38 protein-coding genes and 1 pseudogene (1 of these 39 running past the window's edge) are annotated in these 57,671 nt (G+C 74.1%); 14 read left to right on the top strand and 25 right to left on the bottom strand.

Going from position 1 to position 57,671, the window contains the following annotated elements; all coding sequences use genetic code 11:
- Positions 1 to 92: 92 nt before the first annotated feature.
- Together purH and purN are read right to left on the bottom strand one after the other, a co-directional pair.
- On the bottom strand, positions 93 to 1,655 hold the full coding sequence (purH, locus tag ABZ340_RS16520) for a bifunctional phosphoribosylaminoimidazolecarboxamide formyltransferase/IMP cyclohydrolase (RefSeq protein WP_358782481.1): 1,563 nt from the start codon (positions 1,653 to 1,655) through the stop codon (positions 93 to 95).
- Positions 1,652 to 2,290: a phosphoribosylglycinamide formyltransferase gene (purN, locus tag ABZ340_RS16525; RefSeq protein ID WP_358782482.1), complete on the bottom strand. Its 639-nt coding sequence runs from the start codon at positions 2,288 to 2,290 to the stop codon at positions 1,652 to 1,654. The genes purH and purN overlap by 4 nt, the downstream gene beginning before the upstream one ends.
- A gap of 391 nt (positions 2,291 to 2,681) precedes the next feature.
- Here purN and ABZ340_RS16530 point away from each other — a divergent pair, with 391 nt between their 5' ends.
- Positions 2,682 to 3,470: a hypothetical protein gene (locus tag ABZ340_RS16530; protein WP_358782483.1), complete on the top strand. Its 789-nt coding sequence runs from the start codon at positions 2,682 to 2,684 to the stop codon at positions 3,468 to 3,470.
- Between the two features lie 150 nt (positions 3,471 to 3,620).
- On the opposite strand, the gene ABZ340_RS16535 is transcribed toward ABZ340_RS16530, so the two are convergent.
- Positions 3,621 to 5,261: a DUF6350 family protein gene (locus tag ABZ340_RS16535; RefSeq protein WP_358782484.1), complete on the bottom strand. Its 1,641-nt coding sequence runs from the start codon at positions 5,259 to 5,261 to the stop codon at positions 3,621 to 3,623.
- A 105-nt stretch (positions 5,262 to 5,366) separates the two neighbouring features.
- Between ABZ340_RS16535 and ABZ340_RS16540 the strand changes: the two genes are divergently transcribed.
- Positions 5,367 to 6,617, top strand: coding sequence for a sigma factor-like helix-turn-helix DNA-binding protein (locus tag ABZ340_RS16540; RefSeq protein WP_358782485.1), 1,251 nt, complete (start codon positions 5,367 to 5,369; stop codon positions 6,615 to 6,617).
- 124 nt (positions 6,618 to 6,741) lie between these two features.
- Here ABZ340_RS16540 and sucD read toward each other — a convergent pair whose 3' ends face one another.
- The 6 genes from sucD to ABZ340_RS16570 all read right to left on the bottom strand — a co-directional run bounded on the left by sucD (position 6,742) and on the right by ABZ340_RS16570 (position 16,429).
- A complete protein-coding gene (gene sucD / locus ABZ340_RS16545; protein ID WP_358782486.1) occupies positions 6,742 to 7,626 on the bottom strand; it encodes a succinate--CoA ligase subunit alpha in 885 nt (294 codons plus the stop codon).
- Between the two features lie 27 nt (positions 7,627 to 7,653).
- The gene (sucC, locus tag ABZ340_RS16550; protein WP_358782487.1) at positions 7,654 to 8,835 is read right to left on the bottom strand and encodes an ADP-forming succinate--CoA ligase subunit beta; all 1,182 of its coding nucleotides are present in this window, start codon (positions 8,833 to 8,835) and stop codon (positions 7,654 to 7,656) included.
- A 936-nt stretch (positions 8,836 to 9,771) separates the two neighbouring features.
- Complete coding sequence (locus tag ABZ340_RS16555) at positions 9,772 to 10,542, bottom strand: hypothetical protein (protein ID WP_358782488.1); 771 nt, start codon at positions 10,540 to 10,542, stop codon at positions 9,772 to 9,774.
- A gap of 604 nt (positions 10,543 to 11,146) precedes the next feature.
- Complete coding sequence (locus ABZ340_RS16560) at positions 11,147 to 12,319, bottom strand: VWA domain-containing protein (RefSeq protein ID WP_358782489.1); 1,173 nt, start codon at positions 12,317 to 12,319, stop codon at positions 11,147 to 11,149.
- Complete coding sequence (locus tag ABZ340_RS16565; RefSeq protein ID WP_358782561.1) at positions 12,316 to 15,132, bottom strand: DUF5682 family protein; 2,817 nt, start codon at positions 15,130 to 15,132, stop codon at positions 12,316 to 12,318. The genes ABZ340_RS16560 and ABZ340_RS16565 overlap by 4 nt, the downstream gene beginning before the upstream one ends.
- 118 nt (positions 15,133 to 15,250) lie before the next feature.
- Positions 15,251 to 16,429 (bottom strand): AAA family ATPase, encoded by a 1,179-nt coding sequence (locus ABZ340_RS16570; protein ID WP_358782490.1) that lies wholly within the window; start codon positions 16,427 to 16,429, stop codon positions 15,251 to 15,253.
- A 132-nt stretch (positions 16,430 to 16,561) separates the two neighbouring features.
- Here ABZ340_RS16570 and ABZ340_RS16575 point away from each other — a divergent pair, with 132 nt between their 5' ends.
- Positions 16,562 to 17,953: an SWIM zinc finger family protein gene (locus ABZ340_RS16575; RefSeq protein ID WP_358782491.1), complete on the top strand. Its 1,392-nt coding sequence runs from the start codon at positions 16,562 to 16,564 to the stop codon at positions 17,951 to 17,953.
- Positions 17,954 to 17,974: 21 nt separating this feature from the next.
- Positions 17,975 to 19,579 (top strand): DUF5691 domain-containing protein, encoded by a 1,605-nt coding sequence (locus tag ABZ340_RS16580; protein WP_358782492.1) that lies wholly within the window; start codon positions 17,975 to 17,977, stop codon positions 19,577 to 19,579.
- 214 nt (positions 19,580 to 19,793) lie between these two features.
- Here ABZ340_RS16580 and ABZ340_RS16585 read toward each other — a convergent pair whose 3' ends face one another.
- Positions 19,794 to 20,210: a cobalamin B12-binding domain-containing protein gene (locus ABZ340_RS16585; RefSeq protein ID WP_358782493.1), complete on the bottom strand. Its 417-nt coding sequence runs from the start codon at positions 20,208 to 20,210 to the stop codon at positions 19,794 to 19,796.
- A 499-nt stretch (positions 20,211 to 20,709) separates the two neighbouring features.
- On the opposite strand from ABZ340_RS16585, the gene ABZ340_RS16590 reads away from it, so the two are divergent.
- Both ABZ340_RS16590 and ABZ340_RS16595 read left to right on the top strand, forming a co-directional pair.
- Positions 20,710 to 21,810 (top strand): alpha/beta fold hydrolase, encoded by a 1,101-nt coding sequence (locus ABZ340_RS16590; protein WP_358782562.1) that lies wholly within the window; start codon positions 20,710 to 20,712, stop codon positions 21,808 to 21,810.
- Positions 21,811 to 22,007: 197 nt separating this feature from the next.
- On the top strand, positions 22,008 to 23,651 hold the full coding sequence (locus ABZ340_RS16595; protein WP_358782494.1) for a M23 family metallopeptidase: 1,644 nt from the start codon (positions 22,008 to 22,010) through the stop codon (positions 23,649 to 23,651).
- A gap of 129 nt (positions 23,652 to 23,780) precedes the next feature.
- On the opposite strand, the gene pcrA is transcribed toward ABZ340_RS16595, so the two are convergent.
- Positions 23,781 to 26,261: a DNA helicase PcrA gene (gene pcrA / locus ABZ340_RS16600; protein WP_358782495.1), complete on the bottom strand. Its 2,481-nt coding sequence runs from the start codon at positions 26,259 to 26,261 to the stop codon at positions 23,781 to 23,783.
- Between the two features lie 305 nt (positions 26,262 to 26,566).
- On the opposite strand from pcrA, the gene ABZ340_RS16605 reads away from it, so the two are divergent.
- A complete protein-coding gene (locus ABZ340_RS16605) occupies positions 26,567 to 27,568 on the top strand; it encodes a tellurite resistance/C4-dicarboxylate transporter family protein (RefSeq protein WP_358782496.1) in 1,002 nt (333 codons plus the stop codon).
- Here the strand turns inward: ABZ340_RS16605 and ABZ340_RS16610 are convergent.
- Positions 27,546 to 27,899, bottom strand: coding sequence for a hypothetical protein (locus ABZ340_RS16610; RefSeq protein WP_358782497.1), 354 nt, complete (start codon positions 27,897 to 27,899; stop codon positions 27,546 to 27,548). The genes ABZ340_RS16605 and ABZ340_RS16610 overlap by 23 nt on opposite strands.
- A 222-nt stretch (positions 27,900 to 28,121) precedes the next feature.
- Here ABZ340_RS16610 and ABZ340_RS16615 point away from each other — a divergent pair.
- Positions 28,122 to 29,175 (top strand): annotated as a pseudogene (locus ABZ340_RS16615) (NlpC/P60 family protein).
- Positions 29,176 to 29,193: 18 nt separating this feature from the next.
- Here ABZ340_RS16615 and ABZ340_RS16620 read toward each other — a convergent pair.
- Positions 29,194 to 29,901 carry a response regulator transcription factor gene (locus ABZ340_RS16620; RefSeq protein WP_358782498.1) on the bottom strand — a complete coding sequence of 236 codons (708 nt, stop codon included), beginning with the start codon at positions 29,899 to 29,901 and terminating at the stop codon, positions 29,194 to 29,196.
- Positions 29,898 to 31,190: a PspC domain-containing protein gene (locus ABZ340_RS16625; protein ID WP_358782499.1), complete on the bottom strand. Its 1,293-nt coding sequence runs from the start codon at positions 31,188 to 31,190 to the stop codon at positions 29,898 to 29,900. Before ABZ340_RS16625 ends, ABZ340_RS16620 begins: the two co-directional genes overlap by 4 nt.
- A 178-nt stretch (positions 31,191 to 31,368) precedes the next feature.
- On the opposite strand from ABZ340_RS16625, the gene ABZ340_RS16630 reads away from it, so the two are divergent.
- Positions 31,369 to 32,742: a PspC domain-containing protein gene (locus tag ABZ340_RS16630; protein ID WP_358782500.1), complete on the top strand. Its 1,374-nt coding sequence runs from the start codon at positions 31,369 to 31,371 to the stop codon at positions 32,740 to 32,742.
- Positions 32,729 to 32,956, top strand: coding sequence for a hypothetical protein (locus ABZ340_RS16635; protein WP_358782501.1), 228 nt, complete (start codon positions 32,729 to 32,731; stop codon positions 32,954 to 32,956). The genes ABZ340_RS16630 and ABZ340_RS16635 overlap by 14 nt, the downstream gene beginning before the upstream one ends.
- A gap of 7 nt (positions 32,957 to 32,963) precedes the next feature.
- Here the strand turns inward: ABZ340_RS16635 and ABZ340_RS16640 are convergent, their stop codons facing one another.
- Together ABZ340_RS16640 and ABZ340_RS16645 are read right to left on the bottom strand one after the other, a co-directional pair.
- Positions 32,964 to 33,479 carry a DoxX family protein gene (locus ABZ340_RS16640; protein ID WP_358782502.1) on the bottom strand — a complete coding sequence of 172 codons (516 nt, stop codon included), beginning with the start codon at positions 33,477 to 33,479 and terminating at the stop codon, positions 32,964 to 32,966.
- Positions 33,480 to 34,020: 541 nt separating this feature from the next.
- Positions 34,021 to 35,337 (bottom strand): hypothetical protein, encoded by a 1,317-nt coding sequence (locus tag ABZ340_RS16645; RefSeq protein ID WP_358782503.1) that lies wholly within the window; start codon positions 35,335 to 35,337, stop codon positions 34,021 to 34,023.
- A gap of 288 nt (positions 35,338 to 35,625) precedes the next feature.
- Between ABZ340_RS16645 and ABZ340_RS16650 the strand changes: the two genes are divergently transcribed.
- On the top strand, positions 35,626 to 36,102 hold the full coding sequence (locus tag ABZ340_RS16650; protein WP_358782504.1) for a pyridoxamine 5'-phosphate oxidase family protein: 477 nt from the start codon (positions 35,626 to 35,628) through the stop codon (positions 36,100 to 36,102).
- 10 nt (positions 36,103 to 36,112) lie between these two features.
- Here ABZ340_RS16650 and guaA read toward each other — a convergent pair whose 3' ends face one another.
- Entirely contained in the window at positions 36,113 to 37,696 is a 1,584-nt protein-coding gene (guaA, locus tag ABZ340_RS16655) for a glutamine-hydrolyzing GMP synthase (protein ID WP_358782505.1), read from the bottom strand.
- A gap of 320 nt (positions 37,697 to 38,016) precedes the next feature.
- Here guaA and ABZ340_RS16660 point away from each other — a divergent pair, with 320 nt between their 5' ends.
- Both ABZ340_RS16660 and ABZ340_RS16665 read left to right on the top strand, forming a co-directional pair.
- Positions 38,017 to 38,523 (top strand): chorismate mutase, encoded by a 507-nt coding sequence (locus ABZ340_RS16660; RefSeq protein ID WP_358782506.1) that lies wholly within the window; start codon positions 38,017 to 38,019, stop codon positions 38,521 to 38,523.
- 671 nt (positions 38,524 to 39,194) lie between these two features.
- Positions 39,195 to 40,196 carry an LAETG motif-containing sortase-dependent surface protein gene (locus ABZ340_RS16665; RefSeq protein ID WP_358782507.1) on the top strand — a complete coding sequence of 334 codons (1,002 nt, stop codon included), beginning with the start codon at positions 39,195 to 39,197 and terminating at the stop codon, positions 40,194 to 40,196.
- Positions 40,197 to 40,334: 138 nt separating this feature from the next.
- On the opposite strand, the gene ABZ340_RS16670 is transcribed toward ABZ340_RS16665, so the two are convergent.
- From ABZ340_RS16670 to ABZ340_RS16700, 7 genes are all read right to left on the bottom strand, one after another.
- Entirely contained in the window at positions 40,335 to 42,095 is a 1,761-nt protein-coding gene (locus tag ABZ340_RS16670) for a GMC family oxidoreductase (protein WP_358782563.1), read from the bottom strand.
- 325 nt (positions 42,096 to 42,420) lie between these two features.
- Complete coding sequence (locus tag ABZ340_RS16675) at positions 42,421 to 44,034, bottom strand: succinic semialdehyde dehydrogenase (RefSeq protein ID WP_358782508.1); 1,614 nt, start codon at positions 44,032 to 44,034, stop codon at positions 42,421 to 42,423.
- A gap of 292 nt (positions 44,035 to 44,326) precedes the next feature.
- Positions 44,327 to 45,559 carry a serine/threonine-protein kinase gene (locus ABZ340_RS16680; protein WP_358782509.1) on the bottom strand — a complete coding sequence of 411 codons (1,233 nt, stop codon included), beginning with the start codon at positions 45,557 to 45,559 and terminating at the stop codon, positions 44,327 to 44,329.
- Between the two features lie 79 nt (positions 45,560 to 45,638).
- On the bottom strand, positions 45,639 to 47,495 hold the full coding sequence (locus ABZ340_RS16685; RefSeq protein WP_358782564.1) for a serine/threonine-protein kinase: 1,857 nt from the start codon (positions 47,493 to 47,495) through the stop codon (positions 45,639 to 45,641).
- A 158-nt stretch (positions 47,496 to 47,653) separates the two neighbouring features.
- A complete protein-coding gene (locus ABZ340_RS16690) occupies positions 47,654 to 50,365 on the bottom strand; it encodes a protein kinase (protein WP_358782510.1) in 2,712 nt (903 codons plus the stop codon).
- Between the two features lie 154 nt (positions 50,366 to 50,519).
- Positions 50,520 to 52,595, bottom strand: a complete 2,076-nt coding sequence (locus tag ABZ340_RS16695) for a serine/threonine-protein kinase (protein WP_358782511.1) — start codon at positions 52,593 to 52,595, stop codon at positions 50,520 to 50,522.
- A gap of 419 nt (positions 52,596 to 53,014) precedes the next feature.
- The gene (locus tag ABZ340_RS16700; protein WP_358782512.1) at positions 53,015 to 54,721 is read right to left on the bottom strand and encodes a glycerol-3-phosphate dehydrogenase/oxidase; all 1,707 of its coding nucleotides are present in this window, start codon (positions 54,719 to 54,721) and stop codon (positions 53,015 to 53,017) included.
- 277 nt (positions 54,722 to 54,998) lie between these two features.
- On the opposite strand from ABZ340_RS16700, the gene ABZ340_RS16705 reads away from it, so the two are divergent.
- The gene (locus ABZ340_RS16705; RefSeq protein ID WP_358782513.1) at positions 54,999 to 56,207 is read left to right on the top strand and encodes a nucleotide sugar dehydrogenase; all 1,209 of its coding nucleotides are present in this window, start codon (positions 54,999 to 55,001) and stop codon (positions 56,205 to 56,207) included.
- A 550-nt stretch (positions 56,208 to 56,757) separates the two neighbouring features.
- Here the strand turns inward: ABZ340_RS16705 and ABZ340_RS16710 are convergent.
- A protein-coding gene (locus ABZ340_RS16710) for a GuaB3 family IMP dehydrogenase-related protein (RefSeq protein WP_358782514.1) crosses the window boundary here: on the bottom strand, positions 56,758 to 57,671 show its 3' portion. It continues 211 nt past the right edge of the window; the window shows 914 of its 1,125 coding nt (coding positions 212-1,125); the start codon falls outside the window, past its right edge; its stop codon occupies positions 56,758 to 56,760.

Consider the following 57,671-nt stretch of genomic DNA (forward strand, 5'->3'; position numbering starts at 1 on the left):
TTTTTTTTTACTTTGTTTCGTTTTTTTCTGTGGTTTTCTACGCCTTTGTGCGGTCCTCGGCCCCGGGGGGCCCGCGCGCCCCCTCGGGGGGATCAGTGGAAGAAGTGGCGCGTACCGGTGAAGTACATCGTCACGCCGGCCTTCTTCGCCGCCTCGACCACCTGCTCGTCGCGGATCGAGCCACCGGGCTGGACGATGGCGCGGACCCCGGCCTCGATGAGGATCTCGGGGCCGTCCGGGAAGGGGAAGAAGGCGTCGGAGGCGGCGAAGGCGCCGCGGGCCCGCTCCTCGCCGGCCCGCTCCACCGCGAGGCGGCAGGAGTCGACGCGGTTGACCTGGCCCATGCCGACGCCGACCGAGGCGCCGTCCTTGGCGAGCAGGATCGCGTTGGACTTCACCGCGCGGCACGCCTTCCAGGCGAACGCCAGCTCGGCCAGCTCCGCCTCGGACAGGGCCTCGCCGCTGGCCAGCGTCCAGGTGGCCGGGTCGTCGCCGTCGGCCTGGAGGCGGTCGGCGGCCTGGAGGAGGGCGCCGCCGTCGATCGGCTTGATCTCGACGGGCGCGGCGGGCGCCTCGGGGGCGCGCAGCACGCGGATGTTCTTCTTCTTGGTGAGAATCTCCAGCGCGCCGTCCTCGTAGCCGGGCGCGACGATGACCTCGGTGAAGATCTCCGCGACCTGCTCGGCCATCTCCTTGCTGACCGGGCGGTTCACGGCGATCACGCCGCCGAACGCGGACAGCGGGTCGCAGGCGTGCGCCTTGCGGTGCGCCTCGGCGACGTCGGCGCCGATGGCGATGCCGCACGGGTTGGCGTGCTTGATGATCGCGACGCACGGCTCGGCGTGGTCGTACGCGGCACGGCGGGCGGCGTCCGTGTCCGTGTAGTTGTTGTACGACATCTCCTTGCCGTGCAGCTGCTCGGCCTCGGCGAGGCCGCCGGTGCCGGAGACGTACAGGGCGGCGGGCTGGTGCGGGTTCTCGCCGTAGCGCAGGGTGTGCGCGCGGTCCCAGGTGGCGCCGAGGAAGTCGGGGAAGGACGAGTCGTCGACGGGGGCGTAGTCGGAGGCGAACCAGGAGGCGACCGCCACGTCGTAGGCGGCCGTGTGGCGGAACGCCTCGGCGGCCAGGCGCTTGCGGGCGGCCAGGTCGAAGCCGCCGTCCTTGGCCGCGGCGAGGACGTCGCCGTAGCGGGCGGGGCTGGTGACCACGGCGACGGAGGGGTGGTTCTTGGCGGCGGCGCGGACCATGGAGGGACCGCCGATGTCGATCTGCTCCACGCACTCGTCGGGGGTGGCGCCCGAGGCGACGGTCTCGCGGAACGGGTAGAGGTTGACCACGACCAGGTCGAACGGCGCGACGCCGAGCTCGTCGAGCTGCTGCCGGTGGGTGTCCAGGCGCAGGTCGGCGAGGATGCCCGCGTGGACCTTGGGGTGCAGGGTCTTGACGCGGCCGTCGAGGCACTCGGGGAAGCCGGTGAGCTCCTCGACCTTGGTGACGGGGACGCCGGCGGCGGCGATGCGGGCGGCGGTGGAGCCGGTGGAGACGAGCTCCACGCCGGCCTCGTGCAGGCCGCGCGCGAGCTCCTCCAGCCCGGTCTTGTCGTAGACGCTGACGAGCGCCCGGCGAATCGGCCGCTTGTTGCTGTCGGCGGTCACTGGATTACTACCTTTCGTCCCTCAATGCGGTAGCCGTGGCGGGCGAGCCGCCCCACGACATCGACGAGCAGCCTTCGCTCGACTTCCTTGATGCGCTCGTGCAGAGCGCTCTCGTCGTCCTCGTCCCGGATCTCCACCACGCCCTGCGCGATGATCGGCCCGGTGTCGACGCCGTCGTCGACGAAGTGGACGGTGCAGCCGGTGACCTTGGCGCCGTACGCGAGCGCGTCCCGCACGCCGTGGGCTCCGGGAAAACTGGGGAGGAGGGCGGGGTGCGTGTTCACGAACCGCCCGCCGAAGCGCGCGAGGAACTCCTTCCCCACGATCTTCATGAACCCGGCCGAGACGACGAGGTCCGGCTCGTGGGAGGCGACGGCCTCGGCGAGGGCCGCGTCCCACTCCTCGCGGGTGGCGTGGTCCTTCACCCGGCACACGAAGGTGGGCAGCCCGGCCCGCTCGGCGCGCGCGAGCCCCTCGATGCCGTCCCGGTCGGCGCCGACGGCCACGATCTCGGCCCCGTAGGTCTCGGGACCGGTGGCGGCGATCTCGTCGAGGAGCGCCTGGAGGTTGGTGCCGGATCCGGAGACCAGCACGACGAGGCGCTTGACGCGCGGGGCCACGGGCTTGGCGGCCACGGTGGGGGCCTTTCTCGGGGAAGCGGTCTGTACGGTCGGCCGGTCCGCACGGTGGACCCGTACGGATCGTTTTGTACGGTCGTACGAATGCTTCACGCCCCGGGATACGGGGAAGTCTACGAAGCAGCCGACCGCCAGCAACGATACCGGCACACCGGACGGCCCCCACGGGACGGGGGCCCGGCCGGGAGGTAGCGTCTGGGAGGAGCCGGTTCGGGAACGCCTCCCGCGCACCGCGCGTTCACGGGGTGACGGGGCCGGGACCCGGAGTTCTCAGGGCCGCTCCGGACCGGTCGGACCGGTCGGTCTGGTCGGTCCCGGTCATGACCAGTCGTGCAAGCCGTGCAAGCCGTACGCAAGCCGTACTCACCAAGGGGAAGACGCTCATTTGATGCCGGACCGCAGCCTGCGACTCCTCACGCTCCCCCAGCAGTCGGTGCAGGGAGGGGAGCGCAGCGGCGTGTTGCTGCGGGAACGCCCCGCCTCGCCGCCCGACGCGTCCTCGGACGGGAAGAAGGGCGACGGCGAGCGGGGCGGCCCGGCCCCGGACGACAACCCGTTCGCGCCGCCGCCGGAGGGGACGCCGGACCGGCCCTGGCAGCCCCGGCACCCCGAGGGCGGTGACGGCGCGCAGGGCCAGGGCGGCGGCTCTCCCTGGGGGCGCGGATGGAGCGACCGGCAGCCCGGCCGTTCGCCCGGCGGCTTCGGCGAGCGTCCCGGCGGCTCCGGCTCCGGAGGTCCGGGCGGTGGCGGTCCGGGGGCGCGCTGGGACCCGACGGACCCCGCCCAGCGGCGCGCCCGCTACGCGCTGCTGAGCGGCATGTGGGCCTTCTTCTTCGCCCTCTTCGGCTGGCCGTACGTGGCCCTGCTGCTCGGCGCCCTGGCCCTGGGCTGGGGGATCAGCTCCCTGCGCGCCAAGCCCCGCGCCGCGGCGGACCCCGGCGCCCCGGCCCAGGCCGCGGGTCCCCGGACCGGCTCCCGCCCGCAGACCACCGCCGCCGTCAGCGGCCTGGTGACGGCCTCCCTCGCCCTCCTCCTGGTGGCCGCGTCCTTCACGGCCCAGCTGGTCTACCGCGACTACTACACCTGCCGGAGCGACGCCCTGACCAACGAGGCCAGGCAGTCGTGCAGCAAGCTCCTGCCGGACCAGCTGCGGAGCGTGCTGGACGACGAGGGCTGAGCCGGGTCCCTTGCCCGGTCCCCTCGGTCCGTCGCCGGGGCCCTTTCCCGGTCTGTCGCCGGGGCCCTTTCCTGGTCCCTCGCCGGGCCCCTTCCCCGGTCCCGTCGCCGGGCCCTTTTCCCAGTCCGCCGCCGGGCCGCTCCCTGGGCCTCATGGGGTGTGCGGCGGCTCCCCGGGGGAGGGATCCATCGGTCCGCGGCGCCGGGCGCGGGTGAAGCGGTCCCGCACCGAAGGGACGCGGGTGAGCCGGTCCCGCACCGAAGGGACGCGGGTGAAGCGGCCCCTCACCGAGGGGAGCGGCACCCGGAACCCGCCCGCGGCCGCACCGCCGGGCGTGAAGACGCCCCGGACCCTCAGGGCGGGCATCGCCCGTCGGCGGGGCGCCGGGGACGTCGGCGCCTCCGGCTCCGTCCGCCGTCCCGCCGTCCGGCGCCACCATGCCCGTACCCCGAGCGCCGTCGGTACCGCCACCACCGCGATCCACGCCGGGGTCACTCCCCCGGCCTGCCACCACACCGGCCCGAACCGGGCGAGCCCGGCCGTCCCGAGCGGGCCGCCCGCCAGCGCGGCGAGCAGGGCGGTCAGCCCGCCGCACACCAGGGCCGCCAGCCCGGCACCGGCGGCGGTCCGGTGCCAGGGCCAGGGGCCGGCCGGGCCCGTCGCGCCGCCGGACGCGTTCCCGTCCCCCGCGGCCGAGGGCGGTCCCCCGGCGGCGGCGCGGCCCGTGAACCAGCCCACCGTCGCCCCGGCCGCCAGCGGCACCACGCCGGACGCCCAGTGCAGGAGTGTGCCCGGTCCCGCGTCCGGGACCGCCGCCAGCAACGGGAACGGCGGCAGCAGCGGGGCCGGCGCGGAGACGGAGGGGCCGACGACGTGTCCGGTGCCGAGCGCGAAACCGGGGCCGAGGGCGTACGCCGCGGCCCATACCGCCGCGTTCGGCACCAGCGCCAGGCACAGCAGCAGGACCGCGCTCTGTCCGGCCCATCCGTCCGCGAGCCGTCCGAACGCCGCCCGCGCCGCCCCGCCGTGCCACACCAGCGACACCGCGAGCAGCAGCGCGCCGCCCCCGACCAGCACCGCCGTCCCGGCGCCGGCGGCCCGCGCCGCGACGCCCGGACGCCCGTCCGGCCCGACGAGCAGGTGCCGTGCCGTGACGGGCAGGGCGCCCAGCAGCCGTTCCGCCGACCGGCCGGGACGGCCGTACGCCGCCCACACGCTCGCGCCCGCGACGCCCATGACGAACAGCGGCAGGCACACCGCCATCCCTCCCCATGAGGGCCGCAGTGCCCCGCCGTCCGCGTACAGCGCGACGGCGAGGCCGACGCCCAGGTAGCCGAGGACGACGCCCGTCCACGCGGTGCGCGCGGGAACGGGCGGCGGGCCGTCGCCCGCGTCCCGGCCCTCGCCGGTGCTCCCCTCGCCCACGCCGCCGTCCACCGCGTCGCGTGCCGCCCGGTGGATCAGCCACACCGGCAGCGCGACGAGCAGCAGCGGGGTGACACCGACGGGCGTGGGGGCGCCGGAGAGCGTACCGGCGCGGACCAGGTCGGCCCCGTGCGCCAGCACCCACAGCGCGGCGGCGACGTGCAGCGCGCCGCCGGGCCCGCTGTCCGGGTAGGGGGAGGCGACCCACAGCACCATCACGAGCACGGTGAACGCGCCGAGGCCCAGCCCCGCCGCGGCCGCACCGCCCAGCAGGCCCGCGGACAGCCCGGGGGGACGGTCGTGGAGCCGGGCGCGCAGGAGGGACAACGGCGTTCGGCGGGCGGTCGTCTGGATCACGCCCGCCATGCTCCCAACGACACGCGCTTCCCCGGCGTAACAATAGAAAACCCGACGTGTCGCTCAATATACGTTTATGCAACTTTACGTACGGAGCGTTCGGAGGGACGCCCTGTGACGCAGAGCCCGGCGACCCCGCTCCCTCCGCCCAGGACGCGCCGACGCCTGCGCGAGGCCGCCTCGCTGACGCGCGCTCAGGTCGCGGAGCGACTGGGCGTCACCCGCGACACGGTGCGCGCCTGGGAGAAGGGGCGTACCCCTCCGCACGGCCGGGAAGGAGAGGCGTACGCGAAGCTGCTCGGCGACCTGGCCGCCGGTCAGGTGGCCGAGGTGACGGGCGTACGGGACGACGGGCGGGCGTCCGCCGGGGCGGCGGGCCGGAAGGACGCCGCGCCCACCGCCGGGGATGTGCCCGTGGCCGTGGGGGCACCGGCCGCTTCGGCCGCCGGGACCGGCGAGGCCGGTGCGGCTCTGTCCGCCGGGGGCGGGTCCGCGTCCGCCGGCGACCGCGCCGCCGGCGCCGGGTCCGGGTCCGTACCTCCCGCGCCGCCCCCCTCTCCGACGCCCGCTCCGACGCCCGCTCATGCCTTCGACGCGCTGTACGCGTTCTGCGCCCCCGGGCTGGTGCGGCAGACCTATGTGCTGACCGGGCGGCGGGAGCTGGCGCGCGAGTCGGTCGAACGGGCCTTCCAGCGGGCCTGGGAACACTGGCCGGAGGTGGCCCGGGACCGGGATCCGGCGGGCTGGGTGCGGGCGGTGGCGCACGAGTACGCGCTCTCGCCCTGGCACCGGTTCCGGCCCCGCTACCGGTTCCCCGAGCCGCCGCCCGCCGACCCCGGCGACCGCGCCCTGATGAACGTCCTGCTGCGGCTCCCGCCCCGCCGTCGCCGCGCCCTGCTGCTGTACGACGGGATCGGGCTCGGCCTGCCGGAGACGGCGGCGGAGACCGAGGCGAGCACCCCGGCGACGGCGAACCGGCTGCTGCGCGCGCGGGAGGCGGTCGCCGCCCGTCTGCCCGGCCTGGCGGACCCCGGGGAGCTGCGCCGGCGGCTGGCCGGGCTGGCCGCCGCCGAGCGGCTCCGGGCGGCCGAACCGCCGGCCGTGCGCCGGGGCAGTGAGCGCAGGGCCCGGTTCCGGACACGGGCCGCCTTCGCCTTCACGGCCGTCCTGGTCGGCACCACGGCGCTCACCCTGCGGACGGCGCCCACGCAGTACGAGCCGCCGGTGCCTCCGGGGGCGGCGGTGCGGGGGGTGCCGCCGCGGGTGGCGCCGGGGCCGCTGTCGGACGAGGAGCTGCTGCTGCGGGCCAGACTGCGGGAGCAGTTGCAGAGCGGGCCGCAGCGGCTGGGGCCGGAGGCGCGGTGAGCCGCCGGGGGTGATGTGCACCGGGCGGCGTACCGTCGTCCCGGCTGGTGTGCCGCCATGCGGAAGGGCCCGCTCCGTCACCGAGGTGACGGAGCGGGCCCTTCCGGTGCCGCGGTGGGGTGGGTCAGCCGGCGAGGATCTCGCGCGCCAGCTTGGCCGTCTCGGTCGGGGTCTTGCCGACCTTGACGCCCGCCGCCTCCAGGGCCTCCTTCTTGGCCTGTGCGGTGCCGGAGGAACCGGAGACGATGGCGCCCGCGTGACCCATGGTCTTGCCCTCGGGCGCGGTGAAGCCCGCGACGTAGCCGACGACCGGCTTGGTCACGTTCTCCTTGATGAAGGCCGCGGCCCGCTCCTCGGCGTCGCCGCCGATCTCGCCGATCATGACGATCAGGTCGGTCTCGGGGTCGTCCTGGAAGGCCTTCAGGGCGTCGATGTGGGTGGTGCCGATGATCGGGTCACCGCCGATGCCGACGGCCGTCGAGAAGCCGATGTCGCGCAGCTCGTACATCATCTGGTACGTCAGCGTGCCGGACTTCGAGACCAGGCCGATGCGGCCCGGCTTGGTGATGTCGCCCGGGATGATGCCGACGTTGGACTGGCCCGGGGTGATGATGCCGGGGCAGTTCGGGCCGATGATGCGGGTCTTGTTGCCCTTCTTACCGGCGTACGCCCAGAACGACGCCGAGTCGTGCACGGCGATGCCCTCGGTGATCACGACCGCGAGGGGGATCTCGGCGTCGATGGCCTCGACGACGGCGTCCTTGGTGAACTTCTCCGGCACGAAGATGACGGAGACGTTGGCGCCGGTCTTCTCGATGGCCTCCTTGACGGTGCCGAAGACGGGTACCTCGGTGCCGTCGAAGTCCACGGTCTGACCCGCCTTGCGCGGGTTCACGCCGCCCACGACGTTGGTGCCGTCGCCGAGCATGAGCTTGGTGTGCTTCATGCCGGTGGCGCCGGTCATGCCCTGGACGATGACCTTGCTGTCCTTGTTGAGCCAGATAGCCATGGTGTGTTGTGTCCTCGTCCTAGGTGCTTACTTGGCGGCGTGAGCCAGCTCGGCGGCCTTGTCGGCCGCGCCGTCCATGGTGTCGACGCGCTGGACCAGCGGGTGGTCGGCGTCGGTGAGGATCTTCCGGCCCAGCTCGGCGTTGTTGCCGTCGAGGCGGACGACGAGCGGCTTCTCGACCTTCTCGCCACGCTCCTCCAGCAGCTTCAGCGCCTGGACGATGCCGTTGGCGACCTCGTCGCAGGCGGTGATGCCGCCGAAGACGTTGACGAAGACGGACTTGACGTCCGGGTCGCCGAGGATGATCTCCAGGCCGTTCGCCATGACCTGGGCGGAGGCGCCGCCGCCGATGTCCAGGAAGTTGGCGGGCTTGACGTTGCCGTGCTTCTCACCGGCGTACGCGACGACGTCCAGGGTGCTCATGACGAGACCGGCGCCGTTGCCGATGATGCCGACCTCGCCGTCGAGCTTGACGTAGTTGAGGCCCTTCTCCTTGGCTGCCGCCTCGAGCGGGTTGGCGGCGGCCTTGTCGTGGAGCTCCTCGAAGTCGGGGTGGCGGAACTCGGCGTTGTCGTCCAGCGACACCTTGCCGTCGAGGGCGATGACGTCGCCGGAGGCGACCTTGGCCAGCGGGTTGACCTCGACGAGGAGGGCGTCCTCCTTGATGAAGACGTCCCACAGCTTCACCAGCACGTCGGCCACCTTGTCGGCGACCTCGGCCGGGAACTTGGCGGCCTCGACGATCTCGCGGGCCTTCTCCGGGGTCACGCCGTCGATCGCGTCGACCGGCGTCTTGGCGACGGCCTCCGGACGGGTGGCCGCCACCTCCTCGATGTCCATGCCGCCCTCGACGGAGGCGATGGAGAGGAAGGTGCGGTTGGCACGGTCGAGGAGGAAGGAGACGTAGTACTCCTCGACGATCTCCGGAGCGGTCTCGGCGATCATCACCTTGTGGACCGTGTGGCCCTTGATGTCCATGCCGAGGATGTCCGTCGCGCGGGCGACGGCCTCGTCCGGGGTGGCGGCCAGCTTCACGCCGCCGGCCTTGCCGCGACCACCGACCTTCACCTGCGCCTTGACGACGGACTTGCCGCCCAGCCGCTCGGTGATCTCGCGCGCCGCCTCAGGCGTGTCGATGACTTCACCGGCCAGCACCGGTACATCGTGCTTGGCGAAGAGGTCCCTCGCCTGGTACTCGAACAGGTCCACGCGCTTCCGTCCCTATCAGTGATCTCGCGGTTCGTTGGATGCGTGGGCGTGCCGCGAAGGGCAACGTGACGACCGCATGTGTCACAAGGGAAGCGCACACGGTGTCCGAGCGCGCGGCATGTCCGTCTCGCAGGTTATCGCCGCCGGGCGGGGCTCTCTAAATCACATCTCACACGTGAGCGGTGATACCTGTCACATGATGCCGGGGTTCCTGGCACCGCGTGCCGGTGCTGTGGAGGGCCTCACCGGGTTGGGGTTGGCCCGGTGAGGCCCTTTGAACAGCTCCGAAGCGCCGCGCACCCCTGCGCGGGCCTCGGAGTGCGGGGGCCGGTCCCCACCCCAATGGGGCCGGCCTTCCCATCCGCGGGGTTTCGGCCGGACGGGCCGACGGATTTCGGCTCGTCCGGCGCCTGACGGTCCGCGGAGTCTGTTGTGTCGTGGGTGCGGATTGTGGGTGTGGGTCGTGGGGCGCGGGTCGTGCGTGTGGGTACGGGTCGTGGGGTGCGGGTCGTGGGTCGTGCGTGTGGGTACGGGTCGTGGGGTGCGGGTCGTGGGTCGTGCGTGTGGGTACGGGTCGTGGGGTGCGGGCGGGGAGTACGCCGGTCGGGTGCCGTAGGGGCGGCGGGGGGTGGCGGGAATCGCCGGATTCGCCGAGTCGTCCTGCGCGTGCCCCGGGGCGGTCGGCTCCGTGCTGCCGGTACCGGCGGTACCGGCGGTATCGGCGGTACCGCCAGGGCGGCGGGGCGGCGGGGCGGCGGAGGTGGCGGCGATGGTGACGATGCGACCGGTGGCCGATGCGCCGGTGGGGCCGGCGGGGTTCGCGGCCTGGGGCAGCGCAGCCTGGGGCAGCGCAGCGCAGCGCCGCGTCGGTGACGCCGTGGGTGTCACCGGTGCCCGGCCGGCCGGTACACCGGCATACGGCGGGAAGGGCCCGCGTCAGGCAGGGGAGACGGGAATGTCCCGGTGACGGTCGCGGATCTCGGCCGCGGCGGTACGCACGACGGCGCCGGGCACCAGTCGCAGGGGGATCTGTGAGCTCAGGGTGACGGCAGGCGCGTCGCCGTGGCGCGGCGTGCCGTTGTCGGCCGCGGACCGGTTGCCCAGCGCGCCGTCCGGGTCACCGGCCGGCGCCTGGCCGCCGGGGACGGAATCGGTGGGCGCGGCGGCACGGTGCCCATCGGCCCGCGAGGCGGCACCACGCGCAACCTGGTGGCACCAGGTCCCGTACGCCGTGTCCACGGTCGCGGTGGACGCACCGGCCCGCCGGTCGGAGACGGGAGCGGAGGAGGAGGCGGACGGGGAAGCGGGGGCGGAGGCATCGGCCGACGGCACCGTCCCGGAGGCGCCTCGCGGCGGCACCGGTGCGATCGGCGCGGGGAGCGGGTGGTCCCGGTGGTCCGGGAGTACGGGCGCCACAGGCGGGGCTGGGGTCACCGGCGGAGCGGGGTTCCCGGGCTCGGGCGGCACCACGGAGCCGCCGGGGAGAACCGGGGGCGCGGCGTCGCCGGGGACACCGGGAACGTCCGGAAGGCCGGGCAGGCCGGGAACGTCGAGGAGGCCGGAGACGCTGTCCGGCAGGGGCGGCAGCGACTCCAGCGACGGCAGCTGCACGCGCTCCGCGCCGAGAGCACCGGTCACGGCCGCCACGGTCTGCCCGACGGGCTCCAGGACCCGGCCGGTCACGGTCCCGACGGCCTGCTCGGCCACCGGCCGCAGAGGCTGCAGAGGCCGTAGATGCTGCAGAGGCCGTAGATGCTGCGGAGAAGCCTCCAGCCTGCCGGAACCCGCGGCCTGGCCGGTGACGCCCGCATGCGCGGCGGGATGCGCCGGCTCGTCCGAAGCGGCTCCGGACCCGGCTGCCGCTCCCGGCACCGAGACCGTGGCGGAGGCGATCGAGGCTGTCGAGGGCGAGCCCTCGGCCGCCTGCGCCCGCTCCCCGAAGAGGAGCCCGAGTACGAACACTCCGCCCGCCAGCAGCATCACGTGCAGCGCACGCCGCCCGGCCGCTCCGCGCATCCTGCGCGAAACGGCACCGGACAGAGCTGCCGACCAGATCAAGGGGGAAGGGTCCTCCGTGTGGCGAACGAATGGCGCGCAGGGACTGACGATCCGACCCGCGCGGTACGGCCGGCGGAGCGTGGCACCCCGCCGGAGCGGCGTTGATCCTCGCACGGACCGCCCGAGGGTGCGCAAGCCCTCTGTTATCGATGGTTAGTCATGTCCGGTTTGCCTACCGAGTACTGCCGTAGACGCACCGGTATGTGACTCACAGACCTCATGCGCCTCATGCGTTTTACGTGTCTTATATGCCTTACGCGTCTCCCGTAGGGTCCGGTATCGGAAGGGGACGCTTCTCGATCGCCGCCGCCATCACCTCCGGGAAGAGGTCGGGTGTGCAGGCGAAGGCCGGTGTGCCCAGGGCGGCGAGCGCACTCGCGTGTTCCCGGTCGTACGCGGGCGCTCCTTCGTCCGACAGGGCGAGCAGTGTCACGAACTGCACCCCCGCCGCCTTCATCGCCGCCACCCGCTTGAGCATCTCGTCCCGTATGCCCCCTTCGTAGAGATCGCTGATCAGCACCACCACCGTCTCCGTGGGCCGGGTGATCTGCGACTGGCAGTAGGCCAGCGCCCGGTTGATGTCCGTACCACCGCCGAGCCGGGTGCCGAACAGCACGTCGACCGGGTCGTCGAGCTGCTCCGTGAGGTCGACGACCGCCGTGTCGAAGACGACGAGCCGGGTGCCGATCGACCGCATGGACGCCAGCACCGCTCCGAACACGGCGGCGTACACCACGGACGCCGCCATCGACCCCGACTGGTCGACACAGAGGACGACCTCCTTCCGCACCGACCGGGACGCCCGCCCGTACCCGACGAACCGCTCCGGCACGACCGTCCGGTGCTCCGGCAGGTAGTGCTTGAGGTTCGCGGCGATCGTGCGGTTCCAGTCGATGTCGTGGTGGCGGGGCCGGCTGACGCGGGCACTGCGGTCCAGGGCGCCGGTGAGGGTGGCCCGGGTCCGCGCGGCGAGCCGCTGCTCCAGGTCCTCGACGACCTTGCGGACGACGGCCCGTGCCGTCTCCTTCGTCGTCTCCGGCATCGCCTTGTGGAGCGACAGCAGTGTGCCGACGAGGTGCACGTCGGCCTCCACGGCCTCCAGCATCTCCGGTTCCGTCAGGAGCGCGGCGAGGCCGAGCCGGTCGATGGCGTCCCGTTGCATGACCTGGACGACGGAGGACGGGAAGTACGTCCGGATGTCCCCCAGCCAGCGCGCCACGGACGGCGCCGAGGACCCGAGTCCCGCCGAGCGGTCCCGCCCGGTCCGCGCTCCGTCCTCCTTCCCGTAGAGCGCGGCGAGTGCCCTGTCCATCGCGGCGTCCTGCCCGGAGAGAGCGCATCCGGTGCCGTCGGCCGTGTCACCCCCGAGCACGAGCCGCCACCGCCGCAACCGCTCCTGTCCCACGTCCACCGGCTCGTCCGTCATCCGCCCACCCCCACACGATCGTCCCCGTCATCACTCCACCGGCCCTCGCCGTCCCCGTCACCCCGCCGGCCCTCTCCGTCCCCGTCACCTCGCCGGCCCTCGCCGTCACCGTCACCCCGCCGGCCCTCGCCGTCCCCGTCACCCCGCCGGCCCTCGCCGTCACCGTCACCCCGCCGGCCCTCGCCGTCCCCGTCACCCCGCCGGCCCTCGCCGTCCCCGTCTCCCTGTCGGCCCTCGACGGCTCCACCGACCCCACCGTCGCCACCGGCCCCAACAGCTCTCCGGTCCGCAGGGGCCCCCGGCCTACCGGTGTCCCCCACCACGGTTTCCCCCGCAGCGGTGTCCCCCACGACGATGGCGCCCGCCACGGGTGGACCGCTCCGGCCGCTCAGCAGCAGCCGCACCACCGGCAGTACGGCGTCGGCGCGCGCGCTGTCGAGCTCCGCCGCAAAACCGGGCAGACCGGGACCGGCGGCCGCCGCGCTCCCCCACCGTCCGGGCCCCCGCCGGACCAGTTCCCCCAGGGTGCGGCGCACGCCCGGCTCGTACGCCGAGAAGGTGCGCCGCAGCAGCGGCAGTACGTCGGTGAAGGCCGACGCCGGCACGCCGGTCAGCCAGGTGTCGACCAGCCGCAGCAGCCGCTCGTCATGGACCAGGAGCAGGCCGCCGCCGGGGCCGCCGCCGACGAAGCCCTCGATCCAGGCGGCCGCGTCCGCGGGTGGTGTCCCCGGCGACAGCGCCAGCCCCATGGACCGCTCGGCCTCGTCGGGGGCCAGCGCCCCGTCGTCCAGCAGGAGCCGCACGGCACGTCCCCGGATGACACCGGGCACGGCGTCCCGCGCGGACAGCGCCCGCAGCACCGCCTGCCACCGGCCGCGCAGAGCACCGTGGCCCGGCGCGGGGTCGTCACCGAGCAGCCCCACCGCCCCGTGCACGGCGTCCACATGGCGCCGCATCTCCTCGGCCGCATCCGTGTCCAGCGCGGTGCAGGCCGGGGGCAGGCCGACGAAGATCCGCTCGGCGAGGCCCGCGGCGACCTCGGCCAGCGCCCCGGTGTGCGTGCCGCGCACGTCGCCGTAGCGCAGGGAGCGGACCAGGGCCGGCAGGGCCTCGGCGAGACGGCCGACGTCGGTGTCGAGCGCGGCCCGCTCGGCGAGGAGCCGCATCACCGTGGGGAGCGCCTGTGGCAGGTCGGCCAGCAGGCACCGCTCGGCGAGCGCGGTGACCTCGGCGAGCCCCCGTGCGGTGGCGGCGTCCGCCTCCGCCTTGGCGGTCGCGGCGGTGAGCACGGTCGTCCCCCACACCCCGGCCTCGGCGACCCGCACGGACAGCTCCGGGTCCCAGCGCAGCCGCCACGTCTCCCGGAACGTGCCCGTACTGCCGCGCGAGGCGACCGGTTCGCCCCACGCGACACCGAGCAGCCGCAGCCGGTGGAGCAGTCTGCTGCGCCCGGCGTCGGTCTCCTTGCGCAGGTCGAGTCCCAGCTCCCGCTCCAGCGCCTCCGGCTTGAGCCGCAGCCGCCGCCGGAGCCGGTCGAGGTCACGCTGCAACGGCACCGCGGGCGCCTCGGGCGGCACCTCCCCCAGCACATCACCCACGACCAGCCGGTCGCGCACCAGCGCCAGCGGCACCTCCGACCCCTCGCACATCACCGCCCGCACGGCGTCGGTCGTCTCGCCGAGCCCGGGCAGCGGCCGGCCGCGCAGCACGGCGAGCGCCTCGGCCAGCCGCACCGCCTCGATGACGTGGGCGGAGGAGACCATGCGGTCCTCCTCCCTCAGCAGACCCGCCACTTTGGTCAGCCACCGCTCGACGGGCCGGTCCGGCGCGTCGAACAGGTGCCCGTACCAGCCGGGCGCGTCGATGCCCGCCCCGTACCCGCTCGCCCGCGACAGCCTGCGGTGGGTCCACGGCACCCAGGTCAGGTCCACCTTGACCTTGGGCAGGCCCTTCAGCAGCGCCCGGTCGGCGGCGACGGGCGCCGTGCGCCGCAGCGCGGGCACGTGCCAGGCCCCGCACACCACGGCCACCCCACCGGCGAACTCCCGCCGCGCCGCCCGCACCTGGAGCCGCATGTACGCCTCCCGCACCGGGTCCCGGTCGCGCCCGCCGCTCCCGTACGTCTCCCGCAGCGCGCCCATGGCCTCCTCCAGCGCCGTGAACGGCGCGAGCGCGTCCCCCGCGCCCGCGCTCCGGTGCTCGACGACGTCCTCCCACCAGCGCTCGGGATCGTCGTAACCGGCGGTCTCGGCGAGTACGGCCAGCGGATCGACCCGGGCGTCGGGCAGGGACCGGTCGCCCGCGCCAGGCAAGGACCGGCCGCCCGTATGGGGCACGCGCCGGCCGTCCTCATCGGTGCCGGAAAGCGGACCGTCGGCGGACGGACACCCGTACCCCTCACCCGTATCCGTATCCGTATCCGGATACACATCCACACCCGCATCCACACCCGCATCCGTGCCCGCTTCCGCTTCCGCGTCCGGCGCGTCCTCCGCCGAGGAGTCCCCGGCCAGTGTGTGAGCGGCCGGCAGGTCGATGAAGCGGGCGGGGACGCCGTGGTCCAGGGCCCAGCGCAGGGCGACCCACTCCGGGGAGAACCCGGCCAGCGGCCAGAAGGCCGACCGCCCCGGCTCGTCGACGGCGTGGGCGAGGAGGGCGACCGGTGGCCGCATGTCCTCGTCGGCGGCCAGCGGGATCAAGGGGTCCGCCTCGGGTGGCCCTTCGATCAGCACGACCCGCGGCCGGGCCGCGTCGAGTGCCGCGCGCACCGCCCGCGCCGACCCCGGCCCGTGGTGACGCACTCCGAGCAGCAGCGGCTCCGTCCCCGCTTCCCCGCCGCTGCGGCCCCTGCGGTCGACCGTCACACCGTCCCCCTCGCCTCCGCGTCCGTCGCACGCCGCCGTCCGGCCGCCGGCCTCTCCGGCCGGGACGTCACGCGCTCACCTCCCGGCAGGCGCGGTAGAAGTCCTTCCAGCCGTCCCGCTCGCGGACGACCGTCTCCAGGTACTCCTGCCAGACGACACGGTCGGCCGCCGGATCGCGGACGACGGCGCCGAGCAGTCCGGCGGCGACGTCGCCCGGCCGCAGCACGCCGTCGCCGAAGTGGGCGGCCAGGGCGAGGCCGTGGGTGACGACGGAGATGGCCTCGGCGGTGGACAGCGTGCCGCTGGGCGACTTCAGCCTGGTGCGTCCGTCGGCCGTCACCCCGTTCCTCAGTTCGCGGAAGACGGTCACGACGCGGCGGATCTCGTCGATGCCCTCCGGCACGGCCGGCAGGTCGAGGGAGCGGCCGATCTGCTCGACGCGGCGCGTGACGATGTCGACCTCGGCCTCGGCGCTCTCCGGCAGCGGCAGCACCACGGTGTTGAAGCGGCGGCGCAGGGCGCTGGACAGGTCGTTGACTCCGCGGTCGCGGTCGTTGGCCGTGGCGATCAGGTTGAAACCGCGGACCGCCTGCACCTCCTGGCCCAGCTCCGGTATCGGCAGCGTCTTCTCCGACAGGATGGTGATGAGCGTGTCCTGCACATCGGCCGGGATGCGGGTCAGCTCCTCCACCCGGGCGGTCCTCCCTTCCGCCATCGCCCGCATGACCGGGCTGGGCACGAGGGCGTCGCGGCTGGGGCCGTGGGCGAGCAGCTGCGCGTAGTTCCAGCCGTAGCGGATCGCCTCCTCCGGGGTGCCGGCGGTGCCCTGCACCAGCAGGGTGGAGTCGCCGCTGACCGCCGCGGCCAGGTGCTCGGAGACCCAGGTCTTCGCGGTGCCGGGCACGCCGAGCAGGAGCAGGGCCCGGTCGGTGGCGAGCGTGCTGACGGCGACCTCGACGATCCGCCGCGGGCCGACGTACTTCGGTGTGATCACCGTGCCGTCCGGCAGGGTGCCGCCGAGCAGGTACGTCGCCACGGCCCACGGTGACAGCTTCCAGCGGGCGGGGCGCGGCCGGTCGTCCCGCGCGGCCAGCGCGGCCAGTTCCGCGGCGAAGGCGTGCTCGGCGTGCGGCCTCAGCTCCTGTGTGCCGGACACGCCGACGGGGACGGTGGCGGGGTCCGCGGGCGCGGGCACGGCCCCGTTCCGGCTCGGGTCGACGGGCGTCGGTTCTACGGAGACAGGCATGGCTGAGTCCCCCTCCAGCTCGGCCGGTTCGGATCTGGCCTCCACGGTGCACCACACCACTGACAATCGCTCTGACCTGCGGAAACGCACGGGCACGGCCGATTGTCAGTGGTGGGTTCTACCTTCGATGGCATGACTCAGCAGGGGGTGCGCTGGACAGCGGACCAGGTGCTGGCACTGGCACCTGACGACGCGTCACGCAAGGCGGGCGGCAGGCTCGGGGCGGCCGGCCCGTGGTCCGGGGTGGGCAGTTCCGGCGAGGGGATGGTGTGGGGGCTGTGCGAGGGAAGCGGCGGCACGCCGTACCGGACGGTCGTCGATGTCGCGGGCGCCTCCGGCCCGGCGTACGGGTGCAGTTGCCCGAGCCGCAAGGTCCCGTGCAAGCACGCGCTCGGGCTGCTGCTGCTCTGGGCGGGTGAAGAGAGCGGTGGAGAAAGGGGCGAAGAGGGCGGCCGGGAGGACGCGGTGCCGCGGGGGCGTCCGCCGGAGTGGGCGGAGCAGTGGCTCGCGGCGCGGCGCGGACCCGCGGAGCGGGAGCGGCCGGCGCACGCGTCCGGTACCGCCTCCCCGCCCGCCGGCTCACAGGCGGCACGGCGCAGGGCGGAGCGGCGGGCCGAGCGCGTCACCGCCGGGGTGACGGAGCTGGAACAGCGGCTGGCGGACCTCCTGCGCGAGGGCCTCGCCGGTGCCCGGCAGGCCGGGTACGGGCTGTGGGAGGAGACCGCGGCCCGCATGGTCGACGCGCAGGCGCCCGGCCTGGCCGCCCGCGTCCGCGAGGTGGCGGCGGTCCCGTCCTCCGGCTCCGGCTGGCCGGCGCGCCTGCTGGAGGAGTGCGCCCTCCTCCATCTCCTCGGCCGGGCCTGGCTGCACCGGGAGGACCTGCCGGACGGCCTGGCGGCGACGGTCCGCTCACGCATCGGCCTGCCCGCCTCGCCGGACGGCCCGCCGGTCCGCGACCACTGGCTGGTCCTCGCCCAGTACGACACCGCGGACAGCCGCCTGACGACCCGCCGCATCTGGCTGTACGGCGCCCGGACGGAGCGCACCGCGCTGCTCCTCTCCTACGGCGCGGCCGGCCGCGCTCCCGACCTTACGCTGCCGGCCGGGCTCGCCGTGGAGGCGGAGGTGACCGCGTACCCGGGCTCCGGGCAGGGGCGGGTGGCGCTCGGCGAGCGGTTCGCGCCACCCGCGCCCACGGCGATACGCCCACCGGGCCTGACCACCTCGCAAGCGGCCGCCCGCTACGGCGAGGCCCTGCGCGACGATCCCTGGCTGGACTCGGTGCCGGTGACCCTGGACCGGGTGGTGCCGGTCCCGGACGGCGACTCGTGGCAGCTGGCGGACACCGACGCGGACACGGCCCTGCCGCTCACGGCCACGGCCCGCGGCCGGCCCGGCCTGTGGCGCCTGGTCGCCCTCTCGGGCGGCACACCCGTCAAGGTCTTCGGCGAGCTCGGCCACCGGGGCTTCACCCCGCTGACGGCCTGGCCCGCGGACGAGGGCGCCGCCGTACCCCTGTGCTGAGCCCGATCGGAAAGGAACCGCATGACCAGGACACCCCCTCCTGCCGATGCCCCCGCCCCGGGTGCCTGGGAGGAACTCGTCACCGCGGCCCTGCTCGGGACGGAGCGGCGCACTCCCCCCGGTTGCGCGCCGGGCGGCGAGGCACCGGCGGCGCTGCTGGACGCCGCGGCCGTGGAGACCCTCCGCAGACGCGCCGGCCTGCGCCCGGCACCGGCCACGGACCGCCCGGAACCGGCACCCGCCGACCCCCGCCCCGCGCTGCCCGCCGCGGCCGCCCGCCGCCTCGCCCTGCTGCTGGCCGACCGCCCGGCCACGGCCGGCCGGGGCGCCGCACCAGACCTGAGGGAGCTGCTGCCCCAGTGGCTCGCGGCGGCCAACGCGCGCGGCTTCGCGGCGCCCCCGCAGGCGCTGCCCGCCCTGCTGGACGCGGCCCGGGGACGTACGGACCTGCGCCCGGCGGTACTGCGGTTCGCCGGCCCGCGCGCCCGCTGGCTGGCCCGGCTGAACCCGGACTGGCGGTTCGCCCTGCGCGCGGCCGACGGGGCGAGCGCGCTCGCCCGTTCCGGTGACCCGGCCAGGAGGCGCGAGCTGTGGCAGGAGGGTTTGTTCGCCGAGCGTGTCGCCCTGCTGTCGTCCCTGCGCTCCCGCGACCCGGCCGCCGCACGCGACCTGCTCGCCTCGACCTGGGCGACGGAACGGGCCGAGGACCGCCTGATGTTCCTCGACTCGCTCCGCACCGGTCTGGGCCCCGACGACGAACCGTTCCTGGAGCAGGCCCTCACCGACCGCAGCCGCAACGTGCGGACGACGGCGGCGGAACTGCTGTCCGCCCTGCCCGAGTCGGCCCTCGCCGCCCGTATGGCGGCCCGGGCGGCGTCCTGCGTGGCCCTCGACCGCACCCGGGACGCACCGGCGATCACCGTGGAGGCGCCGCACGAGTGCGACGCGGGCATGGAGCGGGACGGCGTCCTCCCCACGCCGCCCGCGGGCCGCGGCGAACGTTCCTGGTGGTTCGGCCAGCTGGTGGAGGCGGCACCGCTGAGGACCTGGCCCGCGCGGCTCGGCGGACGCACCCCCCGCGAGATCGTCGCCCTCCCGGTGGCGGACGACTGGCAGGACGACCTGCACGCGGCATGGTGCCGGGCGGCCGTACGCCAGCGCGACGCCGCGTGGGCCCGGGCGCTCCTCGGCGCGCCCACGGCACCGGAGGCCGGCGGCCCGGGAGCGGTGTCCCTGGCCGAACGCGCCAAGCTGCTCGGCACTCTGACCGCCGGTGAACGGGCCGAGTGGGTCGCCGGTTTCATCGCGACGCACGGCCTGTCCGAGGCGTTCCAGCTGCTCGGGGTGTGCGCGGTGCCGTGGGCCGCGCCCCTCGGACGCGCGGTGGTCGACGCGCTCGAGATCGCCCGTGACGCCGGGAGCTACCCGTGGAGCTTCAGCGGCGTCATGGGGCTGGCCGAGCGCTGCCTCGACCCCGCCGAGGCAAGCCGCCTCGACGGCCTCCTCGCCCGGCCCGACGAGCCGGAGGACGCGTCACCGGGGGCGGGCGGGTACTGGGCGGAGTCCTTCCAGCGCCTGGTCACGACCTTGCGCTTGCGCGCGGAGATGGCCGCCGAGCTGACATGACCGCGCCCCGCGCCCCGGCCGATCACTGTCTGCCGATGCCCCGGCCGACCGCCACACGCCGACGCCCGCCCGACCGACCGCTGCACGCCGACGCCCGACCGACCGCTGCACGCCGACGCCCGACCGACCGCTGCACGCCGACGCCCGGCCGACCGCTGCACGCCGACGCCCGGCCGACCACCGCATACCGATGCCGCGGCCGCTCACCGCCCGCCTACGCCCCGGCCGGCTGCCCCACGTTCGCCCGCACCCAGTCCACGATCGACGCCGTCGTCGCGCCGGGAGTAAAAATCTCCGCGACACCCTTCTCCTTCAGCGGCGGGATGTCCGCCTCCGGAATGATGCCGCCGCCGAAGACCAGGATGTCCGCCGCGTCCCGCTCCTTGAGCAGATCGATCACGGCGGCGAAGAGCGTGTTGTGCGCGCCGGAGAGGATGGACAGCCCGATCGCGTCGGCGTCCTCCTGGATCGCGGTGTCGACGATCTGCTCGGGCGTCTGGTGAAGCCCGGTGTAGATGACCTCCATACCGGCGTCGCGCAGCGCACGCGCGATCACCTTGGCCCCGCGGTCATGGCCGTCGAGCCCCGGCTTGGCCACCACCACGCGGATCGGACCGGTTGCCACACCCATCACTGCCTCCATGAAGCGACTCGTCCATCCCTGCCGGCACGCGCACACGATCCGCCGTACCGGCATGTGCACACGTACCCGGTGCACGCACCCTGCCCGGCACCCCGCACATCACCGCCCGGCGAAGTGAACGAACGTTATCGCCAGCATCGCGCAACCGGCAGTTTCGCGGTGGATACCGAGGGGGAAATCACACGGTGGGACATGTTCGTCGCGCACAGTTCCCGGTTCCCCCGGCCGCCCCCGGCGCACCCACCCGCGGCGGAGGAGCCACGGCGGAACCGCGCGCGAGGAGAGCCGCGACGCGGCGCCACGGCGCATCCACACCGGTCACCGAGCCATTTCCCTCCCTCACACCTCAGCAGAACCACCTGGCGCTTGTGTCACACCTCTCCACGAGGGCACACGGGGAACAGAGGCGTTCCCGCGTGCCGACAGGAGGTCGGCCATGAAAGTCACCAGAGCAGCACAGCCCTTCATCCCGCTCTGCCGGCGCCTCCTGCCCTTTCCGTCGATCGCACCGGTCAGGCTGCCAGGGGCGTCCGTGGCCTTCCTGAAGGCGACCGTCCTGGAGATCGCGATTCTCACGGGGCACCTCATCCTGTACCCCTCCGGCATCACCCAAGAGCGCCGGCCCGATCCCGGCAAGCTCCCGGACACCCCGCGCGCGCCCCGCGCGCCGGACCCCGCGAACGGCCCCGCGCACCCCGCCGCGCCCAGTCCACCCAGCCTGTGCGACACGGCCGACACGCCCGAGACGCCCGAGACGGCCGAGATAACCGAGACATCCGAGACGACCGAGAAAACAGGGAAAGCAGGGAAGACAGAGAGAGCAGGGAAGACAGAGAGAGCGGGGAAAACAGGAAAAGCCGATGAAGCGGGGAAAGCCGGGGCGGCGGAAAAACCCCGGATGTCCGGCGCACCGCCGTCCGGCACGTCCCGTCTCCCCCTCCGGACCAGGCCACCGGTCGTCCTCCTGCACGGTTTCATCGACAACCGCTCGGTCTTCGTCCTGCTGCGCCGCAGCCTGGCCCAGCACGGCACGCGCCAGATCGTCTCGCTGAACTACTCTCCGCTGACCTGCGACATACGCACCGCGGCCGAGCTGCTCGGCCGCCACGTCGAGGAGCTGTGCGACCGCACCGGCAGCGGGCGGATCGACATCGTCGGGCACAGTCTCGGCGGCCTGATCGCGCGGTACTACGTGCAGCGGCTCGGCGGCGACAGCCGCGTCCGGACGCTCGTGACCCTCGGTACACCGCACTCCGGCACCCGGGTCGCGCCCTTGGCCGACGCGCACCCCATCGTGCGCCAGATGCGCCCCGGCTCCTCGGTGATCGAGGAGCTGGCCGGCCCCGCACCCGGCTGCCGGACGCACTTCGTCAGCTTCTGGAGCGACCTCGACCGCCTGATGGTCCCGCTGGAGACGGCCCGCCTCGACCACCCCGACCTGACCGCGCGGAACGTGCGGGTGAGCGGCATCGGCCACCTGGCGCTGCCCGTGCACCCGGCCGTCGCGACCGGCATCCGGCAGGCTCTCGACACACCCCCGGCGGACACCGGATCCGACGACCACACCGGCGGCCTGACCGTCGCCTGACACCCCGCCGACCCCTCGCCGCATCGAACAGAGGTCGAACGCAGCACCGAGCCCGTGCCCGCCGTCCCCCGAATCACGGCCGAATGCCCGTTTCCTGCGCGCGCGAAACCTGGCGAAGATTGTCGCGCCCGCGTACCGCCGGGTACAGTCGCCGCACTGCTCTCGCAGCCCCTGTTGTCGAGGCGAAAGAGAAGTTGGTGAACGACCGTCACCCGTCGGGGACCATGACCACCCCGGCCCCGGCTTCCGACGCCGACCCGGCGCACTACGCGCCGTACGGCACGCAGGAAGCCCAGTACGGCGACTTCACCACGTACGGCGACTACGACGCCACCGGTTTTGCCGCCGGCGGCCCCGCCGACGCGGGCTACGAAGCGGACCCCCTCTTCGGAAGTCTCCCGGCCCAGAACACGGGCTCGTACGACACCACCGGAACCTACGACACCTCAGGCACGTACGACACCACCCAGTGGTCCACGGGCGGCCACCAGGCCGTGCACTACGACGCCTACGCGGACCGGCAGCACACCTCCTACGACACCGGTGCCTATGACACGGCCGCGTGGGCGGCCGGGCACCAGCACCTGGGTGCGATCCCGCCGCAGGCCACGGGCAACGACACCAGCGGCCAGTGGGACACCGGTGCGTGGCACCAGCCGGACCAGTCCGGCAACCCCGCCGACCGCACCCAGCAGTGGGAATGGGGCACGCAGGTTTTCGACACCGGCGCCTACGACGCCACGCAGTGGAACACGGACGCCACGAACGCCGCTCCCCACCCGCCCACGGGCGACGCACACGCCGTACACCCAGAGCCCCATGAGCCCCTGGAGCACCATGAGCTCCTAGAGCACCACGAGCGGCAGACGCACGCGGAGCACCCCGAGCAGCGGACAGCGGTCCCGCACGAGCAGCAGGCGGAGACCCCGTCCGATCAGCAGCCGGCCGCGGCCTTCGCGCAGTTCGCCCCCGGGGGTCCCGCCGCGGCCGACGACGAGACAGCCGCCACGGGTGAACTGCCCGCCGTCGGCCTGCTCCTCGACGGCCAGGAGGAGACCACTCCGGACCCCGCCTCCCGCACGTCCTCCCGCGGCGGTGGGCGTTCCCGCCGCCGCCAGCCCGCCAAGCGCTCCGCCCTGCTGACCGTCGCGGTGCCCTCGGCGTGCGTGATGGGTGTCGCCGGCATCGCCGCCGCCTCCGTCGGCACGCTGGGCGGCGGAGGCGACGCCAAGGACACCACCGCCTCCGCGGCGGACGTCCAGCCGGTGAAGCCGTCCACCGCCAACAGCAAACTGGACACCCAGATCGCGAGCCTGTCCGCCGGCGCCGACGATTTCGCCGACCGGGCCAGCCGGGCCCAGGAGCGCATCGACCTCAGGGCCCAGCAGGAGGCAGAGAAGAGGCGGGCGGCGGAGGAGGCGGCCCGCAAGGAGCGGCTGCGGCCGAAGTTCGCCCTGCCGGTCGCCCAGCACGGGCTCAGCGCCTACTACGGACAGTCCGGCATCAACTGGATGTCCATGCACACCGGCATCGACTTCCCCGTCGCCTACGGCACGACGGTGATGGCCGCGACCGACGGCACGGTCCGCACCCAGTGGAACAGCGCCTACGGCAACATGATGATCGTGACCGCGAAGGACGGCACGGAGACGTGGTACTGCCACCTCTCCAGCTACCGGGTCCCCTCCGGTTCGGCCGTGAAGGCCGGCGACCCGATCGCGTACTCCGGCAACTCGGGCAACTCCACCGGCCCGCACCTGCACTTCGAGGTGCGGCCCGCGGGCGGGGCGGCGCACGACCCGCTGACGTGGCTGCGCAGCCACGGCCTCGACCCGTCGTAGATCCGGGCGCCGTGCCCCCGCCCGCCGGCGACGGCGGGAGCACGGCTCGCTCCCCGGGGCTTCCCGGTCAGCCGCCGCTTCCCCGGCCTCCCGGAACTCCCCCGGTCTCCCGGAGGAGTTCCCCGCCCCTCAGAGCTTCTCGACCGGCGCGTACCGCAGCAGCAGCCGCTTCGGCTTGGCGTCCCCGAAGTCGATCGTCGCCTCGGCGTTCGCCCCCGTGCCCTTGACCGCGACCACGGTGCCGAGCCCGAACTGGTCGTGGGTGACCCGGTCGCCGACCGCCAGCGCCACCCCCGGCTTCTCCGACGCCCGGCGCGTGGCGAAACCGGACGCGCCCGCCGCCGACGAACGGGACCGGGACGACGACAGCGACGCCGCGATGCCCGAGGCCGGCCCGGAGGACACGGGCGCGGTCGCGCCGGTCCGCCTCCACTCCAGGTGGGCCGCCGGGATCTCCTCCAGGAAGCGCGAGGGCGGGTTGTACGACGGCTGCCCCCACGCGCTGCGCATCGTGGACCGCGTCAGGTACAGCCGCTCCCGCGCGCGCGTGATGCCGACGTACGCCAGGCGCCGCTCCTCCTCCAGCTCCTTGGTCTGGCCGAGGGCGCGCATGTGCGGGAAGACGCCGTCCTCCATGCCGGTGAGGAAGACGACGGGGAACTCCAGGCCCTTGGCGGTGTGCAGCGTCATCAGCGTGACGACGCCGTCGCCGTCCTCCTCGTCGGGGATCTGGTCGGAGTCGGCGACGAGCGCGACCTGCTCCAGGAAGTCGGACAGCGTCCCCGACTCGCCTTCGCCGCGCTCCTGCTCGAACTCCAGCGCCACGGCGGCGAGTTCCTGGAGGTTCTCGATCCGGGTCTCGTCCTGCGGGTCGGTGGATGCCTGGAGCTCGGCCAGGTAGCCGGTGCGCTCCAGGACCGCCTCCAGCACGGTCGCCGGACCCGCGCCGGACTCGACGATCGTACGGAGGTCCTCCATCAGCGTGTTGAACCGCTTGACGGCGTTCGTGGAGCGCGCGGCCATGCCGTACGCCTCGTCCACGCGCTTGAGCGCCTGCGGGAAGCTGATCTTCTCCCGCTGGGCGAGGGCGTCGATCATCGCTTCGGCGCGCTCGCCGATGCCGCGCTTGGGCACATTGAGGATGCGGCGCAGCGGCACGGAGTCCTCGGGGTTGGCGAGGACCCGCAGGTAGGCCAGGACGTCCCGGACCTCCTTGCGCTCGTAGAAGCGGACGCCGCCGACGACCTTGTAGGGCAGGCCGACGCGGATGAAGACTTCCTCGAAGACACGGGACTGGGCGTTGGTGCGGTAGAAGACGGCGACGTCGCCGGCCTTGGCCTCGCCCGCGTCGGTGAGACGGTCGATCTCGTCGGCGACGAACTGCGCCTCGTCGTGCTCGGTGTCGGCGACGTACCCGGTGATCCGCGCGCCCGCGCCGGCGTTGGTCCACAGGTTCTTGGGGCGGCGGGACTCGTTGCGCTCGATGACGGCGTTGGCCGCGCTCAGGATCGTCTGGGTGGAGCGGTAGTTCTGCTCCAGCAGGATCGTCGTCGCGTCCGGGTAGTCCTCCTCGAACTGGAGGATGTTGCGGATGGTCGCGCCGCGGAAGGCGTAGATCGACTGGTCGGCGTCGCCGACGACGCACAGCTCGGCGGGCGGGACGTCGCCCTCGCCCCCGGGGGCGTCCGCGCCGTGGACGCCGGGGCCGACGAGCTCCCGGACCAGGGCGTACTGCGCGTGGTTGGTGTCCTGGTACTCGTCGACCAGGACGTGCCGGAAACGGCGGCGGTAGTGCTCGGCGACGTCCGGGAAGGCGCGGAGCAGGTTGACCGTCGTCATGATCAGGTCGTCGAAGTCGAGGGCGTTGGCCTCGCGCAGCCGTGACTGGTAGAGGGCGTAGGCCTGGGCGAGGGTCTTCTCGAAGCCGTCGGCGGCCCGGGCGGCGAAGTCCTCCTCGTCGATCAGCTCGTTCTTGAGGTTGCTGATCTTGGCACTGAAGGACTTGGGCGGGAACCGCTTCGGGTCGAGGTCCAGGTCACGGCAGACCAGGGCCATCAGGCGCTTGGAGTCGGCCGCGTCGTAGATCGAGAACGACGACGTGAAGCCGAGCCTCTTGCTCTCCCGGCGCAGGATGCGCACGCACGCGCTGTGGAAGGTCATCACCCACATGGCGTTCGCGCGCGGGCCGACGAGCTGCTCGACGCGCTCCTTCATCTCGCCCGCGGCCTTGTTGGTGAAGGTGATCGCGAGGATCTGGCCCGGGTGGACGCCCCGCTCGGCCAGCAGGTGGGCGATGCGGTGGGTGAGCACGCGCGTCTTGCCGGAACCGGCGCCGGCGACGATGAGCAGCGGGGAGCCGGAGTGCACGACGGCGGCGCGCTGGTTGTCGTTGAGCCCCTGGAGGAGCGCGGCGGAGTCCACCGGCGGGCGCGGGGCGCCGTCCCGGTAGTACGCGTCCTGCTCCGGCGGCACGTCGAACTTCCCCCCGAACAGGTCGTCCGGAACCGGCTCCGGTACGTGATCGTCCTCGGGCGGCGGCGGGGGTTCTTCCTCGTGCCCGCGCGGGGCCTGGAGTTCCGCCAGGAAGCTGTCGTCAAAGAGGCTGCTCATCGCTCTCCGAGTCTAGGGCGCCCCGCCGACAACCGGCCGCCGTCCCGGGAACATCCCCGCTCCGCCCGTCCGCCCTCCCGCCGCGCGGTCCCCCGTCCACGGGCCCGGAAGAGGAGCCTCCGGGCCGCTCTCCCGCCCCCTGAGACCTTGGTCACGCCGCGGGCTCCGGGGCGGGGCACGGCGCCGGGTGAGGCACCGCGCGCCCGGCCCGGTGTGCCGGCCCGGACCGGGGCAGTCGGGCGTTTTCGCCGTGCACGCGCGCGTGGCCCGCCTCCGGCAGGCGCCCGGCTGCCTAGCATCGCCCCATGTCCGGCACCTCCCCCCTGCGCGCCTGGTGGGTGCAGCGCCCGCCGGCGGCCGGTGCCGCCGTGATGGCGACCGGCATCGTGTCGGTCGGGCTGCATCTGACGGGGCACGAGTTCCTGTCCCGTCTCGCGCTGGTCCTGGCCTGCGCCGCCTGGCTCGGGCTGGCCGTGAACTTCGGCTTCCTGCTGCTGCGCGAGCGGGCGCAGTGGGTGGCGCGGGCGGGGACGCCGGGCGCGCTCACCGCCGTCGCCGCCACGACCGTGCTCGGCACCCGCTTCGCCCAGCTCGGCTGGCGGTCCACGGCGCAGGCGCTGCTGGCGCTGGCCGCGGTGCTGTGGCCGGGGCTGCTCTGCCTGGTCGTACGGCACTGGGGGCGGCACATGCCCGGGGCGGTGTTCCTCGGCTGCGTGGCCACGCAGGGCCTCGCCGTGCTCGGCGCGACGCTGGCCCCCCTCTCCTCGGCGGCCTGGCTCGCGTACGCGGCCCTGGTGCTGTTCTGGCTGGGGCTCGTCCTCTACCTCGTCGCCCTGGTCCGTTTCGATCCGCGGCAGGTGGCGGTGGGTGCCGGGGACCACTGGATCGCGGCCGGCGCGCTCGCCATCTCGGCGCTCGCGGGGGCCAGGCTGCTGGCCGCCTCGAACACTGATCTGAACCTGTGGAACGACGACGACACCGGCGTCCTGCGCACCGTGTCCGTCGTGCTGCTCGTGCTCGACATGGCCTGGTACGCCGTCCTCCTCGCCGCCGAGCTGGTGTGGCCGCGGATCCGTTACGACGTGCGCCGCTGGGCGACCGTCTTCCCGATGGGCATGACGGCGGCGGCGACGCTGTCCGTCGCCGCCGCCGTCGACGTCCCGTGGCTGGACGGGCCCGGCCGGGTACTGCTGTGGCTCGCGGTGGCCGCGTGGCTGGCGGTCGCCGCGGGCGCGGTCGCGTCCGCGCGGGACGGGCTGCGGTCGCCCGCCGCCGAGGACACGGTCAGGTCCACAGCACGGCGATGAAGACGTTCGCCATGGTCAGCAGCCCGACCAGCCCGAACAGGCCCTTGTCCACCCGCTCCTCGTCCCGCTTCACATAGACCAGGCCGAGAATCACGATCAGCAGGGCCAGCTTCACGCCGATCTTGATGTTGTCGACCGGCTGGTCGTCGGCCTGGTTGAGGCCGACCAGGATCACCCCGGTGACCAGCATCGTCAGCGCGCCGTGCAGCATCGCGGGGCCGAAGCGCGCCGCGCCCTGGCCCATCGCCTTCATCTGGGTCAGGAAGCCGCCGAGCAGCGCCGCGATGCCGATGATGTGCAGGCCGACGAAGAGGTGGATGAGTACGTCCATGAGGCCGGAGCCTAATCCCGGGCGCGGACACCACCCGACACCGGCCCGCCACCGGCCCACCCCCGGTCCGCCACCGCCGAGAGGGTCCGGCGGCGGCCCGCTCCCCCGTATCCGTCGCCGCCGGACCGGCCGACCGCCGGTACGTCCGCTCGCCCGGCCTCCGGGCCGGCGGCACCGGCCTCCCGGCGGACGTACGACCCGTACGGAAAGGACGTGGAGTCAGTGGCAGCGCACCGCAGGTCCCGGCAGCGCGCGGCGGGCGGTGGCACGGCCCGGATCGCCGCCACGATCGTCCTCACGGGCGCGGCGACCGCGGCCGGCCTGGACGGGACCGGGTACGCCGAGCCGGACCGGACCGGCGCGGGTCCGGGCCGAGGTGGACGAGCTGTACCGGGAGGCGGAGGTCGCCACCGAGAAGTACAACGGCGCGAAGGAGAGGGCGCGGGAGGCCGGACGGCGGCTGGCAGCGCTGCAGGACGCCGCGGCACGCCGGCAGGAACGGCTCAACGCGGCGCGCAGGGCCCTGGGGACGGCCGCGGCGGCGCAGTGCCGCGGCGGCGGCCTCGATCCCGCGCTGCAGCTCGTCCTGTCCGAAGACCCCGACGGCTACCTCCGGGGAGCGGCGCCGGCCGAACGGGCGGGCAGCAGGCAGGCGGCCGCCGTCGCGCGCGTACGCGAGCACCTGGGGGAGATCGAGCGGCTGCGCGGGGCCGCCCGCGTGGAGGTGGCCGGGCTGCGGTCGCGGCAGGCGGAGCTGGAACGTCACCGCACCACGATCACCGGGAAGCTGGACGCGGCCCGCCGGCTGCTGTCGGAGCTGCCGGCCGGGAAGGGCGCACGGCCCGGCGCAGGAACGGGCCGGGCCCCCCGCTCGTCACCGGGCGCCGGGGAGGGCGGGCCGGCACCCGCATCGGTGCGGGCGCCCGGCTCCCGGGCCGCGGCGGCCGTCGCCTACGCCCACCGGAAGATCGGCAGCCCTTACGTCTGGGGCGCGACCGGACCGGACGCCTTCGACTGCTCGGGCCTCGTCCAGGCGGCGTACCGCGCGGCCGGCGTCTTTCTGCCCCGCACGACCTACGCCCAGATCGGCGCCGGCCGCCGCGTCTCCCGCTCCGGACTCCTCCCGGGCGACCTGGTGTTCTTCTACTCCGGCATCAGCCACGTCGGCATCTACGTGGGCGGCGGCCGGATGATCCACGCCCCCAGCCCTTCGGCCCCGGTCCGGACGGCCCCCATCGACCGGATGCCGTTCGCCGGGGCGACGCGGGTCGTGTGACCGGTCCGGCCGCGGCGGTCACACCAGCCGCCGGGCCGTCGCCCAGCGGGTCAGCTCGTGGCGGTTGGACAGCTGGAGCTTCCTGAGGACCGCCGACACGTGGGACTCGACCGTCTTCACGGAGATGAACAGCTGCTTGGCGATCTCCTTGTACGCGTATCCGCGGGCGATGAGCCGCAGCACCTCGCGTTCCCGCTGGGTGAGGCGGTCGAGGTCCTCGTCGACCGGCGGGGCGTCGGTCGAGGCGAAGGCGTCCAGGACGAAGCCGGCCAGGCGCGGGGAGAAGACCGCGTCGCCCTCCTGCACACGGAAGATGGAGTCGACCAGGTCCGAGCCCGTGATCGTCTTGGTCACGTACCCGCGGGCACCGCCGCGGATCACGCCGATCACGTCCTCCGCCGCGTCCGAGACGGACAGGGCGAGGAACCGGACCGGCCGCTCGGTGTCGGCCGTCAACGCCGCGCAACGGCGCAGCACTTCGACACCGCCGCCGCCCGGCAGGTGCACATCGAGGAGGACCACCTCGGGCCGGGTCGCGGTGATGACCGTGACCGCCTGGTCGACGTCGGCGGCCTCGCCGACGACCTCGACACCGGTCTCCTCGGTCCGGCCGATCTCGGCCTGCACTCCCGTACGGAACATGCGGTGGTCGTCGACGAGGACGACGCGCACATGGCGCCCGCCCGCGCCGCCCGCCGTCCCGTTCGCCTCGGTCGGGTCGCTCATGACGTCTTCTCCGCCCTCTCCATCTCCAGCTCGACCTCCGTGCCGCCGCCCGGCACCGCGCGCAGCCGCGCCGTACCGCCGTTGCGCTCCATGCGGCCGATGATCGATTCTCTGACACCCATGCGGTCGGCGGGTATCGAGTCGAGATCGAAGCCGGGGCCGCGGTCCCGGACGGACACGAAGACCGTACTGCCCTCGACTTCGGCGTAGACCTGAACGGCGCCGCCCTCGCCACCGTACTTGGCGGCGTTCACCATCGCTTCGCGCGCGGCTTGCATCTGTGCGCCGATCCTCTCGTCCAGCGGGCAGTCGCCGACCACGACGACCTCCAGGGGGACACCGTGCTTGTCCTCCACCTCGGCGGCGTTGCGCCGCACGGCGTCGGCGAGGGTGGTGGGCTCGTCGGCCTCGTCCTTGCCGTTGCCCTCGGGGTTGTAGAGCCAGGCGCGCAGGTCGCGCTCCTGGGCCCGGGCCAGGCGGCGCACCTCGCCCGGGTTGTCGGCGTTGCGCTGGATCAGGGTCAGGGTGTGCAGCACGGAGTCGTGGACGTGGGCGGCGACCTCGGCGCGCTCCTGGGCGCGGATGCGCATCAGCCGCTCCTCGGAGAGGTCCTGGGTCATGCGCACCAGATAGGGGCCGGCGAGGAGCGTGATGCCGACCAGGACTGCGAGGGCGGCCTGCAGGACGGAACCGAGGTGGGCGGCGGAGCCCTGCAGGACGAACATGCCGGAGACACCGGCCGCGACCAGCAGCACGCCCGCCACGGCCCGCAGCAGGGTGACCGTGCGCCGCTTGCGTCCGACCTCCATCCAGCGGGCCCGGCGGGCGTTGTCCGCCTGGCGCCAGACGAGGGCGACGCCCGCGCCGACGAGCACGGCAGGCCAGAGGTAGGCCTTGGCGCCGCCGCCGACGTTGACGTTGCCCACGAAGACCATGGCCACGACGACCATGAGGAGGAGGGCGACGATCTGGCCCCTGTCCGGTTTGCGGGCGACGAGTCTGCGGCGGCCGTCCGGCGAGGTCTCGGCCGTCACCAGGGACGGCGGCTTCCTCGCCTCGACGCCGCCGACCCCCAGCGGGACGAAGAACCAGAACGCGGCGTACAGCAGCGCACCCAGGCCGTCGGCCATGAACAGGCCGACGAAGACGAGCCGTACCCAGATCACGGGCAGCCCGAGGTGCCCGGCGATCCCCCGCGCCACGCCACCCAGCCAGCGTCCGTCGCTGCTGCGGTAGAGCTTGCGCGGCGGCCGCGGTTCGTCGAGTGGCGCTGCTGCGGCTTCCGGCATGCCAACGATGGTCACACGGCCGCATGCCCCGGGCATCAGGGTCCGCCCCGGAGACTCCCCTGATCTTCGGCGCGGCGGCGCTCGCGCTCCGTCCCTGCCCGCCCTCAGGGCCGATTTCAGGGTCCGGCCAGGGTCGTTCCCGCTCCCGCCGCCCCGCCGCGCCCGTCACCATGGACCCATGACCGATCACGAGCACGCCCCGACGAGTCCGGGACCCGGCTCCGGCCCGCGCTCCCGGCCGGCCGGCGGGCCGCAGGACACCGCGCCCGCCGGGCCCGGGTCACCCCGGGCGTTCCGGCGCGACCCGCGGTTCAAGATGCTCGCCGGCGTGTGCTCCGGGCTGGGGCGGCAGTACGACATGGACCCGGTGATCTTCCGGATCACCCTGGCGGTGCTCTCCGCGACCGGCGGCCTCGGCCTCGTCTTCTACGGCTTCGCCTGGCTCTTCGTCCCCTCCGACGACGAGGACGAGAACGAGGTGCGCAAGCTGCTGACCGGCCGGGTCGACGGTCAGGCACTGGCAGCCGTGCTGTTCGCGCTGGTCGGCTGCGGTGTGTTCCTGACAATGCTGCACAACGGCGGGGTGCTGACGTTCGCCGTCGTCCTCTCCCTCCTCCTGGCGGGCGCCGGGTACTGGTCACGGCAGCGCGGCGCCGCGGGCCCGGACCCCCTCGCCGCCCAGGCCGCCGCCGACGCCCCGCCGGAGCCCCAGGCGCCCCCCGTCTCCCTCACCTACCCGTCCTGGTGGCGCGACCCCATCGTCAAGGACGGCACGCACACCGGCGGCACGGGATACCTGTGGGGCCCCGGGGACTCCCACGCCCCCGACCTCGCGGCAGTCACCGACGTCCGCCTCACCGGCCACGGAACCGGCCGGGAAGGCATACGGGCCCGGCGCCCCCGGCCGCCCGAGCCGCACGGCCCGCGCTGGATCGGCGGCTGGGTCTTCCTGCTCGCCCTGCTCGCCGGCGGTCTCGGCACACGGCTGGCCTGGGAGGATCACCCCCTCGGCACCAGTCTCCAGACCGGCCTGTCCTGCGCGCTCGTCGTCTTCGGCCTCGGCATCGCCGTCAGCGCCTTCCTCGGCCGTACAGGGGCCGGATCGATCTTCCTGGCGATCGTCACGGCGGTCCTGCTGACCGGTGCGGCGGCCCTGCCCGAGAACATCGGGACCCACTGGACGCACACCAGATGGACCCCCGCCACGTCGGCCGACGTCCGCCCCGCGTACGACGTGGGGGCCGGCGTCGGCACTCTGGACCTGTCCCGCCTCCGCGTCGCCGACGGGCAGACGGTGACCACACGGGCCGACGTGGGCGTGGGCCGGATACGCGTGGTCGTGCCCCAGGACGTGACCGTACGGCTGAGCATCGACGTGGGAGTGGGTGACATCCAGTTGCCGGGCGACAACCGGAAGGACGTGGACGTGGCTCCGGGCAAGCACAAGGAGGTGATCCTGTCCCCCGCCCCGGGCGGCGGGGACACCGGCACACTCGACCTCGACCTCGGTGTCGGTGTGGGACAGGCGGAGGTGAGCCGTGCTGCGTCATGAGTTCCAGCCCGGAAGGCTGATCGCCGGTGTCTTCCTGGTCCTGGCGGGCGTCATCCACGCCGGGGACGCGGGCGGCCTCTGGCAGACCCCGTGGTTCGCGCCCCTCCCCGTCATCGTCGGCGGCCTCTGCCTGGCCGGCGCCACCGCCGCACTGACCCGGAACAGACGCCGCCGCGCGGCCCGCGCCGGCACCGACGCGCCCCCGTCGCGCTGACCACGCCCTACTGGTGCCCGCCGGCCCGACGCCGCGCGACGTCCACCGACAGCAGCGGCGCCCCCGCGAGGACGAGAGGAATCCACGCCATGAGATACGGGAGGTCGTTGCCGTAGTAGTACGGGTCCGAGGCCCAGCTCACGGTCAGCCACAGGCTGAGGGAGATCAGCGCCCCTCCGAGCGCGGCCAGACGCGCGAACAGCCCGAGCAGCGTCCCGATGCCGACGGCCAGTTCCCCGAAGGCGATGGCGTACCCGAACCCCACCGGGCTCTTCAGGGACAGATCGACCAAGGCGGGGATGGCCGAGGAGTCCCGGACCGCCCGCATCATCTCACCGACGGAACCGGCACCCGCGTCCTTCATGAAGGAGCTGTCGGTGAGTTTGTCCAGGCCCGCGTAGAGGAAGGTGACGCCCAGGAAGACCCGCAGGGGAAGCAGGGCGTACCGGGTGGCTCTGTCACGCCAGTCTCCGCCGCCACCGGGGTGAGCCGTGTGCGTGTCCGTACGCATTCCGTGAGTCATCGCTGCCAGCCGCCTCTCGCCCGCGCGTGCCCAGACTTCCCCACCAGACCATACGTACGACCCGCGGACCACGTTTCCTTCCCGAACGGGGCCCTTTCCTCCTCCCTCGTCGCCCGGCGCCGGGGTGACCACCGGGTATCGCGCAGCCCGGCGCTGACGAGGTACCGCCCGCGGCCGGGCGGCCTCCCCGTTGGACGGAGCCGCGGTCGCCCGCGGCGGAAGGGACGTGCCGAGGGTGTCCGCCCACAGCGGTTGGCGCGTCGACCCGGGCCCCTCTTCGACCGACCGATTCCGCGCCGTTCCGAGGACAGCCCCCGACGCGGCCCGACCCACCCCACCCATCACGAGCAGGCGCTACGCGCACACCCGCCGAACCCGCACATACGCTGCAGGCACCCCCGTCCAGCCGCACAGCCACGCCGCAGGCGCTCCCGCCCAGCCGGCGCAGCGCCCCGCAGGCGCCCCCGCCCAGCCGGCTCAGCGCCCCGCAGGCGCCCCCGCCCAGCCGGCGCAGCACTCCGCCCCGCCGCCGGAGGCCCCGTCACTCCACCACGTCGATCACGTACCGGTTCGTCTCCACCCCCGCCACCGTCACCACCTGCACCTCCACCCGCCCCGGCTCCACATCCGCCGGCACCGGCACGGTCAGCAGCGTGTCCGTGGGGTTGCGGAACCCTCCGGTCACCGGCACCAGCGGCACATGGACGTTCACCGCCCCGATGCGGACCACCATCCGCGACAGGCGATCCGCCCGCTCCGCCCCCGGTGGCACGAAACCCGCCCCCCGGATCTCGATGTCGTCGCCGGTGCGCACGGCCGCGTCCAGGTCACCGACCTCCCGTGCCCGCACGACCGACAGGATCACCGGCCGCCCACCCTCGGCGTACTTCCCGGCCAGGTAGGTCGCCGCCGACACCAGCACCACCACCGCCAGCCCCCACGGCAGGTCCGGCAACCGGTCCGGCCGCCGCACCAGCCGCACCGCCGCGAACGTCAGGGCGACGGCGCTGATCACGACGTACTGGATGTCGGCGAAGGCCCCCCGCCCCGAGTCGTCCGTCAGCAGATCGGCGGCCCGCGGCCGGTCCGCCCGTACCTTCTGCAGTCTCTGCCCCAGCACTCGCAGCGTCACCACCCGCCGCACCAGCACGGCGACCCCGCACACCACCGCCAGCACGGTCACCACTCCGGCTCCCCGGGCAAGAGCGAGACCGGAGACCAACACGTCCCGCTCACCACGCCCCGGAGCCATCGCCAAGCGCCCGGCCAGTACGAGCACCGCGTAGGCGACGAACAGCACCCACGCCGCCGCGACGGCACGCGACGTGGACAGCCGGTTGTCCTCGCCGATCACCGGCGCCAGCGCACCGCCCCACGCCCGGTGGAACCACGACGCCGCTGTCAGCGCACCGGCCACGACCAGCGCCGCGGCCAGCCCGGCGGTGCGCGCCGCCGTCCATCCGGCCTCGATCGCGGTGAGCGCCTGCGCGAGCAGCAGCAGGACGACCGCCGCCCACACCACACCGACCGTCCGGCGCCACAGGCCCGCCAGCCGGACTTCTCCTTCGACCCGGCCGCGCTCGGCGACGAGTTCGGCGGCCTGGGTCAGCTCCTCGGAGATCCACTGCCGGGAGGCCGGGGCCGAGTGCGCCACGGCGGCCGGGAGCCCCCGTCCGGCAGCGAACTCCTCCCGCTTGACGAGCAGGTCGGCCACCGCCCGCCGATGCCCTTCACGAGCCCCGAGCGGACAGTCCCCGCAGGTGCAGCCACCCCCATGAACACCCGCACCCGTGCCGCACCCCGCACCGGCCCCCGCATCGGCCCTCGCACCGCCCGGCCCAGCCTCCCGCACCACCACGCCCGACGCCCGCCTTCCCCACGCCCTTCACACACCGCTGCGCACCCCACGCGGCACACAACTCCCGTGTGCCGAGGACGAATTGTGCACCAGGTCACCCACCCCGCGCCCCGTTCCCGGCCCGCTCTGGCCAGCACGGGTGAGCCATGACCGGCCCCGTTGACCCGAGAACCTGACGCCCTGAGAACCTGACGCCCCGAGAAGCTGGACACCCCGAGAAGCTGGGCACCCCGAGAAGCCGACGCAAAGAAGACAGAAGATGTCGGCTTTCTTCGGCACCCTCACCGTATGGCTGAAAAAAGCTGGAACACCTTCGCCACCGCCGAGCCCGCGCTGGCCGCCACCGTGGAAGCGCGCTTCGGCGCCCACACCCACCACGTCCTCGCGACCCTGCGCAAGGACGGCTCGCCGCGCACCAGCGGGCTGGAGGTGCGCTTCCTGGACGGCGAGCTGTGGCTCGCCATGATGCCGAACTCGCTGAAGGCCCTCGACCTGCGCCGCGATCCGCGCTTCGCGCTGCAGGCGAACCCGGGCGAAGGCACCGGCATGGGCGGCGGCGACGTCAGGATCAGCGGGCGGGCGATCGAGGTCGACGATCCGCAGACGAAGGCCGGGTACGCGAAAGAGGTGGAACCGCCGCAGCCGTTCCACCTCTTCCGCACCGAGCTGACGGAGGTCACGCGGACCTACGTCGAGGACGACACGTACCTCGTCGTCCAGGTCTGGAAGCCCGGTGAGCCCTTGCGCACCGTCAAGCGCACGTAGCAGGGAGGGCTCACTCCCACTCGATCGTCCCCGGCGGCTTCGACGTCACGTCGAGGACGACCCGGTTGACGTCCTTGACCTCGTTGGTGATCCGGGTGGAGATCCGGGCGAGGACGTCGTACGGCAGGCGCGACCAGTCGGCCGTCATGGCGTCCTCGGAGGAGACCGGGCGCAGGACGATCGGGTGGCCGTAGGTCCGGCCGTCGCCCTGGACGCCGACGGAGCGGACGTCCGCGAGCAGGACCACCGGGCACTGCCAGATGTCACGGTCGAGGCCGGCCGCCGTCAGCTCCTCGCGGGCGATGGCGTCGGCCTCGCGGAGCAGGTCCAGCCGCTCCTTGGTGACCTCGCCGACGATCCGGATGCCGAGGCCCGGGCCCGGGAACGGCTGGCGCTGGACGATCTCCTCCGGCAGGCCGAGCTCCTTGCCGACCATCCGGACCTCGTCCTTGAACAGCTTGCGCAGCGGCTCGATCAGCTTGAACTCGAGGTCCTCGGGCAGACCGCCGACGTTGTGGTGGGACTTGATGTTGGCGGTGCCGGTGCCACCGCCGGACTCGACCACGTCGGGGTAGAGGGTGCCCTGGACGAGGAACTCCACCGCCGGGCCCTCGTCCGCGATGATCTCGGCCTGGGCCTGCTCGAAGACCCGGATGAACTCCCGGCCGATGATCTTCCGCTTCTCCTCGGGGTCGGTGACCCCCTTGAGCGCGTCCAGGAACCGCTCGCTCGCGTCCACGACCTTGAGCTGCACGCCGGTCGCGGCGACGAAGTCCTTCTCGACCTGCTCGGTCTCGCCCTTGCGCATCAGGCCGTGGTCGACGTAGACGCAGGTCAGCTGGGAGCCGATGGCCTTCTGGACCAAGGCCGCGGCGACGGCGGAGTCCACACCGCCGGACAGGCCGCAGATGGCGCGCTTGTCGCCGACCAGCTCGCGGATCGCGGCGACCTGCTCCTCGATGACGTTGCCGGTGGTCCAGTTCGGCCGGAGGCCGGCGCCCCGGTACAGGAAGTGCTCCAGCACCTGCTGCCCGTGCGTGGAGTGCATCACCTCGGGGTGGTACTGGACGCCGTAGAGCTTCTTCTCGTCGTTCTCGAACGCGGCGACCGGGACGACGTCCGTGGAGGCGGTGACGGCGAAGCCCTCGGGGGCGGCGGAGCAGGCGTCGCCGTGCGACATCCACACGGCCTGCTCCTCCGGGGTGCCCTCGAAGAGCGTGGAGGACGACTTCGCCACGTGCAGGTCGGTCCGGCCGTACTCGCGGGCGCCGGTGTTGTCGACCTGGCCGCCCAGCGACTGCGCCATCAGCTGGAAGCCGTAGCACATGCCGAAGACGGGGACACCGGCCTCGAACAGGGAGCGGTCGACGGTGGGGGCGCCCGGCTCGTAGACGGACGAGGGGCCACCGGAGAGGATGATGGCCGCCGGGTTCTTGGCGAGCATCTCCTCGACCGGCATGGTGCTCGGCACGATCTCGCTGTAGACCCGGGCCTCGCGGACGCGACGGGCGATGAGCTGGGCGTACTGCGCGCCGAAGTCGACGACCAGAACGGTGTCGGGAGCGGCGCTGGCAGCGGGAGTCGCTGATGACACAGGGTGCCTTCCGGCGGTTTGGGCGGGGGTCTTCATCACCAATTCTAACGGGGTGGGCGCAGGAGACCTTCCCGTCACCCGCGTCTCACCATGCGGCCCCCGTTGGACTCCCCCGCGGCACACGGCATACTGGCCGCATGCTCACGCACCAGACCTTCGTCTTTACCTATGGCATCCGGCCCGCCGGCTGCCATGGTCGTGCTGCTTGAGCAACTGACAAGCGACTTCCCAGGCGCCCCGGGCCGACAAGGCCCGGGGCGCCTGTCGTTCTCCGGGTCCTGTCGCTCCGGGGCGGCCCCACCCCTCGACGAGGAGCCGACATGACGACCGTCACCACCACAGCCCCGACCCCGACCGCCACCACCACAGCCCCGGCCCCGACCGTCACCACCACAGCCCCGGCCCCGACCGTCACCACCACAGCCGCGCCCCCGACCGCGACCCCCGCCACGGCCCCCGCGGAGCCCCCCGCCGCGACCGCCGAGAACCGGACCGCGGGCCGGACCGCGGGCCGGACCGCAGACGGCGCCGCAGACGGCACCGCCGACCGCACCGCCGACCGCACCGGCGCCCGCACCCCCGAGGCCGCCGACGTGATCGCCGGTGCCCGTGAGCGCATCGACGCCCTCGACGACCGGATCATCGGCCTGGTCCAGGAGCGGATGGCGGTCTCCGCCGTCATCCAGGAGGCCCGGATCACCTCCGGCGGCCGGCGGGTGAACCTCTCCCGCGAGATGGAGGTCCTCGGCCACTACCGGGACGCGCTGGGCAAGCCGGGCACGGCCCTCGCGATGACGCTGCTGGAGCTGTGCCGCGGTCGCATCTGAGTTCGGGACCGTTCTCACCCGTACGGCGCGTGACCGCGGCCGGAGCCGTTTCGTTGGTCCGGGTGTCCGTGCCAGCCAGGGGCGGGCCCGAGTAGAACCACGCGTGGCTCACTGGAGCGATGAGACGCACGGATCGTGCTGTGCGTCGTGGGACCTCGCTCCAGGAAGGTGACCGGACGGCAGGGGACAGCAGCCCGGTCACCCAAGAGAACGGCCGGCCCCGGGGACGCCCGGGGCCGGCCGGCGGAAAACGTCCAGGACCGTACCGAACGGCCGCGCCGGAACCGGCCACCGTCCGTGCGCCGAGCCGGCGCCGCAGCAGCGGTCCGAACACCCAGGACAAGAACACGCAGGACAAGCGGCGCACCCCCCGGCGCCGCTCCCGGGGCACCGGCGCCGCCCTGACGCCGGTGCCGACCGATGAAGGGCCCCGCGACTCCGCCCCGCGGGGCCCTTCCCCTTGCCCACATCTCCTCCACTCCCCCACCTGGTGACGCAGGTCACATAAAAATTGTGTGAGTGCGGGGACAACCCTTCACCGGCCTCGCCGATCAAACCTGCTGACTCAAGGGCCACACCGCGCCCCACGCGCGGAGGCCTCCCTCAGCTCTCGTACTGCGACGCCGCAGTGCGCCCGACTTCCCGAGGTCTTCATGAAGCTTCGTCGCGCCATGGCAGCAGCCGCCGCCACGGCAGTGATAGCCCCGGTGGCGCTGCTCGCTGCACCGGCTGCGTACGCCACCGGGGACACGCCGTCCGCCTCGCCGAGCGCCGGCACGAGCGAGTCGTCGGCGCCGTCCGGCGACACCAGCACGTCCCCGGCCCCGTCGGAGTCGGCGAGCGAGAGCACGTCCACGCCGAGCGACACCCCGACCTCGCCGTCCCCGTCGGGGTCGGCGAGCGAGAGCACGCCCGCGCCCAGCGGCTCCGCCACCGAGTCCACCCCGGCTCCGTCCACCTCCGCGCCCGAGGAGACCGAGACCCCCGAGCCCGAGCCCTCCATCTGTGAGGACTCCAAGGTCGACGTCAACATGACGGGCCTGCCCGGCAAGATCGCGGCGGGCAGCGGCTGGCACAAGTTCTCGCTGAACGTCTTCAACAACTCCGACTCCGACCTGGAGGACCTGGACTACTTCGCGGGCGCTTCCCCGGACGAGTTCGGTGAGGAGCTGTTCTCCAGCAAGCAGGTCCAGCTGCAGGCCTGGGACCCCGAGGCCGAGATCTGGCAGGACCTCAACGAGGGCGGCGAAGCCGTCGGTTACGTGGGCTACACCCCCACGCTCGAGGCCGGCTACGAGGTCGACATCCCGATGCGCCTCAACGTGACGTCCAAGGCCCCGGTCGGCGCCGGCTTCACGCTCGGCGCGACCATCTACGGCGACACCGACGGCCAGTGCACCGGCTTCGGCGACGTCGCCTACAAGTTCCAGATCGTGGCCGCGGGCACGAACACCGAGGGCACCAAGCCGACCGAGGGCGGCAGGGCTCCGGTCGCGCCGAACAAGCCCGCCGGCACCACCGCCCCCAACGCGCCCAAGGTCACCGGCACCCTCGCCGAGACCGGCTCCAGCTCGGCTCTGCCGATGATCGGCCTCGTCGGCGGTATCGCCGTCGTCGCCGGTGCCGGTGCCGTGTTCGTGGTGCGGCGGCGCAAGACGGGTGCCGAGGCGTAAGGCCCGGCGTCGAGGCGTAAGACCCGTTGCCAGGGCTCGCCCTGGCCCGGCATGACCGGAGGACCTGCGCTCGGAGGGGGGCGCAGGTCCTTCGTCGTACCGGACACCGGGACGGCCGTCCGCCGCCGGGACGGCCGCCTACTTCTTCGGCGGCACCGCCGGGATGCCGAGGAACGGCAGCCGCAGCGCCCCGAATGCGCCCGCCGGGACCGCCGGGGACTTCGGCTCGACCGGGTTCACACGCTCGTACGCCGCGCCCTGCGCCGGGCGGGGGTCGGGCTCGCCCTTGTTGGGCCAGTACGCCATCGCCCGCTCCGCCTGGGCCGTGATGGTCAGGGACGGGTTCACGCCCAGGTTCGCGGAGACGGCCGCGCCGTCGACGACCGAGATGCCGGGGTGGCCGTACAGGCGGTGGTAGGGGTCGATCACGCCGGTCTCGCGGGAGGCGCCGATCGGGCAGCCGCCGAGGAAGTGGGCGGTGAGCGGGGTGCCCATCAGCTCGCCGATGTTGGAGCCCGGGAAGCCGTTGATCTCGGCGGCGAGGGCCGAGGCGCCCTCGGTCGCGGCCTTGATCTGCTTGGGGTTGGGCGAGCCGTGGCCCTGCCGGGCGGTGAGCAGTCCCTTGCCGACGCCCGCCGGTTTCAGATACGTCGTCAGGGAGTTGTCCAGCGACTGCATCACCAGGCCGATGATGGTCCGCTCCGACCAGCGGCGGTTGGACAGCGACCGCAGGACCTGCACCGGATGCTTGGCCGCACGGCCGAGGAAGCCCAGGACACGGGTGCGGTCCTTGCCGTCGGCCGCGTAGGGGACCTGGAGGATGGACAGGCTGCCCATCGAGTTGGAGCCCTTGCCGTAGCGGACCGGCTCGATGTGGGTGTTCTCGTCCGGGTGGATGGAGGACGTGATGGCGACCCCGCGGGTGAAGTCGGCCTTCGGCTCGCCGGTGGCCTTCCGGTAGCGCCGGTCGTCGGTCAGGGCGCCGACCAGGGCCTCGGAGTTGGTGCGGGTCAGTTCGCCCAGCCGGTCGGATATGTGCGGCAGCAGGCCGGTCGCCTTCATGCGGTGCAGGAGGGTCTGGGTGCCGTAGGTGCCGGCGGCGAGGACGACCCGGCGGGCCCGGAACACCCGGCCTCCGGCGCCCTTCCTCCTGCGGTCGGTGGGGAGCGTGGCGACCGCGTAGCCGCCGCGGGAGTCGCCCGTGACGGACACGACCGTCGTCATGGGGTGGACGACCGCGCCCGCCTTCTCGGCGAGGTAGAGGTAGTTTTCGTTCAGGGTGTTCTTCGCGCCGTGCCGGCAGCCGGTCATGCACGAGCCGCACTCGCTGCACGCCCGGCGGGCCGGTCCCGCCCCGCCGAAGTACGGGTCGGGCACCTGCTGTCCGGGCCTGGCCCTCACCGTGCCGTCGGCGTCCTCGCCGTCGCCGAAGAAGACGCCGACCGGCGCCAGGTGGAAGGTGTCACCGACGCCCATCCGCTCGGCGGCGGCCTTCAGGTGCACGTCGGACGGGGTCATCGTCGGGTTGAGGCGGACGCCGAGCATGCGCCGCGCCTGGTCGTAGTACGGCTTCAGCTCCTCCTCCCAGTCGGTGATGTCCCGCCACTGGGGGTCCTCGAAGAAGGGCTTCGGAGGGACGTAGAGGGTATTGGCGTAGTTGAGGGAGCCGCCGCCCACGCCCGCGCCCGCCAGGACCATGACGTTCCCGAGCAGGTGGATGCGCTGGAGGCCGTACATGCCGAGCCTGGGGGCCCACAGGTAGTTCTTCAGGTCCCAGGAGGTCTTCGGCAGGGTGGCGGGGGTGAAGCGGCGGCCCGCCTCCAGCACGCCGACGCGGTAGCCCTTCTCGGTGAGGCGGAGCGCCGAGACCGAGCCGCCGAAGCCGGAGCCGACGACGATGACGTCGTAGTCGTACCCGTCGTGGTCGTCGTGAGCGTCGTACCCGCCGTCGTGCGCTTCGTGCGCGTCGTGCCCGTCGTGCGCGTCGTGCGCTTCGTGCGCGTCGTGCGCCTCGTCCGCCTCGTGCGCCTCGTGCCCGTCGTGCGCATCGTGGGCGTCGTGGGCGTCGTGCGCGTCGTGGGCGTCGTGGGCGTCGTCGGGCCGGCTGTCGTCCTGGTGGTGCGCGGAGTTCTCCTGTGACACGTGCTCTCCTCGTCGAGAACGGTTCGGGGACGGCGCGCGCCGTGTCCGCGCCGGTCGGCTCCCGGCGGAAGCCGAGCGGCTCCTAGCGGAAGCGGAACGCCTTCATCAGGCGCAGGCTCCGGCTCATGAACGCCGCGTACTGCTCGTCGTCCATGCCGAGCGAGGGGGCCATCGGCAGCAGCCGCTGGTGGGCGACCGTCTGGGCCTCGGTGTACTTGAGGATGCCGTCGGAGCCGTGCCGGCGGCCGAGACCGGAGTCCTTCATGCCGCCCATCGGCGACTGGGCGCTGCCGTAGGCGGGCGCGTAGCCCTCGTTGATGTTGACGGTGCCGGTGCGCAGGCGGGCGGCGATCTCCCGGCCGCGGCGGGCGTCGGTGGTCCACACGGAGGAGTTCAGGCCGTAGGGCGTGGAGTTGGCGCGCTCGACCGCCTCCTCCTCGGTGGTGAAGCGGTAGACCGACACGACCGGGCCGAAGGTCTCCTCGGCGCACACGGCCATGGGTTCGGTGACGCCGTCGAGGATGGTCGGCTCGTAGAAGTAGGGGCCGATGTCCGGGCGGGCGGTCCCGCCGGTGACGACCGTCGCGCCCTTGGCCACGGCGTCCGCGACGTGCCGTTCGACGGCTTCCAGCTGGCGGGCGCCGGCCAGCGACCCCATGTCGGCGCCGTAGGCCAGCGCGCCGCCCAGCCGCATCGCGCGCGTGCGCGCGGCGAAGCGCTCCAGGAAGGCGTCCGCGACCGACGCGTGGACGTACAGGCGCTCGATGGAGATGCAGAGCTGCCCGGCGGAGGAGAAGCAGGCGCGGACGGCGCCCGCCGCCGCCTTCTCGATGTCGGCGTCCTCCAGGACCAGCATGGCGTTCTTGCCGCCGAGTTCGAGGGAGACGCCGACCAGGCGGGCGGCGGCGCGCTCGGCGACCTCGCGGCCGGTGCGGGTGGAGCCGGTGAAGGAGACGTAGTCGGCGTGGCGGACGACCTCGGGGCCGATCACCGGGCCGTCGCCGAGGACGACCTGGAAGACCTCGGCGGGCAGTCCGGCCTCGATGAGCAGGTCACGGGCCCACAGCGCGGTCAGGCAGGTCTCCGTGTCCGGCTTCATCACCACCGCGTTGCCCGCGACGAAGGCCGGCAGCGCGTCGCCGACGGACAGCTCCAGGGGGTAGTTCCAGGGGGCGATCTGGCCGACGACCCCGCGCGGGTGGCGCAGTTCGGTGACCTTGGTCAGGCCCGGTACGGCGCCGGCGTGCCGCCTCGGCCGCAGGTAGGCGGCGGCCCGGCGACCGTAGTGCCGGGCGGCGACGGCGACGGCCTGCACCTCCTCGTGGGCGTGCAGACGGGCCTTGCCGGTCTCCAGCTGGATCAGGTCGAGCACCTCGGCCTGGCGCTCCAGCACCAGGTCGTGGAAGCGCAGCAGGACGGCCGCGCGCTGCCGTACGGGGGTCTGCGCCCAGACGGACTGGGCGGCGCGGGCCAGTTCGTACGCCCGGGCCACGTCCTCGGGCGTCGACTCGGGCAGGTCGGCCAGCTTCTCGCCGGTGAGCGGGGTGTGGTTGGCGGTGCGTCCGGAGCCGGTGACGCCCTTGGTGAGCTGGGCGACCAGCTCGGGGGTGACCACGTCGGCGGCGGTGCGGGCGCCCGCCGGGGCGGGGGCGAGGGGATTGGTGCCGGTCTTCTCCGGGGCCTGCGCGTCGGTCATGAGCCGCAGGGTATGCGGCGGGGAACGGTTTGTGTACCCGTCGGTAACGGGGATTCACGGAGCGCTCACACTCCGCCAGCGTTCGCTGGCAAAAACGCGCTGATCAGGTCGTCGGCGGTCCCTTTCGGCCGGTCACGCGCCGCTGTCCGGGGGCGCGAGCGCCGTCTCGCCGCCCTCACCGCCTTCACCGTCCTCGCCGTCTCGCCGCCCTCGCCGCCTCCCTCCTGCCCCCTACCCCCTGCCCTCTGCCCCCTGCCTCCCTGTCGCGCGGGACGCCGGGGTGCGTCTCCTCCTACTCGTACGCGTCCGCCCCCGGCGACACGGTCACCGTGACCGTCGACGTGGAGACGGTCGGAGCCGGAACCGGAACCGGAGCCGAGGACGAGCCCTCGGGCCGGGGCGCGGACGAGGCCGAGGGCCGGTTCGCGGACGGGTCCGGGGACCGGTTCGCCGACCGGGCCGGGGGCAGGGGAGCCGGCGGCACCGCGGACGGGGGTGCCGACGAGGTCGGCGGTCCGGCCGACGGAGTCCGCGGGGCGGGGCTGGTCGGCGTACCGTCCCCGGCGCCTTCCCGGTCGGCGAGCAGCGCCGCCGCCGAGATCCCCGCGCCCGCGGTGGCGGCCACCAGCAACGCCGCCATGAGCGCGCTCCGGGCCGAGCGGCGCGGGTCCGCGGTGCCGGCGGGCGGCACCGCACGGCCGGTCTCCAGGAAGGCCCGCAGCATCCCCTCCGCCCGCGCCGCGTCCAGCCGCCGGTCCGGGTCGCGTTCGAGCAGGCCCTGGACGACGGGGAGGAGGGGCCCGGCCTGCGCCGGCGGCCGGATCTCCGCGGAGACGACGGCGTGCAGGACGCCGCCCAGCGAGTCGCGGTGGAACGGGGAGGTGCCGCTGAGGGCCGCGCACAGCAGCGCGCCCAGCGACCACAGGTCGGACTCGGGCCCGGTCCGGACGCCGGACATCCGCTCGGGGGCGGTGTACTCGGGCGAGCCGACCAGCGTGCCGTTCTCGGTGAGCGTGCTGGTGCCCGCGACGTGGGCGACGCCGAAGTCGGTGAGGACGACCCGGCCGTCCTCGGCGATCAGCACGTTGGAGGGCTTCACGTCACGGTGCAGCACCCCGGCCGCGTGCGCGGTGCGCAGGGCGCCGAGCAGGGCGACGCCGATGCGGGCCGCCTCCCGCACGTCGACCGGGCCGTGCGCGGCGACGCGGTCGGCGAGCGAACCCCCGTCGACCAGTTCCATGACGATGTAGGGCCGCTGGTCGTGCTCGACGACGTCGTGGACGACGATGACGTTCGGGTGGCTCAGCTGGGCGACCGCGCGGGCCTCCCGCAGGGTGCGCTCGCGCCGGCGCCGGGCCTGGGCCGCGGAGAGGGTGTCGTCGAAGGGGAGTTCCTTGACGGCGACCTGTCGTCCGAGCAGCTGGTCGGTGGCCCGCCACACGACGCCCATGCCACCGCGCCCGAGCCGGTCCTGAAGCCGGTAACGGCCCGCGATGAGACGCCCGCTCTCCCGCTCGGTCACCATGCGGCCATGATGCCCCACCGGACGCAACGGCTCCGGGACACTGGAGCAAGGGTGGCCGACAACCGACGGCCACCGGTGGTCAGGCGGTCTTCTCCCGCCAGCTCTGCAGCACCGTCCGGAACCGCCGGAGCGTGGCCGCCCGGTCCTCGGCCGGCGAGGACATGTAGAGGGCGTACTCGACGCCGTCCCGGGACAGGTACGTCTCCTCGACGGCGCAGCGCGGTCCCGGGAAGGAGGTGTCCTTGGCCAGGGCGGTCCACGTGTACTCCCACCGGGAGGCGGCGCGGTCGCGGTAGAGGCCCTTCTCCAGGGTGACGCGGCGGTAGTCGACCAGCCGCTGGAGCTGCTGCTCCAGGTCGAGCTGGTGGTCGTACGGGGTGTCGAAGTCGGGCGAGGTGTCGACGGCGATGCGCAGGAAGTGGTCGCCGCCGTCGGGGGTGTAGTCGATCTGCGTCAGACCGCCGTCGGTGACGAATTCCTTCCGCTCCCAGCCCCGGGGGAGGGAGAGGCTGAAACCCGCCGGGTCGTCATGGCGGACCCAGCCGGCCGGAACGGCTCCTCCCGGTTCCGGGGCGGTCGTGGGTGTGATGACCGGAGCGGCGGACGCGCCGGTGTGCGGGCGCTCGCCCGCGACCTCCTCGTGCAGCAGCACGGCCGTACCGCCGCCGGCGAGCGCGGCGAGGACGGCCACGAGGACGAGGGTGCGCCGACGGCGCCGGGGGCGGGCGGGAGCGGTGACGGCCGTCGGTTGCACGGGGGTCGCCGTCAGGCCGGTCCCCGCCGAGCCGGTCCCCGTCGGACCGACCGCCGCCGGACCGACCGCCGCCGGACCGACCGCCGCCGCGTACGGCGTCGCATACGGCGTCGCGGCTGCGGTCGCGGCCGTCCCCGGCCCCGGATGCCCCGGCCCCGGATACCGGTCCGTACCGGCGTGTCCGCCCCCTCGGCCACCGTCACCCGCGGTGCCCACTGCGCCCGTTGCACCCGCTGTGTCCGTTGCGCCCGCTGCTCCCCCGCCGTCCGCGCCCCTTCCGGGACCCACCCGGCCGTCACGGGCGTACGGCCGTCCGCCGCGGTCCCCGTACCGCTCCGTCGCCACGTACGCCTGCGCGGCGTCCGGCCGCCGTCCCTCCGCCGCCTCCGCCAGCATCTGTTCCGCCGCCTCGGCGCCGGGACGCAGGGCCGGATCCTTGCGGAGCAGCGCACTGATGACGGGCGCGAGCGAACCGGCGTACCGCGGCGCGTCGGCCTCCTCCTGGACCACCGCCTGCATGGTGGACAGCGGCGAGGCCCGGCGGAACGGCGATCTGCCCTCCACCGCCGTGTACAGCGTCGCGCCGAGCGCCCACAGGTCGGAGGCGGGCCCGGGATCGTGGCCGCGGATCCGCTCGGGCGCCAGGTAGTCGACCGAGCCGACGACCTCCCCGGTGCGGGTGATGGTGCTGTCGCCCTCGATCTGCGCGATGCCGAAGTCGGTGAGCAGGACGCGCCCGTCGTGGCCGAGGAGTACGTTGCCGGGCTTGATGTCGCGGTGCAGCACCCCGGCGGCGTGCGCGGCGCGCAGGGCGCGCAGCACCCACAGGCCGATCCGGGCCGCCTCCCGCGGCTCGACGCGGCCCTCCTCCTTGACCGCGTCGGCGAGCGAGCGGCCCTCGACGAGTTCCATCACGATCCACGGCCGGCCGTCGTGTTCGAGTACGTCGTGCACGGTGACGACGGCGGAGTGGTTGATCCGCGCGGCTGCGCGCGCCTCGGCCCGGGTCCGCGCCAGCAGCACCGCCTGGTCGCTGTCGGACACGTAGAGCGCGGCGGTCAGCTCCTTGATCGCCACGGTCCGGTGCAGCACCTCGTCGTGGGCGCGCCACACGCGGCCCATGCCGCCGCGGCCGATGGAGTCGCCGAGCCGGTAGCGGCCCGCCAGGAGCCGCCCCTGTATCTGATTCACGTTGCCCCGCAATGGTCTTGACAGGGGCAGCGTAAGGACCGGCCCACGTACGGGGAACCGGCGGGGTGCTCTCAAGACCGCACTGTGACAGTTGTCGCTTCCGGAGACGGTGGTGAACCGGTCCGCCGATTACGCCCTCTGAACGCTCGTCAGCCCGGGTACGCGTACGTCGCCGCGGCCTGCTCGTACAGCCGTGTCACCTCGTCCCGCTCGGCCTCCGGGCCGCGTACCTGCACCACGTGGTACCGCCCGTCGATCAGCAGGGCGAGGTTGCGCACGTACAGCTCGCGGCCCTGGGCGTCGGTCCAGGTGAACTGCCCCTCGGCCATGGTCCGTCCGCCCACCTCGATGCGCTTCAGCCCGGTGGAGGTGGCCCAGCTGGAGTCGCGGTAAGGCTGCAACTCGCGTTCGCTGTCGCGCTGGTAGGCCATCGGGTCGCTGCCGTAGTCCCGCGCGCTGTCCCGGCCCGGTACGACGAGCAGCTCGAAGTCGCCGCGGGAGTACACGACCTGGCCGGGGCCGCCTGCGGGTGCGCGGTTCCAGCCGTCGGCGACGGCGACGCGGAAGCCCTCCGGGTCCTTGCGCAGGGTGAAGCCGTCGGCGGCCTTCGGGCCGGTGGTCTGCGCCTCGGTGGACGCCGCCGACTCCACGGGGCCGTCGCCGCGCCCGGAGCCCTCCCGGCCGGACGGCGGCTCGCCGCTCGCGTCCGGGGACGGCGGGGGCGCCTGGCTCGCCTCGCCGGCGGCACCGGTGCGGTCCCGCGCCGGTCCGGCGCCGTCCGTGCCGGCCTTGGGCATGAACAGCATCGCGTAGGCGATCGCCGCGGCCATGCCGAGCAGGACCAGCACCAGCAGGAGGCGGCCGAGGCTGCGCGGGGAACGGGACTCCTCCCTGGCCCGCTTGTGCCGCCCGTGGTGCGCGGGCAGCCCGGCCCGCCGCCGGCGCACCAGCTCGCCCCGGCGGCGTACGACGGGCAGCCGGCCGGTGTCGGCGGGCGGGGCGGCGACGATGTGCAGCCCGGCGTCCGGCTCGGGCGCGGAACGCACCAGCGAGCGGAGCCAGCCGCTCAGTTCCTCGAAGTCGATGCGTTCGGTGGGGTCCTGGCGCAGCAGCGACTCCACGACCGGCCGGAGCGCCCCGCACTCCTCGGCGAACGCCGGCGGCTCCGCGCACACCATCTGCACCAGCTCGGCGGTGGACTCCTCCGGATAGGGCGCGTGCCCCTGCACGGCCCGGAAGAGCAGGGCGCCCAGTGCCCACAGGTCGGTGGCGGGGCCGATGGGCGGCGCCAGCCGCCAGTTCTCGTGCACGGGCCCGGCCTGCTCGGGGGCCCAGCGCTCGGTGACGGGGCCGACCACCGCCATCCGCGTCTGCCGGGCCCGCTCGGCCGCGAGCGCGGTGGCGGGGCCGCGGCGCGCGGGGGCCGCGGCGGCGGGGCCGTCCCAGCCGCCGGGGTGCGGGGCGGCGGGACGGTCGGCGGGGGCCTGCCCACCGCCCGTCGTACGGGGTGCGGCGCCGTGCCAGGAGCTCGTCCCGACGCCGTAGGGGTCGGTTATCCGGCCCGGCGCGGAACCGGCCTCGGGGGCGGTCCCGGGGGCGGGGCGGGCGCCGGGGACCGGCTGGGCCGCGCCGTTGGCGTACGACGCCGGACGCGCGCCCGGCAGAGGGCTCGCGCCGGACGCGGGGTGCGGGTCACGCGCGAGGTGCGGGCCGGACCCGGGGAGCCCGTCGGGGGCCGGGCGGGCGCCGGGCAGGGCCGCCCGGCCGTTCTGCGCCTCCTGGACCCGGGCCGCCGCGCGCGCCCCGGCGCGGTAGGCGGCGATCGCCCCGGCCCGGGCAGCCCGGACGTCCCCACTGGTGCCCGACGGGCCGGGCACCTGCCCGGCGGGGCCCCCGTGGGCCCGCTCCGCGCCGGGAACCGGCGCCCCTCCGGCGGCCCGCGCCCGGATGGCGGCCCGACGGGCGGCCTCGGGATCGGCGGGCGCGCCACCGGTGCCGCCGGGAACACCCGGACCACCGGGACCACCAAAAGCACCAAGGCCACCGGGACCATCAGGCCCACCGGAACCATCAGGCCCACCGGAACCACCAAAGCCACCGGGACCATCAGACCCACCGGAACCACCAAAGCCACCAGCGCCACCGAGGCCGACAGACCCCCCGGCCCCACCGACGGCACCCCCGTCTCCGGGCCCCTCGCCTCCGGACCCTTCGCCCGCCTCCCCCTCCGGCACGGGAACCGGGTCATACCCGCACAGCGCCTCCTCCGCCGCGCCGACCGCGAGACCGGTCAGCATCACCCGGCCGTCGTCGCAGACGAGCACCGTACGGGCGGTGATGTTGCGGTGCACCCAGCCGTGGCCGTGCAGGACCCGCAGCGCCATGAGGACGTCGGAGGCGACCTCGGCCGCCCGGTACGGCGTCAGCGGCTGCTCGGCGAGGAGCGCCGCCAGCGGCCGGGCGGCGACGAGTTCGCTGACGACCCACAGCGAGCCGTCCTCGGCGAACACGTCGAAGACCTGGTCGAGCCGCGGATGGTCGGGGATGCGGGCCGCGGCCTGCGCGGCCTCGACGGCGCGCCGCACCAGGGGATCGGCGGGGCGCCGCGGACCGCCCCGCCCGGCGGGCGGCCGGCCGCCGGGGCGCCGCGCGCCGCCGTCCCGGGCCGTGAAGCCGTCGGGGAGCCCCTCGGCGTCGAGCACCTCCGCCTCGACGACCTCCGGCAACGGCACCTGCCGGATGAGGACTTCCTGCCCGCTGTAGGTGTCGAAGGCGCGGGTCTCGGTGAGTTCGTACTCGTCGGACGGCGGCAGCGGCAGGCGATAGCGGTCGGCGAGCACTCGGCCCGCGTAGTCGTCCACGTTGCCTCCCCCGGCAGCCCGGTCGGTCGATTCCGTTCGCCCCGCGGCCCGTTGACGGCTGCGTACGGTCCGCAAGCACTCACGATACGTGCCGGAGGCAACCCGCAAAGAGAGGATGCCGGATATCAGACCGGCGAACCCGGAAGGTCCCGGCTCACGCCTTCGGTTCGAAGGTGCGCGTCAGCGTGCGCCAGGTGTCCTTGCGCAGATCGCTGCCCCAGTCGGCGGCCTTCGCCGTGTACATCAGTCCGTAGCCCTGGTGGTCGTTGACGACGAACCCGCGGTCGACGGAGCGGTACTTGGTGCCGCCCTGCACGTAGGTGAACTCCCAGTCGGCCGCGTTCCAGCCGCGGTAGCCGACCTTCTCGATGCGGACGCGCTGGTACTGGGACCGCACCATGGAGCGTTCCTGGTTCTTCCAGTCGGCCACCGGGTCGTCCTTCGGCGTGGAGGTCCAGCCGATGAGCAGCTTCTGCCCGCGGGGCCCGGTGAACCGGTCTCCGGCGGCGTCGCTGGACCGGTAGCTCCAGCCCTCGGGCAGCCCGATCGTGTAGCCCTGCTTGCCCTGGTGGGTGGTGGCGGCGCCGTCGTCGCCGGAGTCCTTCCCGTCACCGGCGCCGGTGGAGGCGCCCGCCCCCGCGCCGGCGCCCGGCGTACCGCTCGACGTACCGCCCGGCGTGCCACCCGGTGTCGCGTCCGTGGACGCCGACTCCCCGGCCGCACCGTCCGTACGGGCCCCGCCCCCGCCGTCCTGCCCGGTGTCGCCACTGGCACTGGCGCTCACGGCGGGCCTGCCGCCGCTGCCGCTCCCGGCACCCTGCGTGCCCTCGTCGTCGCCGCCGAGCGCGAAGGCCAGCACGACACCGAGGACGGCGAGCACCACGACCACCGCGATGATCACCAGGGTCCGCCGGGGCACCACGTCGGTGAGCGACGCCTTGGGCACGGGCCGGGGCGGCAGGTCCGGCGGGGACACCACCGGCCAGCCCGAACCGCTCCGCCCGGCCGCGCCGTTCGCGGCCCCGGCGACCGGTGCCGCGGCGCGTGCGCCCCGGACGCCCGCCGCCGCCGGTGCGGCACCACCGGGACCGGCCGGACCGGTCCCGCGCACCCCGGCGGACCCGCCGGTGGTGCCGGACGCGGCCGGGCCGTCACCGGACCGGCCGCGGGACGTGGCCGCCGTACCGGCCGCCCCCGCCGCGACGGCGGCCTTGCGCACGGACCGCAGGGCCCCGCGCAGCCGCTCCCCGGGCTCCTCGGCCCGCTTGGCCCCGGCGCCCGGACCGCCTCCGCCCGCTCCCCGGTCCGGCTGCGCCGGCAGGGGTACGACCTTCGTCGCGTCCATCGGTTCCGGCCGGCCGCCCCCGGAGCCGGAGCCGGACCCGTGGATGACCGCGTTGAGCATGGCGCGGGCCCCGGCGTCGTCGAGGCGCTGGGCGGGGTCCTTGGTGAGCAGTCCGTAGATGACGTCGCGCAGCGGACCGGCGTTCTTGGGTTCCTCCAGCTGCTCGGTCATCACCGCGGTGAGCGTGGCGATCGCGGACCCCTTGTCGTACGGGGGGACGCCCTCCACCGCCGCGTACAGCAGGCCGCCGAGCGACCACAGGTCGGCCGCCGGGCCCGGCTTGTGGCCGCGCGCCCGCTCGGGGGAGATGTAGGAGGGCGCGCCGACGAGCATGCCGGTGGAGGTGATGGACGGGTCGCCCTCGACCTGGGCGATGCCGAAGTCGGTGAGCACGACCCGGCCGTCCTCGGCGATGAGCACGTTGGACGGCTTCACGTCGCGGTGCAGGATGCCCTCGCGGTGCGCGGAGCGCAGCACGTCGAGGACGGCGAGGCCGACCTCCGCCGCCCGCTTCGGGTCCAGCAGGCCGTCCTCGCGGATGACCTCGGCCAGCGACTTGCCCTCGACCAGCTCCATGACGATCCAGGGCCGGTCGTCCTCCTGGACCACGTCGAAGACCGTCACGGCGCTGTTGTTGCGGATCCGCGCGATCGCCTTGGCCTCGCGCAGCGTGCGCGTGATCAGGCGGCGCTTCTCCTCCTCGTCGATGTTCGACGGGAACCGCAGCTCCTTGACGGCGACCGTGCGCCCCAGGGTCTCGTCCTCGGCCCGCCACACCGTGCCCATGCCGCCGCGGCCGAGCACGTCTCCCAGCCGGTACCGCCCGGCGAGGAGACGTGCGCTCTTGTCCTGACGGGGTGTCCCCGCCCGCTCCGCCTCCGACATGCGTCCCCTCATGCAACCCGCCCTGACAGAGCCTTCATTGTCTCTCACCCGACAAGTGCTCGACGCCCAGGGTGTCCCCTGGCGGCGTGCCCGTCCCCGGGCGGCGCGCCAACCGGTGAACCGCGCGTTCCGCAGGCCCGCGCGAGGACGCCGCCGCGCCGGGCCCCACCGGGCCGCGGGCGAGGGGACGCGCCCGGCGCGGCGGCACCGGCCGTCCGCTGACCGGCCGTCACCGCACTTGTCCGCCGTGCCCTTTCCTCCTCTCCCCGAGCGACCCGAAGCCTCCCCGAGCATCCCGAAGCCTCCCCGAGCGACCCGAAGCCTCCCCGAGCATCCCGGAGCCTTCCCGAGCGCCCCGAAGCCTCCCCGAGCATCCCGGAGCCTTCCCGAGTGTCCTGAGTGCCCCGAAACGGCACCCTCTACAGCGGCACGATGTCCGGTGCCCCGAGCCGGGCCGCGTCCGCCGTCAGGTCGTCCGGCTGGCGCTGCGACTCCCGCTCGGCCTCCACCCGTTTCTCGTAGTGCTGGACCTCCCGTTCGATCTGGTCGCGGTCCCAGCCCAGCACCGGCGCCATCAGCTCGGCGGCCTCGCGGGCGCTGCGGGTGCCCCGGTCGAAGGTCTCGATGGAGATGCGGGTGCGCCGGGTCAGTACGTCGTCCAGGTGGCGGGCGCCCTCGTGGGAGGCGGCGTAGACGACCTCGGCGCGCAGGTAGTCGTCGGCGCAGTGGAGCGGCGCCCCCAGGGAGGGGTCGTCGGCGATCAGGGCCAGGACCTCCTCGGCCATCGAGCCGTACCGGTTCAGCAGGTGCTCCACGCGGACGACGTGCAGCCCGGCGCGGGCCGCTATCCGCGCCCGCGCGTTCCACATCGCCCGGTAGCCCTCGGCGCCGAGCAGCGGGACGTCCTCGGTGACGCAGTCGGCGACCCGCAGGTCCAGCCCGTGCACGGCCTCGTCCACGGCGTCCTTGGCCATCACCCGGTACGTCGTGTACTTGCCGCCCGCGATGACGACCAGCCCCGGCACGGGGTGGGCCACGGTGTGCTCGCGCGACAGCTTGCTGGTGGCGTCGGACTCGCCGGCCAGCAGCGGGCGCAGGCCCGCGTACACGCCCTCGACGTCGTCCCTGGTCAGCGGTATGGCGAGGACCGAGTTGACGTGTTCCAGCAGGTAGTCGATGTCCGCGCTGGAGGCGGCCGGGTGCGCCTTGTCCAGGTCCCAGTCGGTGTCGGTGGTGCCGACGATCCAGTGCCGGCCCCAGGGGATGACGAACAGCACGGACTTCTCGGTGCGCAGGATCAGCCCGGTCGTGGAGTGGATGCGGTCCTTGGGGACGACCAGGTGGATGCCCTTGGAGGCGCGGACGTGGAACTGGCCGCGCTCCCCCACCATCGCCTGCGTGTCGTCGGTCCACACGCCGGTGGCGTTGACGACCTGTTTGGCGCGGATCTCGTACTCGCCGCCCGCCTCGACGTCCTGCACCCGGGCGCCGACGACCCGTTCGCCCTCGCGCAGGAATCCGGTCACGCGGGCCCGGTTGGCGGCCAGGGCGCCGTACGCCACCGCCGTGCGGACGAGGGTGGCGACGAACCGGGCGTCGTCCATCTGGGCGTCGTAGTACTGGAGCGCGCCGACCAGCGCGTCCTTCTTCAGGCAGGGGGCGACCCGCAGGGCGTGACGGCGGCTCAGGTGGCGGTGCAGGGGCAGGCCGCGGCCGTGCCCGCGGGCCATCGACATGGCGTCGTACAGGGCGACGCCCGAACCGGCGTACAGCCGCTCCCAGCCCTTGTGCTGCAACGGGTACAGGAACGGCACCGGCTTCACCAGGTGCGGCGCGAGCCGTTCCAGCAGCAGGCCGCGCTCCTTGAGCGCCTCCCGGACGAGCGCGAAGTCGAGCATCTCCAGGTAGCGCAGGCCGCCGTGGATGAGCTTGCTGGACCTGCTGGAGGTGCCCGACGCCCAGTCACGCGCCTCGACCAGGCCGGTGGCCAGACCCCGGGTGGCGGCGTCGAGGGCCGTGCCCGCGCCGACCACGCCTCCCCCCACGACGAGTACGTCCAGTTCCCGCTCGGTCATCGCCGCGAGCGACTCGGCTCGCTGCGCCGGCCCCAGTGTCGCTGTCCTCACCGCTGCCTCCCGCTGTCCGTCGCGTCGGCCGCACCCGTCGGGCGAAGCCCGGTTCCCCGGTACCCCCCATGACCGAATTCTGACCGGGATGCCCGACTTCAGCCACCACGCGCCCTCGCCCTGTGGACGACACCGGCCCCAACACTCACCGAAACTCGGCCGACCAATCCCGCAAATCGGTCATATTTACTCCTAGTCTGACAGTGCGCTCGCCCGTCCTGTCCACCGGGCTTGCGCACCCGCCCCGCTTCGGTTACTGGGAAGGACGGCCCACGCCATGCCCGCAGATCTCGCCGTCATCGGACTCGGCCCGTACGGCCTGCCCCTGGCCCAGGCCGCCGTCGCCGCCGGCATCACCACCCTGGGTTACCGCACCGGCCCCGAGGCCGGTCCGCTCACCCCCGCCGAACTGCGCCGGATGCTCTCGGGGGGCTTCCGGACGGCCGCGTCCCCGGCCGAGCTCGGCCGGGTGCGCACCGCGGTCATCTGCGCCCCGACCCCGCCGGGCGCGGACGGCGGCCCCGACCTGGCCCAGGTCGAGGCCGCGGCCCGCACGCTCGCCGGCCATCTGCGCCCGCACACCACCGTGATCCTGGAGTCGCCGGTGCGGCCGGGCACCACGGAGGACTTCCTCCGCCCGCTCCTGGAGGAGGGCTCGGGGCTGCGCGCCGGGCGCGACTTCCACCTCGCCTACTCCCCCAGCCGCGTCGATCCCGGCAACCGCGACTTCACTCCCGCCAACACTCCCCGGGTCATCGGCGGCCTCACCCCCGCCTGCACCGAGTCGGCCGCCACGTTCTACGGCCGCCTCACCGACAAGGTGGTCCGCGCCCGGGGCCCGCGCGAGGCGGAGACGGTCCAGCTGCTGGAGACCAACTTCCGCCATGTGAACATCGCACTCGTGAACGAGATGGCGGTCCTCTGCCACGACCTCGGCGTCGACCTGTGGGACGTCATCCGCTGCGCGGAGACCAAGCCGTTCGGCTTCCTCCCCTTCCGCCCCGGCCCCGGCGTCGGCGGCCACTCCGTCCCCCAGGACCTGGCCGGCCGCACCGGCCGCACCCTGCGCATGGTGGAACTGGCCCAGCAGGTCAACAGCCAGATGCCCCGGTACGTCGTCCAGCGCGCCGCCGCCCTCCTCAACGAGCACGGCAAGTCCGCGCGCGGCGCCCGCGTCCTGCTCCTCGGCGTCACCTACAAGGCGGACCTCGCCGACCAGCAGGCGGCCCCCGCCCGGGAGATCGCCGTCCGCCTGATGGAGCTCGGCGCCTCCCTCAGCTACCACGACCCGCACGTCCCGTCCTGGACCGTCCTGGACCGCCCCGTCCCCCGCGCCGACTCCCTCTACGAGGCCGCCGCCGAGGCCGACCTGACGATCCTCCTCCAGCAGCACCGCACGTACGACCTCCAGGGCCTGTCGGTGAAGGCGCAACTGCTCCTGGACACGCGGGGGGCGACACCCACGGGGGCGGCGCACCGGTTGTGAAGGGGGCGCGTGCCGGCGTGGAGCCTCCGGAGCTGGTGGCGTGCGATATCCCGCGTCGGTACCGTGGGGGCAGGCGGAGCCCTCCACAGAGGCCACTGCGGAGGACTCCTGGCCGTTGGAACGGAGTGTCCACCCCTAGTTCTCGTAGGGGTGGCCGCTCAGCGGCCGTAGAGCCACAAGAACCACCTCCTCCGGAACTTCACCAGCCGAAGCCGGATGCGATCCCAGGCGGTGGGCTTGCGGTGGCGTCCCATGGGCGCGCCCCCTTCCACGAGCCGCCCAGTGGCCCGGTGGACGGTCCGTTCGGAATCGGGCCGGGCCCCGAGGGCCGGGGTCCGGAACGGTTTCCTTGGAAGGGGGCGCCCCGAAGAACCGGGTCGCCGGGCAGGACACTACCGCCCCTCTACGCCCGTTCGGCCCCCATTCGCCCGGAACGCAACCACGCGCCCCCACCCCCACGACGCGCCCCCGCGGGCACCGCGCGACACGCGAAAGGGCCGGTCACCCGAGCACTCGGATGACCGGCCCTTTCCCGTGCCGTGGGGCTTGCCTACCGCCGGTGCTGCGAGTCCGCCACCGTCACCTCGACCCGCTGGAACTCCTTGAGCTCGCTGTAGCCGGTCGTGGCCATGGCGCGGCGCAGGGCGCCGAAGAAGTTCATCGAGCCGTCGGGGGTGTGGGACGGGCCGGTGAGGATCTCCTCGATGGTGCCGACCGTGCCGAGGCCGACCTTCTTGCCGCGCGGCAGCTCCTCGTTGACGGCCTCCATGCCCCAGTGGTGGCCCTTGCCCGGCGCGTCGGTCGCGCGGGCGAGCGGGGAGCCCATCATCACCGCGTCGGCGCCGCAGGCGATCGCCTTGGGCAGGTCGCCGGACCAGCCGACGCCGCCGTCCGCGATCACGTGCACGTACCGGCCGCCGGACTCGTCCATGTAGTCCCGGCGGGCGGCGGCCACGTCGGCGACCGCGGTGGCCATGGGGACCTGGATGCCGAGCACGTTGCGCGTGGTGTGCGCGGCGCCGCCGCCGAAGCCGACGAGGACGCCCGCCGCGCCGGTGCGCATCAGGTGCAGGGCGGCGGTGTAGGTGGCGCAGCCACCGACGATCACCGGGACGTCGAGCTCGTAGATGAACTGCTTCAGGTTCAGCGGCTCGTGCGAGGAGGACACGTGCTCCGCCGAGACGGTCGTGCCCCGGATGACGAAGATGTCCACGCCCGCATCCACGACGGCCTTGGAGAACTGGGCGGTGCGCTGCGGGGAGAGCGCGGCGGCGGTGACCACGCCCGAGTCGCGCACCTCCTTGATGCGCCGCCCGATCAGCTCCTCCTTGATCGGCGCGGCGTAGATCTCCTGGAGGCGGCGGGTCGCGGCGTCCTCGGGCAGCTCGGCGATCTCGTCGAGCAGCGGCTGCGGGTCCTCGTACCGCGTCCACAGCCCTTCCAGGTTGAGCACGCCGAGGCCGC

Origin of the sequence: Streptomyces sp. NPDC006134 (assembly GCF_040628835.1) — a bacterium.
In the GTDB taxonomy this organism is placed as follows: Bacteria; Actinomycetota; Actinomycetes; order Streptomycetales; family Streptomycetaceae; genus Streptomyces.

What these genes read in the sequence shown, in the direction of transcription:
- ABZ340_RS16530 (WP_358782483.1), top strand. Translation starts at nt 2,682, where the DNA reads ATGCCGGACCGCAGCCTGCGACTCCTCACGCTCCCCCAGCAGTCGGTG.
- ABZ340_RS16535 (WP_358782484.1), bottom strand. Translation starts at nt 5,261, where the DNA reads ATGGCGGGCGTGATCCAGACGACCGCCCGCCGAACGCCGTTGTCCCTC.
- sucD (WP_358782486.1), bottom strand. Translation starts at nt 7,626, where the DNA reads ATGGCTATCTGGCTCAACAAGGACAGCAAGGTCATCGTCCAGGGCATG.
- ABZ340_RS16560 (WP_358782489.1), bottom strand. Translation starts at nt 12,319, where the DNA reads ATGACGGACGAGCCGGTGGACGTGGGACAGGAGCGGTTGCGGCGGTGG.
- ABZ340_RS16570 (WP_358782490.1), bottom strand. Translation starts at nt 16,429, where the DNA reads ATGCCTGTCTCCGTAGAACCGACGCCCGTCGACCCGAGCCGGAACGGG.
- ABZ340_RS16575 (WP_358782491.1), top strand. Translation starts at nt 16,562, where the DNA reads ATGACTCAGCAGGGGGTGCGCTGGACAGCGGACCAGGTGCTGGCACTG.
- ABZ340_RS16580 (WP_358782492.1), top strand. Translation starts at nt 17,975, where the DNA reads ATGACCAGGACACCCCCTCCTGCCGATGCCCCCGCCCCGGGTGCCTGG.
- ABZ340_RS16585 (WP_358782493.1), bottom strand. Translation starts at nt 20,210, where the DNA reads ATGGGTGTGGCAACCGGTCCGATCCGCGTGGTGGTGGCCAAGCCGGGG.
- pcrA (WP_358782495.1), bottom strand. Translation starts at nt 26,261, where the DNA reads ATGAGCAGCCTCTTTGACGACAGCTTCCTGGCGGAACTCCAGGCCCCG.
- ABZ340_RS16605 (WP_358782496.1), top strand. Translation starts at nt 26,567, where the DNA reads ATGTCCGGCACCTCCCCCCTGCGCGCCTGGTGGGTGCAGCGCCCGCCG.
- ABZ340_RS16610 (WP_358782497.1), bottom strand. Translation starts at nt 27,899, where the DNA reads ATGGACGTACTCATCCACCTCTTCGTCGGCCTGCACATCATCGGCATC.
- ABZ340_RS16620 (WP_358782498.1), bottom strand. Translation starts at nt 29,901, where the DNA reads ATGAGCGACCCGACCGAGGCGAACGGGACGGCGGGCGGCGCGGGCGGG.
- ABZ340_RS16625 (WP_358782499.1), bottom strand. Translation starts at nt 31,190, where the DNA reads ATGCCGGAAGCCGCAGCAGCGCCACTCGACGAACCGCGGCCGCCGCGC.
- ABZ340_RS16630 (WP_358782500.1), top strand. Translation starts at nt 31,369, where the DNA reads ATGACCGATCACGAGCACGCCCCGACGAGTCCGGGACCCGGCTCCGGC.
- ABZ340_RS16640 (WP_358782502.1), bottom strand. Translation starts at nt 33,479, where the DNA reads ATGACTCACGGAATGCGTACGGACACGCACACGGCTCACCCCGGTGGC.
- ABZ340_RS16650 (WP_358782504.1), top strand. Translation starts at nt 35,626, where the DNA reads ATGGCTGAAAAAAGCTGGAACACCTTCGCCACCGCCGAGCCCGCGCTG.
- ABZ340_RS16660 (WP_358782506.1), top strand. Translation starts at nt 38,017, where the DNA reads ATGACGACCGTCACCACCACAGCCCCGACCCCGACCGCCACCACCACA.
- ABZ340_RS16665 (WP_358782507.1), top strand. Translation starts at nt 39,195, where the DNA reads ATGGCAGCAGCCGCCGCCACGGCAGTGATAGCCCCGGTGGCGCTGCTC.
- ABZ340_RS16675 (WP_358782508.1), bottom strand. Translation starts at nt 44,034, where the DNA reads ATGACCGACGCGCAGGCCCCGGAGAAGACCGGCACCAATCCCCTCGCC.
- ABZ340_RS16680 (WP_358782509.1), bottom strand. Translation starts at nt 45,559, where the DNA reads ATGGTGACCGAGCGGGAGAGCGGGCGTCTCATCGCGGGCCGTTACCGG.
- ABZ340_RS16695 (WP_358782511.1), bottom strand. Translation starts at nt 52,595, where the DNA reads ATGTCGGAGGCGGAGCGGGCGGGGACACCCCGTCAGGACAAGAGCGCA.
- ABZ340_RS16705 (WP_358782513.1), top strand. Translation starts at nt 54,999, where the DNA reads ATGCCCGCAGATCTCGCCGTCATCGGACTCGGCCCGTACGGCCTGCCC.